The sequence below is a fragment of the Acidimicrobiales bacterium genome (assembly GCA_035531755.1).
Taxonomy (GTDB): Bacteria; Actinomycetota; Acidimicrobiia; order Acidimicrobiales; family UBA8190; genus DATKSK01.
Window position 1 is genome coordinate 1 of record DATKSK010000076.1, and the last position, 43,162, is coordinate 43,162.

Below are 43,162 nucleotides of genomic sequence, written 5' to 3' on the forward strand. Positions count from 1 at the left end.
CACGAGTCGATGATCACGACGGGAGGCGCCGGGGACGACAGGGCTTGCAGCTGGAACAGTCGTGATATATCGTGAACGTACGAGAACAGTTCTCCGGCAGGATTCCGGGCGGAGTCCGCCCGAGAGAACCGAGAGTCGAAACGACGAGGAGGAGTCAGTGATGAACCACCACATGAAGATGAAGGGACCCCGAGGCCGACACGGCGGACCGCCGTGGCGCGGTGCTGACTGGGGCGGCGACTGGGGCGGGTGGCGAGGTGGCGGACGGCGCATGCGCCGTGGAGACATTCGCACCGCGTTGCTCTCTGCACTCACCGACGGTCCCGCGCACGGCTACGAGATCATCGGGCGGCTCGAGGAGAAGAGCGGCGGCACCTGGCGGCCCAGCCCCGGCTCGGTATACCCGACGCTGCAGTTGTTCGAGGACGAGGGGCTCGTGCTCTCGGAGCAACGCGACGGCAAGCGGGTCTACGAACTCACCGACGCCGGCCGTACCGAGGCCGCGGCGCGCGCCGAGCGGCAGGGGACCGCACCCTGGGACGCCGACGACGACGCCAACGAGTTCCACGGGCTCATCAGGGCCGCCGCCCAGATGTTCGTCGCCGCCAAGCAGATCGCACGGCTCGGCGACACGTCGCAGATGGAACGGGCCACGACCGCCATCCGCGCCACGAGCAAGGAGCTCTACAAGATCCTGTCGGAAGACTGAGCCGGAGGACCGAGCCGGAGGACCGAGCCGACGCCCGGCGGCCGGCGGCGCTAAGCGCCCATGGCGTGGACGCCCCCGTCGACGTGCACCATCTCGCCCGTCGTCATCGGGAACCAGTCCGACAGCAGTGCCACGCACGCCCGCGCCACGGGCTCGGCGTCGTTGACGTCCCACCCGAGCGGTGCCCGGCCCCCCCAGGTGTCCTCGAACGCCTTGAAGCTCGGGATGGACTTGGCCGCCATCGTCCGTATCGGCCCGGCGGCCACCAGATTGACGCGCACCCCCTCGGGGCCCAGGTCCCGCGCCAGGTAGCGCGACAACGACTCGAGGGCGGCCTTGGCGACACCCATCCAGTCGTAGGCGGGCCACGCCACCCGGGCGTCGAAGTCGAGGGCCACCACCGACGACCGCCCGGCCGCGCTGAGCAGCGGCCGCATCGCACCGACGAGCGCCTTCAACGAGTACGCCGAGACCTCGAGGGCCACCGCCACCTCGGCCCACCCGGCCCGCAGGATGTCCCCCCCGAGGCATTCCTGGGGCGCGAAGCCGATGGCGTGCAGGATCCCGTCGACCCGTCCCCAGCGCGCCGCGAGGTCGTCGGCCGCGGCCTGCAGGTGGTCGGCATTGGTGACGTCGATCTCGATGACGTCCACCGCGGTGTCGAGCTTGCGCGCCGTGCGCCGCGTGAGCGACAGGCCCCGCCCCGCGCCCGACAGGACGATCTCGGCTCCCTCCGCCTGGGCCAGCCGGGCGACGCCGAAGGCGAGTGAGGCGTCGGTGAGGACGCCGGTCACGAGGATCCGCTTCCCCTGGAGAAGGCCGCCGTGGGATGACACCGTCGGGGACCCTACCCGAGGCCGCGGACCGAGCCGGGGGCGAGGCTGAATCAGCCGCGGGAGCCGGTGTGCCAGTGTGTTCCGATGCACGTCGGGATCCTCGGGGGAACCGGTCCCCTCGGTCGGGGGCTGGGGCTGCGGTTGGCCGCGGCCGGGGCGTCGGTGACCATCGGGTCGCGCGATGCCGAGCGGGCCGCGACCGTGGTCGGCGAGCTGCACGACCGCTGGGCCGACCGGGACCTCGCCCTCGACGGGGCGGGCAACGACGCTGCCGCGGCAGGCGAGGTGGTCGTGGTGGCCACCCCGTGGGACGCCGCCGCCCCGACGATCCGTCCGCTGGCCGGCCAGCTGGCCGGGAAGGTCGTGGTCTCGGTGGCCAACGCCCTCGTCAAGCAGGGTCGGGAACTGCACCCCCTGATCCCCCCGCGCGGGTCGATCGCCGCCGCCGTGCAGGCCGGGCTCCCCGGCTCCCTGGTGGTCGCCGCCGGCCACCACCTGCCGGCCTCGGAGCTCGAGGACCTCGACCGTTCCCTCGGCGCCGACGTGCTCGTCTGCTCCGACCATGCGGAGGCCACCGAGGCGGCCATGGCCCTGATGCGCTCGATCGAGGGCCTGCGCCCGCTCGACGCCGGGAGCCTGGCGGCCGCCTCCGCCATCGAGTCCTTCACCGCCGTTCTCGTCAACCTGAACGTCCGCTACAGGGCCCACAGCTCGCTGCGCCTGGCGGGCCTGGACCACGTCGGAGCCGGGTGACGGCCCGGTGATGTACCTCCACGACACGCCGCGCGGCGAGATCGTCGCGTTCGACCCCGACCGCACCGTGACCATGTACTCGTGCGGCATCACCCCCTACGACGCCGCGCACGTCGGGCACGCGCAGGTGTACCTCACCTTCGACATCCTGCAGCGGCGCCTGATCGACCTGGGGCACGAGCCCAGGCTCGTCCGCAACGTCACCGACGTCGACGACGACATCCTGCGCAAGGCGCGCGAGCTCGGCGTCCACTATCTCGACCTCGCGGCCGAGGAGATGGCCCGCTTCGACGCCAACATGCAGGCGCTCGGCCTCCTGCCCGTCTTCCGTGAGCCGCGCGCCACGTCCGCCATCCCGGAGATCCTCTCCCTCATCGGCGCCGTGCTCGACACGGGGCACGCGTACAGCTCGGGCGGCGCGGTGTACTTCGACATATCGACGTTCCCCCGGTTCGGCCAGGTGAGCCACCTGTCGCGCCCGGAGATGCTGGTCCTGGCGGCCGAACGGGGCGGCAACCCCGACGACCCCAACAAGCGCGACCCCCTTGACTTCGTCCTGTGGCAGCCCTCGGCACCCGACGAGCCGTCGTGGGAGTCACGTTGGGGCCCGGGCCGTCCCGGGTGGCACATCGAGTGCTCGGCGCTCGCCATGCGCGACCTCGGTGACACCGTCGACCTCCACGGCGGGGGCAGCGACCTCGTCTATCCGCACCACGAGTGCGAGACGGCACAGTCCGAGTCCGTCACGGGGAAGACGTTCTCGCGCCACTGGCTCCACGTCGGGATGGTCGGGCTGGACGGGATCAAGATGTCCAAGTCCCTGGGCAATCTCGTCTTCGTGGGGGACCTCCTGAAGGATTGGGAACCGATGGTCGTGCGCCTCGCGCTCCTGGGGCACCACTACCGCACCGACTGGAACTGGGAGCGCGGCGACCTCGAGCGGGCCGCCGACCGGCTGGACCGGTGGCGGACGGCGAGCGGCGTCGGTGGCGGTGGCGGTGGCGTCGTCGGGGGTGGTGGTGGCGTCGGTGGGGGTGGCGGTGGCGTCGGCGGCGTCGTGACGGCGAGCGGGGGCGTCGGTGGGGGTGCGGCCGGGGCGACGCCGGCGCTCGACGCCGTCCGGAGCTGCCTCGACGCCGACCTGAACGCCCCGGGCGCGCTGGCGGTGCTCGACGAGGAAGCCGGCGCGGGCCGGGACGTGCGCGACGGCGCCGCGCTGCTCGGGGTGTCGCTGTGACCGGCGTCCGGCTCCCCGACGGCTCGAGCAAGGAGCTGCCCGACGGCTCCTCGGCGCACGACCTGGCCGAATCCATCGGCCGGCGGCTGGCGAAGGCGGCGGTCGCCGCCACCGTCGACGGCGACCCGGTGGACCTGGGGGCGCCGCTCCCCGAGGGCGCCGAGGTGGCGATCATCACGGAGGACAGCGACGCCGGGCGCGCCGTGCTGCGCCACTCCACCGCCCACGTGCTCGCCCAGGCCGTGCTGGCCCTGTGGCCCGGCGCCCGCTACGCCATCGGCCCGGCCATCGCCGACGGCTTCTACTACGACTTCGAGCTCCCGGGCGGGGCGACCTTCAGCGACGACGACCTGGATCGCATCGCGGAGAAGATGCGCGCCATCATCGCGCAGGACCAGCCCTTCGTGCGCGAGGAGCACACCATCGACGAGGGGCTCGCCCTCTTCGCCGACCAGCCCTTCAAGCGCGAGATCATCGAAGGAGTGCGGGGCGGGGCGGCGGACGCCGAGCTGTCGGCCGAGGCCGCCGCCGACATCGCCCCCGACGCGGCCGCGGTGAGCGCCTACCGCAACCCTGCCGGCGCGGGTGCCGGCGCGGGTGCCGGCGCGGGTGCCGGCGCGGGTGCCGGCGCGGGTGCCGGCGCGGGTCCTGCGCCCGGGGCCGGCTTCGTCGACCTGTGCCGGGGGCCGCACGTCCCCTCCACGGGCCGGCTGGGGCACTTCACGCTGCTGCGGGTGGCCGGCGCCTACTGGCGCGGCGACGAGAAGCGTCCCCAGCTGCAACGCATCTACGGCACCGCCTGGGAGTCCGACAAGGCGTTGGCCGCGTACCTGCACCGGGTGGAGGAGGCCGAGCGGCGCGACCACCGGCGCATCGGGGCGGAGCTCGATCTCTTCTCGTTCCCGACCGAGATCGGCTCGGGGCTCGCCGTCTTCCACCCCAAGGGGGCCACGATCCGGCGCCTGATGGAGGAGTACTCGCGCCAGCGCCACATCGACGGCGGCTACGACTTCGTGTACACGCCGCACATCACCAAGTCGGAGCTCTTCGAGATCTCGGGGCACCTCGACTGGTTCGCGGAGGGAATGTTCCCGCCCATGGAGCTGGAGGAGGGCCAGACCTACCACCTCAAGCCCATGAACTGCCCGTTCCACATCCTGGTCTTCCGGAGCCGGCAGCGGTCGTACCGCGAGCTCCCTCTGCGCCTGTTCGAGTTCGGGACCGTCTACCGCTACGAGAAGTCGGGCGTGGTGCACGGCCTCACCCGAGTGCGCGGCATGACCCAGGACGACGCCCACATCTTCTGCACCCGGGAGCAGATGGCCGACGAGCTGCGGTCTGTCCTTCACTTCGTCCTCGACCTGCTGCGCGACTTCGGCCTCGACGACTTCTACCTGGAGCTGTCGACCAAGCCAGCGGGGAAGGCCGTCGGCACGGACGACGAGTGGGACGAGGCCACCGAGACGCTGCGCTCGGTCGGCGAGAGCGCCGGCCTGGACTTCGTGATGGACCCGGGAGGTGGCGCCTTCTACGGCCCGAAGATCTCGGTACAGGCGCGTGACGCCATCGGGCGGACGTGGCAGGTGTCCACCATCCAGCTCGACTTCCAGCTCCCGCAGCGCTTCGAGATGGAGTACGTGGGGGCCGACAACGGCCGGCACCGCCCGATCATGATCCACCGCGCCTTGTTCGGGTCCGTGGAGCGGTTCTTCGCCATCCTGCTGGAGCACTACGCGGGCGCGCTGCCCACGTGGCTGATGCCGGTACAGGTGGTGGTGCTGCCCGTGCGCGACGACCACGACGGCTACGCCCGCGAGGTGGCGGCAGCCTGCCGCGCGGCCGGCATGCGGGTCGAGGTCGACGCCGCCGACGAGCCGCTCAACGGCCGCATCCGGCGGTGGAAGCTCGAGAAGGTCCCCTACGTGCTGGTCGTCGGTGACGACGACACGGCAGGGGGGACGGTGGGGGTGAACGCCCGGGGCTCGGGTCGGCCCGACCGCGGTGTGCGACTCGACGACTTCCTCGCGGCGGTCTCGGCCGAAATCGAGGCCAAGGGGCTGCCCGAGCAGCGGGCCGAGCCGGTGCAGGACGCCGAGCCCGGTCGGTGAGCGTGCGCCGCCGTGGGTGAGTCGAGCCTCGAGCAGCTGTGGGCGGGGTGGCGCCACGGGTACGTGTCGTCGGCCACCGAGGCGGAGCGACGGGGGGACGACGGCGCCTGCGTGTTCTGCCGCATCGCGGCGTCGGGGCCGCCGAGCGCGGAGAACTTCGTGGTGTGGCGAGGTGCGCTGAGCTACGCCGTCATGAACGCCTACCCGTACGCCAGCGGCCATCTCCTCGTGATGCCCGTGCGCCATGTGGGCCAGCTCGACGAGCTCACCTCCGCGGAATCGGCGGACCTGTGGGACGCGACCCGCAAGGCGGCGTCGGCGATCACGGCCGCCTACGACCCCGACGGCATCAACATGGGGGCGAACCTCGGCCGGGCCGCGGGTGCGGGCATCCCCGCCCACCTCCACCTGCACGTCCTGCCCCGGTGGTCGGGGGATACCAACTTCATGACGTCGGTGGCGGGTGTCCGGGTGATGCCGGAGTCACTGGCGACCGGCTGGGAGCGCCTGCACGACCGCTGGCCCGCCGGCTGAGTCGCGCCCGGCCGGACCCCGGGCCCCGTCACTCGGCCTTCGCCTTCATCATCCGCTCGACCAGGTTGGCCGGCATCACGTCGTAGTGGTCGTGCTCGGCGCGGAACCGCCCCCGCCCACCGGTGAGGGAGCGGAGGTCGACGGCGTAGCGCTGGATCTCGGCGGTCGGCACCAGCGCGGTGATGACCTGCACGCCCGCGCCCAGGGTGTCGGTGCCCTGCACGCGCCCCCGCCGCGAGTTGAGGTCCCCGAGGACGTCGCCCTGCATGGCCGCGGGCACGGTCACCTCGATCACCGAGACGGGCTCGAGGATCACCGGGCCGGCCTTGGCCATGGCCTCCTTGAAGGCCATCGACCCGGCCATCTTGAAGCTCATCTCGGACGAGTCGACGGGGTGGTACTTGCCGTCGAAGCAGGTCACCTGCACGTCGACGACGGGGTAGCCGTGCACACCGCCCTGTCCCATGGCCTCGATGACGCCCTTCTCGACGGCCGGGATGTACTGCTTCGGGATGGCGCCGCCCACGACCTGGTCGACGAAGTGGAAGCCCTCCCCGCGCTCGAGGGGCTCGATCCTGATCGACGCCACCCCGAACTGCCCGTGGCCGCCCGTCTGCTTCTTGTACCGGCCCTCTGCCTCCGATTGTTGGGTGATGCTCTCCCGGAAGGGCACGAGCACGTCCTCGGTGGCGACCTCGACGCCGAACTTGCGGGCCAGGCGCTCGGCGGCCACGGCGAGGTGGGTCTCACCGGTGCCCCGGAGGATCGTCTGGTGCGTCTCGTCGACGCGCTCGACGACCAGTGCGGGGTCCTCCTCCTGGAGCCGGTGCAGCCCGGTCATGAGCTTGTCCTCGTCACCCTTGGACTTGGGCCGGATGGCGATCGACAGTGCAACGGGCTCCGGGGGTGTGGCCGGCACCACCACGGGGGTGCCCTTCGGTGCCAGCGTGTCGCCGGTCGCCGTGTCCGACAGCTTGGGGACCGCCACGATGTCGCCGGCCTGGGCCTCGGACGCCGGCTGGGCCTCCTTGCCCCGCAACAGCTGCAGGACATGGAGCCGCTCGTCGGCGTGCGTGCGCGAATTGGCGAGCACGCTGTCGGGCCTGATCGTCCCGGACAGGACGCGCAGGAGGGAGATCTTGCCCACGTAGGGGTCGGAGATCGTCTTGAACACGCGGGCCAGGGGCTGGCCCCCGGGGTCGCACGCCACCTCGTGCACCGAATCGCCGCCGCGGACCTCGACGGGCGGGCGTGAGTCGGGCGTCGGCGCGATCTCGGACAGCAGCGACGCCAGGCGGTCGATCCCGACGCCGGTAGCCGCCGACCCGCACACCACCGGGAAGACGAGGCCCTGGGCCACGCCGGCGGCGAGAGTGGCCTCGAGCTCGGCCCCCGAGGGCACGTCGCCGTCCAGGTAGCGCTCCATCAGGGCGTCGTCACCCACGACGATGCCCTCGACGAGGTGCTCGCGCACCTCGTGCTCGGTGGCGGCGAGGTCGTCGGGGATGGGCCCCGACTCGGACGTGCCACCCTCGTAGATGATTGCGGTGTCGGTGAGGAGGTCGGCAATCCCGCGAAAGCCCGACTCCTCGCCCACGGGGAGCTCGAGGGGCGCGATGCCGGCGCCGAAGCGTTCGCGGAGCGCGCCGAGCGTCCGGTCGAAGCTGGCCCGCTCCCGGTCGAGCTTGTTGATGAACACCAGACGGGGGAGCCCCAGCTCGGCGGCGAGGTCCCACGCCGCCTCGGTCTGCGCCTCGATGCCTTCCACCGCACTCACGACGAGGACCACGAGGTCGACGACCGAGCACGCCGAGCGCACCTCGCCGAAGAAGTCCGCGTACCCCGGGGTGTCGATGATGTTCAGCTTCACGTCGTCCAGCACACACGGCACGAGGGCCAGCGACAGCGACATGTGGCGCTTGACCTCTTCGGGCTCGAAGTCGCTGACCGTGGAGCCGTCGTCGACCCTGCCCTGACGGTTGACCGCGCCGGTGGTGAAGAGCAGGGCCTCCGCCAGCGTGGTCTTCCCCGAACCGTTGTGTCCGACCAGGGCGACGTTTCGGATGCGGGACGGTGGGTAGCTCGGCACCGCTCGCACCTCCCTCCCTCGAGATACTCCCGGCGTGTGGCCGCTGTGGTGCGCAGCCTAATGGCGGTCGGTGCGGTCAGCCCGTCCGGTCGATGTGAGGGCGAGGGCCTCCTCGGGGGCGGCGACGTGGGCTCTCGAGGCGGCGAGATGGGCTCTCGAGGGCGGCGACATGGGCCGAAATCGAGGCGACCGGGTCGGTCGGGGCGGTCGGGGGCGACCGGGCGGTCGGGGCGGTCGGGGGCGACCGGGGCGGTCGGGGCGGTCGGGGGCGGCATGCTGGCTCCTTCCGGCAGCCCTACCCGCGGCGCTGCCCGGCTCCCGACCGACCGAACCCCGAGCCGGGTGTCCCCGACCGAACCCCCGGGCCGGGTGACGTGCTCCGCCGGGGAGCCCACGGAGGACCCGGGGACGGCGACCGGAGGGGATCACCCGGGATCGCCCCGCGGTCGACGATGACCAGGGCGATGACCAGGGCGATGACCGGGGAGATCAACCAGGGCGATGAACGGGGAGATCAACCAGGGCGATGACCGGGGAGATCAACCAGGGCGATGACCAGGGCGATGACCGGGGCGATCAACCGGAGAGATCAACCGGGGAGATCAACCGGGAATGACCCGAGGTCAGAGGAGCGACCGAGGGCCGATGGTACGATAGAGGTGAACTCCCGCGGAGGAAGAACCCACCCCATGTTCGACGGTCGTTGGCGCGACGCTGTGGACCGCACGACGAAACCAGTTGGCACGGCGCTGGTGCGTGCGGGGATAAACGCTGACGTTCTCACCATCTTCGGCTTGGCCATGTCGGTCGTCGCCGCCATCGTGGTCGGTTCGGGCCATCTCCTTCCCGGCATCGGGCTGCTCTTCGCCGTCGGGCTCCCCGACCTCTTCGACGGGCCGGTGGCCAAGGCGGCGGGACGCGCCTCGGTACGCGGCGCGTTCTTCGACTCCGTGGCCGACCGCATTTCCGACGCCTTCCTGTTCGGCGGCGTGGCCTGGTACCTCGCAGCGCACCACCACGGCGAGATGGTGCTCCTGCCCTTCGCCGTCCTGGCGGTCACGTCGCTCATCTCGTACCAACGGGCCAAGGCCGAGTTGCTCGGGCTGTCGGCCAAGGGCGGCCTCATGGAACGCGCCGAGCGCTTCATCCTCCTGGGCCTCTGCTTCATCGCCGGCTCGGTCTCGACGGCGGCCTTCGTTCCCGCGCTGTGGGTGTTCTTCGCTCTGCTCACGGCCACCGCCGTCGGCCGCTTCGTGAACGTGTGGAAGGAAGCCGAGGGCCCGCCGCCCTTCGTGGTGGCCGGTGTCGGGCTGGCCGACGCCGATGCCGACGCCGACGTCACGCGCCGGGCCCTCGCCCGCTGGCGCGAAGGCCGGGTCGACTCCCGCTGGCGCACGTGGCGCGAGGCCCGTGCCCACCGCGACGGCGTCGGTGTCCGCACCACGCCCCAGCGCCGGGCGGCCCAGCCGTCGGGCCGGTGGCGGGCGCGCCGGGCGGCCGTCCCGTCGAGCCGTTCGGGTCGGATCTGGCGGGCGCGGCGGGCGGCGCGGCCCGCGGCGCGCGCCGGCCGCCGGCCGGTGTCGCGCGGCTTCTGAGCCATCGACGCGACCGCGGCGGTGCCTGACGCGTCACAGCCCGAGGGCGCCGGTGCCGACGACGCCTCGATCCCCGGCGCCGACGCGACCACGGGCCCCGGTGCCGGGAGAGCGGGCCCCGGTGCCGACGGGGACCAGGGCTCCGGCTCCCGGACCGCGTACCTGGTGTACCGGTCGCTCGGCACGGCGATGCAGAAGCTGCCCGAGCCGGTGGCCGCCGGTGCCGCCGCCGCGGTCGCCGTGGCGCTCTCCGCGACGCGCAGCGGGGCCCGCGCCATGTACGAGCGGCACATCCGCCGCGTGGTGGGGCCGGGGCTCAGCGAGGCCGAGGTGACCGCCTACACGCGACGCGCCTTCCTCTCCTACGCGCGCTACTGGCTCGAAGGCGCGCGCCTCCCCGTGCTCAGCGCCGACGTCGTCGCCGACCGCATGCTGATCGAGAGCGGGTGGGAACACCTCGTGACGGGCATGGAGGCCGGCAACGGCGTGATCATGGCCCTCCCGCACATCGGGAGCTGGGAGTGGGGAGGCTCCTGGCTGGCACTGCAGGGCTACCCGATGACGAGCGTGGCCGAACCGCTCGAACCGCCCGAGATGTACGAGTGGTTCGTGGCGCAGCGAGAGGCGATGGGGCTCACGATCGTGCCCCTCGGGTCCGGCGCCAGCGGAGTGCTCCTACGCACCTTGCGGGCGGGGAAGCTGGTTGGACTGCTGTGCGACCGTGACATCGGCGGCAACGGCGTCGAGGTGGAGTTCTTCGGTGAGCGGACGACGATGCCCGGTGGCCCCGCCATGCTCGCCCTGCGTACGGGCGCGGTCGTCCTGCCGACCGCCGTGTACAGCGGACCGGGACGGGAGCACACCGCCGTGATCATGGACCCGGTCCCCATCGAACGCACGACCTCGTTGCGCGACGACGTGAGTCGCGTCACGCAGCAGATCGCCCGCGATCTGGAGGAGCTCATCCGGCGTGCCCCGGAGCAGTGGCACGTCTTCCAGCCCAACTGGCCGAGCGACCTCACGGGGCCGGACGTCGGGGAGCCCGGGACGGCGGGCGGCACCCTCGGCGGCTCCGCCGCCTGACCATCGGGGCGGCCGTGCGCGTCGCCATGCTGTGCCCGTACAGCCTGAGCCGTCCCGGCGGCGTCCAGGGGCAGGTGATCGGGCTGGCCCGGGCGTTGACCGCGGCCGGGCACGACACGGTGGTGCTGGCCCCCGCGGACGGCGATGTCGACGTCCCCGGTCTCACCCCCGCCGCCGTGGTGCGGCTGGGAGGATCCGTCGCGCTCCCCGCCAACGGGTCGGTCGCCCCCGTGTCGCTCTCGCCGGCGGCAGCCGTGCGCGCCGTGCGCGCCGTGCGCGGCGGCGGCTTCGACGTGCTGCACCTGCACGAACCGCTGGCGCCGGGCCCCGGCTACGGCTGCCTGGTGGCTTGCGCCCTCCCCAAGATCGGGACGTTCCACCGGGCGGGCGCCAGCACCGCCTACCGGTTGCTGCGACCGCTCGCCCGCCTGGCGGCGAACCGCCTGGCGGTGCGCTGCGCCGTGTCGGCCGAGGCCGAGTCCACGGCCCGGGACGCACTCGGCGGGTCCTACGAGATCGTGGGCAACGGCATCGACATGGAGCGGTTCGCGCGCGCCTCACCGTGGACCACCGACGGCCCGACCATCCTGTTCGTCGGGCGCCACGAGGAGCGCAAGGGCCTCGGGGTGCTGCTCGACGCGGTGGGCGGGCTCGATGCGGCGCACGCGCCGACGGTGTGGGTGGCGGGCCAGGGCCCCGATACCGAGCGCCTGCAGCGACGTCATCCACCGAGCCCCCGGCTGGTCTGGCTCGGCCGGGTCGGCGATGACGAGCTGGCGGCGCGCCTGGCGGGCGCCCACGTGCTGTGCGCGCCGTCGTTGGGGGGCGAGTCCTTCGGGGTCGTGCTGCTCGAGGCGATGGCGGCGCGCACCGCGGTCGTGGCGAGTGGCCTTCCCGGGTATGCGTCGGTCGTGGGCGACCACGCCGTGCTCGTCCCGCCGGGCGACGTCGAGGCTCTCCGCCTCGCCCTGGCGGCCGTGACCGCCGATGCCGCCGCCGGGACCGGGCGGTGCGCGCCCGCGGCGCTCGACGCCGCCTTCGAGCACGCCTCACAGTGGGCCATGCCCACCGTGGCCGCCCGGTACGTGCAGATCTACGAGCAGGCCGTCGCCGGGGCCCACCGACGCTGACCGGGACCGGCATCGAGGCGCCGGCCCCGGGCCGTACACTTCGAGGGCTATGACCGTCGAAGGCGCACCAGGTCCGTCGCCCCGACGGCGCTCGCGGTCCCGCCGCCGCCCGTCGGGGCAGGGTGGCGCCGCCAACGCCAACGCCAACGCCGCCGCCAACGCCGCCGGCGGCGGCGCTTCGGCGGGCGGACGGGCCGGCGGCCCGGGCGGCTCGGGATCGCAGGGTGCCCGGGCAGGAACGGGCACCGGAGGCTCCGGCGGTAGAGCCGGCTCGGGCTCCGGGGGATCCGGCGGCGGCCGGGGCGGCGGCGGTCGGGGCGGCGGCGGTCGGGGCCGAGGAGGCGGCGGCGGCAACGGCAACGGCGGGGGTGGCTCGGGTAGCGGTGGTCGCTCCGGAGGCGGGCGGTCCCGGAACCGGGGCTCGGGCGGCGGATCGAACCGCAGTCGCAGCGGGGGCTCGGGTCGAGGTCCCGGGGGTGGTGGTGGCCGCGGCCGCGGCGGGAGTGGCGGTGGCGCGGGCAGCGGTGGGCGCGGTGGCGGCGGAGGTGGGCGTGGCCACGGCGGGCGCGACTCCGCAGGGCGATCCGGCGGCCCAGGAGGCGACCGGTCGAGAGAGACGGTCGCCGTCGTCACGGCCACGAGCGACACGGCGTCGCCGGCGGTGCTCCCGGGGACCAGGCGAGACGTCGCCGAGGCCCGCCACAATCGGAGGCGGGCGCTGCTCATCGTCGGCGTACCCGCCGCTGTCGTTTTCGCGATCGTCACCCTGGCGTGCGTCGCCGCCGGGCTGGGCGTCGTCGGTGCGGTTGCCGGTGTGGCCGTGGGCGCCGTCGTGTGGGTGTGGTTGTGGCGGGGCGCCACGAGGTTGGTCCTGCGCGCCCTCGGCGTGCGCGACGGGGGAGACGTCGAGCTCGCCCGGGCGGAGAACATCGTGGACGGGCTCTGCGCCACCATGGGCGTCGACGCGCCCGACATCGTCGTCGTGGACGACACGGCCCGGCGGGCACTGGCGGTCGGCCGCAACAGCGGTGCCGCGGTGCTGGTCGTGACGTCGGGGCTACTGCACGCACTCGACCCCGTGGCCCTCGAAGGTGTGCTCGCCCACGAGCTCGTGCACGTGAAGCGGGGCGACATCGCGCCGGCGACCATGGCGGCAGCGTTGCTCCTGCCGTGGGCCTCGTTCCTGCCCGTCGCCGGCCTGGTGCACGCCCTCGCCGGCCGAGGCCGGGAATTCCGCACCGACCGATTGGCCGTGGCCGTGACCCGCTTTCCCCCGGGGCTCCGGGACGCGCTCGTGGTCATGGTCGACGGCCCCGCGCCCGTCCCCCCCTCGCGCCTGGCCGAGCGGGGCGTGGCCGCGGCCACGCGCTGGCTCTGGACCGTGCCGCTACCCGGGGCCCCGGGCGAGGCGAGGGACGAAGACGGCGTCGGTGAGCTCGACGCACCCGCCGTCCGCATCGCCGCGCTCGACGAGTGGTGAGCAGGCGCCCGCCAGGCACGATCCTCGTCGGGAGGGCGCGGACCCCCCGGGAGTAGACTGGCTATATGGAGGACGCGCCCACCACCTCGTCCGCACCCACCGAATCAGCCCCTGCCGGGGCTGCACGCGCACAGGCCGGATCACCGGCGGTCCCCCCCGGCGGTGACCGCCACACCGGCACCTTCACCGTGAAGCGCGGGCTCGCCGACATGCTGCGCGGCGGCGTGATCATGGACGTGGTCACCGCGGAGCACGCCCGCATCGCCGAGGACGCCGGGGCGGTGTCGGTCATGGCCCTCGAGCGCGTCCCCGCCGACATCAGGGCGCAAGGTGGGGTCGCCCGCATGAGCGACCCCGCGCTCATCGAGGCGATCCAGCACGTCGTGACGATCCCCGTCATGGCCAAGGCGCGCATCGGCCACTTCGCCGAGGCGCAGATCCTGCAGGCGCTCGGCGTCGACTACATCGACGAGAGCGAGGTCCTCACCCCGGCCGACGAGGCGCATCACATCGACAAGCGGGCGTTTCGCGTGCCCTTCGTGTGCGGCGCCACGAACCTGGGGGAGGCGCTGCGCCGCATCTCCGAGGGAGCCGCCATGATCCGCTCGAAGGGTGAGGCGGGCACCGGCAACATCGTCGAAGCCGTCCGGCACCTCCGGTCGATCTTCGGGGACATCCGGAAGCTCACACAGGCCGACGCGGCCGAGCGCTATGCCTGGGCCAAGCATCTGGTGGCGCCCATCGACCTCGTCCAGGAGGTCGCCGACACCGGGGCGCTCCCCGTCCCGCTGTTCTGTGCGGGCGGAATCGCCACGCCCGCCGACGCCGCCCTCGTGATGCAGCTCGGCGCCCAGGCGGTGTTCGTCGGATCCGGGATCTTCAAGAGCGAGGACCCCGCCCGCCGGGCCCGGGCCATCGTCGAGGCGACGACCCATTACGACGACCCCGAGATCGTCACCAAGGTCAGCCGGGGCCTGGGCGCGTCCATGCCGGGGCTCCAGGTGGGTCAACTCGAACAGCGGCTGTCCGAGCGCGGGTGGTAGGGATCGATGGCGTCACGCGCCGGCGAGGTGCCTCCAGGTGGACATCGGCGTCCTCGCCCTCCAAGGAGACGTCGCTGAGCACCGCGCCGCACTGAGCGAGCTCGGGGTCGTCGCCCGTCCGGTGCGCCGGCCCGAGGACCTCGCCGGCATCGACGGGATCGTCCTCCCCGGGGGCGAGTCGACCACGATGTCGATGCTCCTCGAGTCGTCCGGTCTCGCCGAGCCGCTGGGCAAGGAGCTCGACGCCGGGCTGCCGGCCTTGGGGACGTGCGCCGGGATGATCCTCCTCGGCACCGCCATCGCCGACGGTCGCGCCGACCAGCGGTGCTTCGGCGTCATCGACATCGCCGTGCGCCGCAACGGGTTCGGCCGCCAGCTCGAGTCGTTCGAATGCGACCTCGCGGCCCCCGCACTGCCCGGACCGCCGCTCCACGCCGTGTTCATCCGGGCACCTGTGGTCGAGACGGTCGGACCGGGAGTCGAGGTGCTCGCCCGCCTGGGACCGCCTGCCGACGACGCGTTCGCGGGGGGCGACGACGTCGTTCGCGGGTCGGCTCGGCCAGGGGGGTCGCCCGGATCACCCGTGCTGTGCCGCCAGGGCACCGTGCTCGTGGCCGCGTTCCACCCGGAGCTCACGCCGGACCGGAGGGTCCACGAGCTGTTCGTGGCGATGGTGGGCGACGACAGGACCAGAGGAACCGAAGGACAAGGACGGTAGGGAATGTCAGGCCATTCGAAGTGGGCGACCACGAAGCACCGCAAGGCGGCGGTGGACAAGGTGCGGGCGAAGGTCTTCGCCAAGGCGATCAGGCAGCTCGAGGTGGCTGCACGCGAGGGCGGGGGCGACATCAACACCAACGCCACCCTGCGCACCATGTTCGAGAAGGCGCGCGCCGCGTCGGTGCCCCTCGACACGATCGAGCGTGCCATCAAGCGGGGGACGGGCGAACTCGAGGGGGTGCAATACGAGGAGGTGTCGTACGAGGGGTACGCCCCGGGCGGCGTGGCGATCATGGTGGAGTGCCTGACCGACAATCGCAACCGGACCGGCGCGGAGATCCGCAACGTCTTCTCGCGCAGCGGCGGCTCCATGGCCGAGCCGGGTGCGGTCGGCTGGCAGTTCGCGCGCAAGGGTGTGATCGCCCTGCCCCGCTCCCTCGACGAGGACCAGATCATGGAGGTCGCCCTCGACGCCGGAGCCGAGGACCTCACCGACGACGGCGACCAGTGGATCCTGACGTCCGCCCCCCACGACCTGGCGGCTGTGCGCGACGCGCTCGACGCGGCCGGGATGAAGTCGGACTCGGCCGAGCTGGCCATGGTCCCGTCGACGACGGTGCCCGTGACCCAGGAAGGCGAGGTCCGCAAGGTGCTCCGCCTCCTCGAGGCGCTCGACGACCACGACGACGTCCAGAACGTCTGGTCCAACTTCGACACGACCGACGAGGTGCTGGCGGCGGCCTCGTCCGACTGAGGGCGCCCCGACCGAGGGCGCCACCGACCGAGGGTGCCACCGACCGAGGGTGCCACCGACCGAGGGCGCCCACCACGGCGGGCGCCCACCACGGCTGGCGCCGGTCCACCACGGCTCGCGCCGGTCCACCACGGCTGGCGCCGATCCACCGCCGCCCGCTGGCGTCCGGACGGGTCCACCGCCCCCCGACACCCCCTTGCTAGAGTCGAACGCGTGTTCGTCCTGGGCATCGACCCCGGCTTGTCGCGCTGCGGATACGGCGTCGTGCGACGTTACGGGAGCGACCTGGCCGCCACGGCCGGGGGCGTCGTGACCACCGAGCCGACCCTGCCGCTCCAGGAGCGTCTGCGCGTCCTGTACTCGGAGCTGCGTTCGCTCGTGGCCGAGGTGCGGCCCGACGCCGTCGTGGTCGAGCGCGTCTTCTTCCAGACCAACGTGCGCACCGCCATGGCCACCGGGCAGGCGGGCGGCGTCGCCCTGCTGGCGGCGGCCGAGGCCGGGTGCGAGGTCGCCCAGTACAGCGCCAACGAGGTGAAGATGGCCGTGGTCGGATTCGGCGGTGCCACCAAGGACCAGGTCCAACGGATGGTGGCCGCACTCCTGGGGCTGGCCCAGACGCCCAAGCCGCCCGACGTCGCCGACGCGCTGGCGCTGGCCGTCTGCCACCTGACCGCTCAACCCCTGCGCCGTGCCATCGAGGCGGCAGGCTCCGGGGGCCAACGGTGATCGGCTGGCTCCGGGGCGAGGTCCTGGCCCGCACCGCCGAGGGCGAGGTCCTCCTCGACGTGGGCGGCGTGGGGTACCGCCTGACCGTGTCGCCCGCCCTGCTCGCCGCGGTGGGCGACCGTGGCGCTCCGGTCGAGTTGCACGTGCACACGCACGTGCGCGAGGACGCCATCGTGCTCTACGGGTTCGCCACGGCCGAGGAGCGCCGCTGCTTCGAGGCGTTGCTCGGTGCCCACGGCGTCGGTCCCGCCCTCGCACTCTCCGTCCTGAGCGCGTTGCGTCCACCGGACCTGGTGCGGGCCGTCCTGGACGAGGACCTCGGTGCTCTGTGTGCCGTGCCGGGCGTCGGGCGCAAGACCGCGGCGCGGCTGGTCCTCGACCTCCGGTCCCGACTCGAGCTGCCCGAGTTCTCCGGCGACGGGGTGCCGGGGGGGAGCGGGGCGCCCTCCGAGGCCCGCAGTGAGGTTCGGGCCGCCCTGGCCGAGCTCGGGTACGGCCCCGACGAGATCCGCCGGGCCCTCGACGGCGTCCCCGACGAGGGGGCCGTCGAGGAACTGCTCCGGCAGGCGCTGCGGGAGCTGGCGGGCGCCCGGTGAGCGGCCGTCGTGAGGTCGTGGCCGGTGCTGCCGGTGCTGCCGGTGCTGCCGGTGCTGCCGGTGCTGCCGGTGCTGCCGGGGGGCCCGGAGCCGACGCGCCGAGCTCCGACCCGTTCGGCATGGACCCGCTGGGCCCGCTGGACCCCTTGAGCACCGAGCCGTTGGGTGAGGACGGCATGCCCCGCCCCGTCAACCCGCTGCCCGACCCGACCGAGTTCGCCGAAGAGGTCCGGCTGCGGCCCCGGCGCCTCGAGGAGTTCCTGGGCCAGCCACAGCTGACCGAGCACCTCGAGATCGTGCTCGAGGCCGCCCGACGCCGGGACCAGCCGGTCGACCATCTGCTGTTCGCAGGCCCACCGGGTCTCGGCAAGACGTCGCTCGCCGGCATCGTTGCCGCCGAGATGGGCGTGGGCCTGCGCATCACGTCGGGCCCGGCGCTCGCCCGGGCGGGCGACCTCGCTGCGCTGCTCACCGACCTCCAGCACGGTGACGTCCTGTTCATCGACGAGATCCACCGCCTGCCGCGGCCGGTGGAGGAAGTCCTCTATCCGGCGATGGAGGACTTCAAGCTCGACATCCTCATCGGCAAGGGGCCGACGGCCCGTTCGATCCGGTTGGACCTGCCCCGGTTCACCCTGGTGGGGGCGACCACGCGCACCGGGCTGTTGACAGGCCCGCTGCGCGACCGGTTCGGCTTCGTGGGGCGCCTCGACCTGTACTCGCCCGACGACCTGCAGGGGATCGTGGTGCGTTCGGCGGGGATCCTGGGTGTGGAGGTGGAGCTCGAAGGCGCGTGGAAGATCGCATCGCGCGCTCGGGGGACGCCCCGGATCGCCAACCGCCTCCTGCGCCGGGTGCGCGACTTCGTGGAAGTGCGCGCCCAGGGCGCCATCACGGCGTCGCTGGCGGCCGAGGGGCTCGAGCTGTTCGGCGTCGACGAACTGGGCCTGGACAAGGTGGACCGGGCCATTCTCGATACCCTGTGCCGCCGGTTCGACGGTCGGCCCGTCGGGCTCGTGACGCTGGCGCACTGTGTGGGGGAGGAGCCCGACACCGTCGAGGACGCCTACGAGCCCTACCTCCTCCAGCAGGGCCTGCTCCAACGGACCCCGCGTGGGCGGGTGGCCACCCCCCGGGCGTTCGCTCACCTGGGCGAGGTGGCCCCAAGCCACCAGCTGCAGGCGGCGTCGCCCACCCTGTGGTGACGACGAGGGGGGACGCTTCGTCGGCGTCCTGATGGTGGTGCCGGGGACGGCCTGCTGAGGCCCCGAGGCGCCCCTGGAGTAACATCGGCCGTTCCGAAAATCCCCGGAGACCGCCATCCCACTCCCCATGCACAGCGCGCCCGCCGTCCTCGCCTCCTTGTGGGCGGCATCGAGCTCGACCACCAAGACGACGCAGGGCAACGCCTTCGTCTCGATCCTGCCACTCCTTGTCATCTTCGGGCTGGCCTACTTCTTCTTCCTGCGGCCGCGGGCGCAGGCGGCGCGCCGCCAGCGCGACACGCTCATGGAGCTCTCCGCCGGTGACGAGGTCCTGACCGGCGCCGGGATCTTCGGAACGGTCCTCGACGTCGAGGCCGACCGCGTCACCCTGGAGACGGCCCCCGGCACCCGTATCACCGTGCTGCGCTCGACCATCGCCCGGAGGCTCACGGAGCCCATCGACAACGAGCCGGGCTGGGACGATCGCGACGAGAACGAGGCGCATGACGCCTACCACGAATACGAGCACGGCCACGAGCACGACGCCGACCACGAGCACGACGCCGACCACGAGCACGACGCCGACCACGAGCACGACGCCGACCACGAGCATGACGCCGACCACGAGCATGACGCCGACCACGAGGCGGTGCAGGGTCACGAGGTGAACGGCGTTGCCGGCCACGACGAGCACGACGCGGACGCGCCGACGGACGTCGGCAGTGGCGCGCAGGGGGACCACGGGACCTCCGGCGCGCCCGGGGACGCATCGGGCCCGGCCCACGGGGACGAGGACGACCACGACGGTTCCGGGGAGAAGCGCACGCGGTGAAGCGCTCGCTCGTCGTCAGCCTGGCCACCACGATCGTCATCGCGGTGGCCGTCTTCGGCGCCACGCTCGGTGCCGGGTGGGCGCCCAAGCTGGGGCTCGACCTGGCCGGCGGGTCCGAGGTCGTCTACAAGCCGGCCCACGCGATCCCGAGCGGCGAGATGGACACGACGGTCAACATCATCCGGAACCGTGTCGACGCCGCCGGCGTGTCGGGGGCCGAGGTGAGCTCCCAGGGGGGCAACGTCGTCGTGCAGTTCCCGGGCATCAGCAACCCCCAGGCGCTGATCGACCTCATCGGCCAGACGGCCCAGCTCTACTTCCGCCCCGTCCTGTGCGGAGCCGCCCCCTACAACGCCCCGGCCAAGGGCAAGGCCCCGACGGGCGCGCTGCCGGCGTGCCAGCCCACCTACGCCACGACCCAGGCCAACCTGGCGGTGACCCCGAACTCGAGCTCCCCGAACGGCTACACCGCCAACTCGGTGCCTCCCGACCCGACCTTCACCCCGTACGCCTCGACCACCGCCGCCCAGGACGACCCCAACAAGGTGGTCCTCTTGAAGGCTGACCCGTTGGCGGGCGCGCAGCAGTACTCCCGCTTCGTGCTCGGGCCGTCTCCGCTGCACGGAAACGCCATCGCCTCGGCGTCGGCGGTGTTCGACACGACCATCAACGCCTGGGCGGTGAGCTACACCCTGACCTCGAAGGGCTCGCCTGCCTGGGACCAGGTGGCCCAGCAGAGCTTCCACCAGTACGTCGCCATCGACCTCGACGGCCTCGTCGAGTCGGCACCGATCATCCAGCCCGACGTGACGGCGTTCTCGTCGTTCCAGGGGAAGGGTGAGATCAGCGGGAACTTCACCCAGGCGACGGCCAAGAACCTCGCCCTGGAGCTCAACTACGGTGCCCTGCCCGTCCGCCTGAACATCCTCACCCGTGAGAGCGTCTCGCCGACCCTCGGGAAGTCCTCGCTGAAGGCCGGCCTGCTGGCCGGCATCGGCGGCCTGGCCCTGGTGCTCATCTACACGATCCTCTACTACCGCGTGCTCGGGATCGTCGTGGTGGCCGGCCTCCTGACCACGGCCGGGTTGCTGTGGGCGATCGTCTCCGCCCTCGGGCACTCGGCGATGAACCTGACCCTCGACCTGGCCGGCGTGACGGGCGTCATCGTCTCGGTCGGGATCACGGTGGATTCCTACATCGTCTACTTCGAACGACTCAAAGACGAGGCGCGCTCGGGGAGATCCGTGCGCACCAGTGTCGACCGTAGTTTCCGGGGCGCCTTCCGGACCGTGCTGGCGGCCGACGCCGTGTCCCTCGCCGCCGCCATCGTGCTGTACATCTTCGCCGTGGGGTCGGTCCGTGGCTTCGCCTTCTTCCTGGGACTGTCCACCCTCCTCGACGTCTTCACCACCTTCTTCTTCACCCGCCCGCTCGTGATCCTGCTCGGGCGGAGCCGGTGGATCACCGAGGCCCGCGGCTTCGGCGTGGCGCGGGGGCTGGCCATGGAGAGCGAGGCGGCATGAGCGTGATCGACGAGGACGTCGAGCAGGAAGCGGCGACGAAGCGCCCGAACGCCTTCGTCCGCCTGTACCGGGGCGACACGTCGTTCGACTTCGTCGGCCGCCGTCGGTGGTGGTACGCGCTGTCCGCCGTCATCATCGTCGCCGGCTTGGCGTCGTTCGCGGTGAGAGGCTTCAACTGGGGTATCGAGTTCAAGGGCGGGACCTCGTGGGAGGTCCCGGCCAACGGGCACACCGTGAGCGACGTGCAGACCGCCGTCACCCGTGCCGGGCTCACCGGCGCCACCGTCCAGGTCCTGGGCCGCGGGGCCGACGCCCACGTCCAGGTCCAGGCCGACCTCAACAAGCAGGCGAGCAGCCAACAGACGAGGATCAAGCAGGCCGTGACCGAGGCCCTGGCGAGCATCGGCCACGTTCCCGCCCCCCTGGTGTCGGTCACCGACATCGGTCCCACGTGGGGGAGCCAGATCAGCCAGAAAGCCGTCATCGCCGTTCTCGTCTTCTTCGTGGTGGTGGTCGTCTACATCTCGTTCCGGTTCGAGTGGAAGATGGCCATGGCGGCGCTCATCGCGGTGATCCACGACCTCGCCGTGACGGCCGGGGTCTACTCGTTGGCGGGCTTCCAGGTCACCCCGGACACGGTGATCGCCCTGCTGACCATTCTCGGGTACTCGCTCTACGACACGGTGGTGGTGTTCGACCGCGTCAAGGAGAACAGCAAGGGCCTCACGGCGTCGGGCCGCATGACGTACGAGGACATCGTCAACCTGTCGATGAACCAGACCCTCGCCCGGTCGATCAACACCTCGCTGGTGGCCATCCTGCCGGTGCTGGCCGTGCTCGTCATCGGTGCCCAGCTGCTCGGTGCCACGACCCTGCAGTACTTCGGGCTCGCCCTCGTCATCGGTCTCACCTCAGGGGCCTATTCGTCGATCTTCATCGCATCGCCCGTCCTGGCGTCGCTGAAGGAGCGCGAGCCGCGCTACATCAGCATCCGCAACAAGCTCGCCAACCGCTCGGACCGGGCCGGGCTCCTCACGCCGAGGCAGGCCGCCACGCTGGCCCTGGCGGGCGGCGCCGGCGGGACGAGGGGCGGCGGGTCACAGGGCACGAACGCCCGGCGCCGGGCGCAGGCCGCCCAGGGCGCGCCCGGCGTGCTGCGTCCGGGCTCAGCGACGCGACGCCCGCCCGCGGCCGACGCCGGGGCGGATCTCGACGACGCCCCCGGTACGGACGAGGACGTGGCCACCCCGGCGCGCGCCGGTGCCGGGAGCAGATCGAACGGCTCGGGCCGTGGTGCTCGCCCGGCCGCGTCCGGCCAGGCTCGCCCCGCGCCCCGGCCCCGCAAGGGCAAGGGTGGCAAGAAGGGCGGCCGTCGCCGCTAGCCGTTCCTGGGCTTCTGGCGTTCGGGCTCGCGAGAGGTCGGGGTCAGACCGCTCGGGCCGGTGGGGCGGGTACGGTGAGTGGGTGGTCACCGTCGAGCGCCTGGCTGCACCGTTCCGCCGCCCGACGATGCTCGACGACCTGGTGGGGGGCGTGCTGGCGGCCTACGACGCCCGCCGGCCGCGGTCCCCGGCCGCCGACGCGAAGCTGATCGCCCGGGCCGGCCAGCTCGCCGAGGAGTCCCACCGGGGCCAGTTGCGCCAGACCGGCGAGCCCTACATCACCCACCCCGTGGCGGTGGCCACGATCGTGGCCGACCTCGGCCTCGATGCCCGTTCGGTGGCGGCCGCCCTCCTGCACGACGCCGTCGAGGACACCGGGCTCACCCTCGAAAAGGTCACCGAGGAGTTCGGGCCCGAGGTGGCCGTCATCGTCGACGGGGTGACGAAGCTCGACCGCCTGCAGTTCGACTCCAAGGAGGCGCAGCAGGCCGCCACCGTCCGCAAGATGCTCGTGGCCATGGCCAACGACTGGCGCGTGCTCGTCATCAAGCTGGCCGACCGCCTCCACAACATGCGCACCGTCGCCGTGATGCCGGAGTGGAAGCAGCGCCGCACCGCCCAGGAGACCCTCGACATCTACGCGCCGCTGGCGCACCGCCTCGGGATCCAGGAGCTGAAGTGGCAGCTCGAGGACCTGGCCTTCGCCACCTTGCACCCCAAGCGCTACGCGGAGATCGAGCAGATGGTGGCCACCCGGGCCCCCGAGCGCGACGAGTACCTGGCCAACGTCCTGGTGGCCGTGCGCGAGCGGCTCAACGCCTCGGGGGTCAAGGCCGACGTCACCGGGCGGCCGAAGCACCTGTGGAGCATCTACGAGAAGATGGTGGTGCGCGGCAAGGAGTTCGCCGAGATCCACGACCTGGTCGGCATCCGCGTCATCGTGGAGTCCGAAAAGGACTGCTGGGCCGCCCTCGGCTCGATCCACGCCATCTGGAGCCCGGTGCAGGGCCGCTTCAAGGACTACATCAACAGCCCGAAGTTCAACCTCTACCAGTCGCTGCACACCACCGTGATCGGGCTCGAGGGCAAGCCCATCGAGGTGCAGATCCGGACCCAGGAGATGCACCGGCGCGCCGAGTACGGGATCGCCGCGCACTGGGGCTACAAGGAGCAGTCCAAGGACGGGGCGGCCGCCACCACGGCCGAGATGGCCTGGCTGCAGCGGATCGTCGACTGGCAGCAGGACACCATCGACCCCTTCGAGTTCCTCGAGACGCTCAAGCTCGACCTCGAGCAGGACGAGGTCTACGTCTTCACGCCCAAGGGCAAGGTCATCGCCCTGGCCGCGGGGTCGACGCCCATCGACTTCGCCTACTCGATCCACACCGAGGTCGGGCACCGCTGCATCGGGGCGAAGGTGAACGGCCGGCTGGTCCCCCTGGACACGCCGATGCAGTCGGCCGACACCATCGAGATCATCACCTCGAAGGTCCCCTCCGCCGGCCCGTCGCGCGATTGGCTCCAGATCGTGGCGTCGCCGCGGGCGCGCAACAAGATCCGACAGTGGTTCTCGCGCGAGCGGCGCGAGGACGCCATGGACACCGGCCGCGAGGAGCTGATCAAGGCGTTGCGCCGCGAGGGCCTGCCGGTGCAGAAGCTGGCCGCCTCGAACGCCCTGGAGCGCCTGGCCGGGGACATGAACTACCTCGACCTCGACGCCCTGCACGCCGCCATCGGCGACGGCCACGTGTCGGCGCGCTCGGTCGCCCAGCGCCTGGCGCGCGACCTGCGCGGGGGCGGGGGCGAGGAGCAGTTGCCGACCGCGGTGGGCCCGGGCCTGAGCACGCGTACGCGGCGCGGCTCGCCCGTCGGCGTCTACGTCGAGGGGCTCGACGACGTCATGGTGCGGCTGTCGCGCTGCTGCACCCCGGTCCCGGGCGACCAGATCGTGGGCTTCGTCACCCGCGGGCGCGGGGTGAGCGTGCACCGGGCGGACTGCGCCAACGCCTCCGCCCTGGCGGCCGGGGGCCAGGAGCGCATGATCGAGGTGGAATGGGACCGCGAGGGGACCACGGTGTTCGTGGCGTCCATCGAGGTGCTGGCCTTCGACCGCTCACGCCTGCTGGCGGACGTCACCCGGGTGGTGTCCGAGCACCACCTCAACATCGTGTCGTCGTCCTCGCAGACCGCCCCCGACCGCGTCAGCCGCATGCACTTCGACGTGGAGCTGGCCGACCCCGGGCACCTCGAGTCGCTCCTCAGCTCGCTCAAGCACCTCGACGGCGTGTTCGACGCCTTCCGCACGCTGCCCGGCCGGAAGGGCTGAGCCACAGGTGGGCGAGCACCAGGCGCCGCTGCGCGCCCCCGCGGGAACCCACGACGTGCTGTGGCCGGACTCGGCGCGCTGGGAGCGGCTGGTGGGCGAGTTCGCCCGCCGGGCGCGCCTGGCGGGGTTCGGGCTCGTGCTCAGCCCCATGTTCGAGGACGCCGCCCTCTTCCGCCGCGGCATCGGCGACGAGAGCGACGTGGTGCGCAAGGAGATGTACGAGTTCGCCGATCGGGGCGGGCGCGACGTGGCGCTGCGCCCCGAGGGCACGGCGTCGGTGGTGCGGGCCTTCGTACAGCACCACCCGCCGGTGCCGTGGAAGGCGTGGTACGTCACGCCGGCGTTCCGCTACGAGCGGCCCCAGGCGGGCCGCTACAAGCAGCACCATCAGCTCGGGGTGGAGGTGCTCGGTACCGACGACGCCGACGTCGACGTCGAGGTGATCGCGCTGGCCGCCGGCCTGTACGCCTGGCTCGGCCTCGAGCGGGTGGACCTGGCTGTGAATTCCATGGGCTGCGCCGAGTGCAGGCCGGCGTACCTCGACGCGCTGCGGGCCTATCTGGACGAGCACCGCGACGAGCTGTGCGACGAGCACCGTGAGCGGTACCGGGTGAACCCGCTTCGGGTCCTCGACTGCAAGCGCCCGGCGTGCCGCGCCGCCACCGAGAGCGCGCCCCGCATCACCGATTACCTCGACGAGGCGTGCGCCGCCCACCTGGCCCGCGTGCGGGAGGGCCTGGGCGCCCTCGGCGTCGCCCACCGGCTGGAGCCGCGGCTGGTGCGGGGGCTCGACTACTACACCCGCACGACGTTCGAGTTCTCGGCGCTGGCGCTCACGTCCGCCCAGAACGCCGTGGGCGGCGGGGGCCGCTACGACGGCCTGGCCGAGGCCATCGGGGGTGAGCCCACGCCCGGCATCGGCTTCGGCATCGGCATCGAGAGGCTCCTCATGGCCTGCGACGCCGAGGGTGTGTTCCCGGTCGCACCGCCATCGCCGGACGCCTTCGTGGTCGATGTGACGGGCGGCGAGGTGGCGCGCGACCTCACCGCCGAGCTGCGGGCGGCGGGCCTGGCGGCGGTGCGCGCCTACGATGGGCGGTCGCTGAAGTCCCAGCTCAAGCAGGCTGATCGCTCGGGCGCCCGCTACGCGCTGATCGTGGGGCCCGACGAGCTCGAGCGCCACGTGGTGACGGTGCGTCCCCTGCGTGCCGAGGGGGCCCAGGAGCCGGTGGGGCGGGACGAGGTGGTGGCCTGGCTGACGGACGCGGGGAGCGAGCGGTGACGGCGACGGGGATGCGGACCCATGTGTGCGGCGAGCTGCGCCCCGAGCACGCCGGGGAGCGCGTGACGCTGTGCGGGTGGGTGGGGCGGCGCCGCGAGCACGGTGAGCACCTCGCCTTCGTGGACCTGCGCGACTTCAGCGGCATCGTGCAGTGCGTCGTGGACGGCACGGTGGACGTCCGCAGCGAGTGGGTGGTGCGCGTGGAGGGGACGGTCCGCCGCCGCCCGGAGGGCACCGTCAACGCCGAGCTGCCCACGGGTGAGGTCGAGCTCACCGACTGCGCGGTGGAGGTGTTGGCCTCGGCGGAACCCCCGCCGTTCCCGGTCGACGACCGGGCCGAGACCGACGAGGCCGTGCGCCTGCGCTACCGCTTCGTGGACCTGCGCCGGCCGCGCATGCAGCGGAACCTCCGCCTGCGCGGGCGTGTGCTGGGCGCCATGCGGGCCGCCATGGTGCGCCAGGGGTTCTGCGAGGTGGAGACGCCACTGCTGTGGACGCCCACGCCCGAGGGCGCCCGGGAGTTCGCCGTCCCCTCGCGGCTCAACCGGGGCAAGTTCTACGTGCTGCCGCAGAGCCCGCAGATCGCCAAGCAGCTGCTCATGGTGGCGGGCGTCGACCGCTACTTCCAGGTGGCGCGGTGCCTGCGCGACGAGGACCTGCGCGCCGACCGGCAGTTCGAGTTCACCCAGCTCGACATCGAGGCGTCCTTCGTGACCGAGCGCGACGTGCGCGACGCCGTCACCGTGGCGGTGGTCGACGCCACCGAGGCGGCCGTAGGGGAGCCCCCCGGGACCATCGAGCGCATGACGTGGCACGAGGCCATGGACCGATTCGGCGTGGACAAGCCGGACCTGCGCTTCGGGATGGAGCTCGTCGACCTGGGCGAGGTCTTCGCCGGGACGCAGGTGCGGGCCTTGGCGGCGCCGTGCGTGAAGGCGGTGCGCGTCCCCGACGGGGCCTCGTTGGGCCGCAACCGGCTCGACGCCCTGGTGGAGCGGGCCAAGGCGCTCGGGGCCAAGGGCCTGGCGTGGTTCCGGGTCGCCACGGCCGACGCCACGGCCGACGCCACGGCCGACGCTGCGGGCGGCGGGCCGGTGACGCTGCAGTCCCCGCTCGACAAAGTGCTGTCGGACGCCGAGCGGTCCGGCATCGTGACGCGCACCGGGGCCGTGGCGGGGGACCTGGTCCTGGTGGTGGCCGACGAGTGGCGCCGCGCCTGTGAGGTGCTCGGCCAGGTGCGCCTCGACCTCGGCCGCCCCCCGGTGTCCGAGGGCGAGCGGCGCTTCCTGTGGGTGACGGAGTTCCCCCTCTTCGACGGCACCGACGACGACGGCAACCCCCAGGCCGCCCACCACCCGTTCACCATGCCGCACCCCGACGACATCGAGCTGCTCGGGTCCGACCCGCTGCGGGTGCGCTCCCAGGCCTACGACCTCGTCCTGAACGGCTGGGAGCTCGGGTCGGGCTCCATCCGTATCCACCGCGAGGACATCCAGCGCTCGGTGTTCGACGCGCTCGGCATCCCGCCCGAGGAGGCCGAGGCCCGCTTCGGCTTCCTCCTCGGTGCCTTCCGTTACGGCGCCCCGCCCCACGGGGGCTTCGCCGTCGGCATCGACCGCCTGTGCGCCATCTTGTCGGGCGAGGAGAACCTGCGCGAGGTGATCGCCTTCCCGAAGACGCAGTCGGGGACCGACCCCATGACCGGGGCGCCCAAGGCCCTCCCGCCCGACGCCCTGCGCGACCTGGGCCTGCGCGTCATCCCTCCGGGCGACTGAGCACGGCGGGGAGGACGGACCGTGGCGAACCGGCCGGTGCGCCGGCCCGACGGTGATGCCCCGGACCTCTTCGCCCAGGCGGCGACGGAGCGTCTGCGTGACCGTGCCCCCCTGGCGGCGCGGCTGCGCCCGCGCACCCTCGACGACATCGTGGGCCAGCGCCACCTGGTGGCGCCCGATGCGCCCCTTCGGGTCCTGATCGAGGCGGACCGCCTCACCTCGGCCATCCTGTGGGGCCCCGCCGGCACGGGGAAGACGACCCTCGCCCAGGTGGTGGCGGCCACCACCGCCAAGACCTTCGTCCCCCTGTCGGCGGTCAACGCCGGCGTCGCCGACGTGCGCCAGGCCATCGAGGGGGCGCGGCGGCGCCTCGGCGAGCAGGGCCGCGGCACCATCCTCTTCGTCGACGAGGTGCACCGCTTCAACAAGGCCCAGCAGGACGCCCTGCTGCCCGCGGTCGAGGAGGGCCTGGTGGTCCTCATCGGCGCCACCACCGAGAACCCCTTCTTCTCGGTGAACTCGCCGCTGCTCAGCCGGGCGACGCTGTGGCGCCTCGAGCCGCTCGCCGACGAGGACATCGCCGAGGTGGTCCGCCGCGGTCTCGCCGCCGAGGACGCCCGGGCCGACGCCGCCGCCGTGGCCGCCGTCGTGTCGCTGGCCGACGGCGACGCCCGCGCCGCCCTGGGCACGCTCGAGGTGGCCGTCGCCCTGGCCCGCGGTGAGGTGATCACCACCGCCGTCATCGAGCGCGCCCGGGCGGGGCGCCTGCTGCACCAGGGCCAGGACGCCCACTACGACCAGGTGAGCGCGCTCATCAAGTCGATCCGGGGGTCGGACCCCGATGCCGGGCTGTACTGGCTGGCCCGCATGCTCGAGGGGGGAGAGGACGCCCGCTTCATCGCCCGGCGCCTCGTGATCCTGGCCAGCGAGGACGTGGGCCTGGCCGACCCCATGGCCCTGGTCGTGTCGGACGCCGCGGCGCGTGCCGTCGAGTTCGTGGGCCTGCCCGAGGCCCAGCTCTCGCTGGCCGAGGCGGTCGTCTACCTGGCGTGCGCCCCGAAGTCGAACCGGGTGACCACGGCGCTCGGACGGGCCCGGGCCGACGCCCGCGAGGGCCCGCGCGCCGACGTCCCCACCCACCTGCGTGACGCCCACTACTGGTCGGCCAAGGGCATCGGCCACGGCGAGGGCTACCGATACCCCCACGACGATCCCCGGGGCTGGGTGGAGCAGGACTACCGGCCCCCACAGGTGGCGGGGCACGTCTACTACGAGCCCAGCGAGCACGGCGCCGAGGAGGCGATCGCCGAGCGCATGCGCGGACGCCGGCGCGACACCGGTGGACCGGCGGACCGAGCAGACTGAGCCGGTGACAGTCGGATGCCGGGGGCCCGGCGGGAGTGCCGGGACGACCGTTCCCCGGCGCGCGGTGCGGGGATGACACGCCCGTCCGGGCACCGGCGACGGGTGGCGACGGCCGTGCTGGCGGCCCTGGTCGTGCCCGGCACCCTGACGCTGGTGACGGGGGGCGGCGTGGCCGGCGCGGTGTCCGGCGGCATGCACCCGGCCGCGTGGGTGCGGTCGGCGGCGAGCGTGCCGACCCTGCCGACCGGCAGCCGGGCGGAGGGGGCGCTCCCGGCATCGACCGCCCTTCACGCCGACGTGGTGCTCGACCCGCGCCACCCGGCCGCCCTGGAGGCCTTCGACACGGCGGTGTCGACACCGGGGTCGGCGTCGTTCCGTCACTACCTCGCCCCCGGGGCGTTCGGGGGAGTCTTCGGGGCGACACCGGCGACCATCTCGTCGGTGCGGGCGTGGCTCGCCGGCCGCGGCCTGGTCGTGGGCGCGACGGCGAGCGACGGCCTCGTCGTGCCGGTATCGGGCACCGCCGCCCAGATGGGCCGGGCCTTCGGCGTGGGGCTCGAGCAGTACCGCCTGCCCACGGGCCGCACGGCCCATGCACCGACGGCGGGGCCCCTGGTGCCCGCCCACCTGGCGGGTGTGGTGGCCGGCGTCGTCGGGCTCGACGACCTGGCCGTGCCCACCCCCGAGCTGGTCCGGCCCGAAGCGGCGAGCGCCAGCCCGGCCGTGAGCGCCAGCCCGGCCGTGAGCGCCAGCCCGGCCGTGAGCGCCAGCCCGGCCGTGAGCGCCAGCCCGGCCGTGAGCGCCAGCCCGGCCGCGAGCGCCAGCCCGGCCGTGAGCGCCAGCCGGCCCGAAGCCGCGAGCGCCAACCCGGCCGCGGGCACGGGGACCCGGACCGGCCCGGCCGCCGGCCAGGCTGCGACGAACGGCGCGCCCCGTACGTCCGGCCCCGCCCCGCGCCTCACCGGCCCGACCCCGACCGTGGGGTGCCAGGCGGCGATCTCCGCCAACCCCCAGAGCTCGGGTGGCCTGACGGTCGACAAACTGGCCCAGGCCTACTCGTTCGCAAGCCTGTACACCGGCGGGACGGAGGGGAGCGGCGTCACCGTCGGCGTGTACGAGCTCGAGCCCTTCACCCCGACGGACATCGCCCATTACGAGGGCTGCTTCACGCCGGCCATCACGGCCCCGGTCACGGGGGTGTCGGTGGACAGCGCCGACCCCAACGTGGGCCCCGAGGGAGGCGAAGCCGCCCTCGACATCGAGATGGTGGTGGGCATGGCCCCACAGTCCAGCGTCCGGGTCTATGTCGGGCCGAACGGGGGGAGCGGTCCCCTCGACACGTACATCGCCATGGTCGACGACTCGACGCTGCCGCAGGTGATCTCCACCAGCTGGGGCCAGTGCGAGGCCCAGACGGCTCCCGTCGTGCGGCAGATCGAGTCGGCCATCTTCCAGCAGGCCGTGGCCCAGGGACAGACGGTGACGACGGCGGCAGGTGACGAGGGATCCGAGGACTGCTTCTTCTTCCCGAGCTCGAGCGACACCCGGCTCCAGGACGACGACCCGGCCAGCCAACCATGGGTGACGAGCGTGGGCGGGACGACCCTGAGCGCCCTCGGCCCCGCGCCCACGGAGTCGGTGTGGAACTCGGGGCTCTTCGCCGGCACCGGCGGCGGGGGCGTGTCGACGACCTGGACCATGCCGGCATGGCAGCAGGGCCCCGGCGTCCAGAACGCGTACACCGCCTCCCCGAACACCTTCACCGGGGTGCAGCCCTGCGCGGTGAGCTCGGGGGCGGGCACGGCATCGTGCCGGCAGGTCCCCGACGTGGCCGCCGACGCCGACCCCCGCACCGGGCTCGCCGTCTACTGTTCGTGCTTCTCGGGGTGGGCGAGGATCGGCGGCACGAGCATGTCGTCGCCGATGTGGGCGGCGCTGACCGCGCTCGCCGACCAGGGACTGTCGCAGCCGGTCGGCTTCGTGAACCCCGTCCTGTACCAGTCGCGCTGCGCGGGCAGGGCCACGTTCAACGACGTGACGGTGGGCAACAACCAGCCCAACGGGTCCCAGCCGAGCGACGCGCCCCACGTCCCGGGCGGGCCCTACTACCCGGCGACGCCGGGGTACGACCTCGCCACGGGCCTCGGGACCCCGATCGCCGCGACGGTCGTGAGCACCCTGCAATCGCCGCCGCCGGACCTGTGCCCGTCGGCGAGCGGCATCTCGGAGACGTCGGGCCCCGCCGCCGGCGGCACGGTCGTGACCATCTCGGGGTCGAACCTCGGGGGCGTGACCGAGGTCGACGCCGGCAACGGCAACCCCGCCGACATCCTGGCGCAGTCGGGCAGCTCGATCACGGTGCAGATGCCGCCGTCGCCCACCGGTGGGTGGGCCACGGTGAAGGTGCTCGTGAAGACGACCGACGACGCGCTCGGCGAGGACGGCTCCCTGCCGTTCACCTACGTCGGCCCTGCGGGCTACTGGGAGGTCGCCTCCGACGGCGGGATCTTCTCCTTCGGGCAACTCGGGTTCCACGGCTCCATGGGGGGCATGGCACTCAATCGACCGATCGTCGGCATGGCGTCGACACCGTCCGCTGCCGGCTACTGGCTCGTGGCCTCCGACGGCGGCATCTTCGCCTTCGGCGACGCCGGCTTCTACGGCTCCACCGGCGGCACGCGCCTCAACAAACCGGTCGTGGGCATGGCGGCCACGCCCGACGGCGCCGGCTACTGGCTCGTGGCCTCCGACGGCGGCATCTTCGCCTTCGGCGACGCCGCCTTCCAGGGCTCGATGGGCGGCACGCGCCTCAACCAACCGGTCGTGGGCATGGCGGCCACGCCCGACGGCGGCGGCTACTGGGAGGTCGCCTCCGACGGCGGCATCTTCTCCTTCGGAGACGCCGCCTTCCACGGGTCGACGGGCGACATCCACCTCAACCAACCCGTCGTCGGCATGGCGGCCACGCCCGACGGGCACGGCTACTGGCTCGTGGCCTCGGACGGCGGCATCTTCGCTTTCGGCGGGCGCTACGGCGGGTTCTTCGGCTCCATGGGGGGCTCCCCGCTCAACAGGCCCATGGTGGGCATGGGTGCGCCCCCCGACATCGGCACCGTAGGATGAGGCGACCATGACCGCCGACCACGTCGCCGTGCTGGTCGCCGGCATCGCCGCCGGTATCACCTCGCTCGTGCTGGTGGTGATCACCGTCGTGCTCAGCCGGCGTGTGCGCGAGCTCGGGCAGGCGGTGGAGGAGCTGCGTCGGGAGACGGTCCCACTCGTCCGAGACGCCCGCGTCGTGGTCGACCAGGCCGCCACCGAGATGGTGCGGGTGGGCGATGTCCTCGACTCGGCGGAGGCCGTCTCGGCCACCGTGGACTCGGCGTCGCGCCTGGCCTACCGGGCCCTGTCGAACCCCGTCGTGAAGATCCTCGCCTACGGCACCGGCATGGGCAGCGCCGTGCGGCGTTTCTTCGGCCGCGGCCCGTCCCCCGACGCCGTGCGGGCCGCGGCGGCGACCAACGGGCACGCGTCCGTGCCCGGCACACGCCGCGACCGGTCGTCGCACACGGCGCCGACGCGGCGACGCCGCCGGCGGACGACGGGGATGCGGTCGTGACCGGTCCGCCGACCACGGGCGCCGTCGTGACACCTCGCCGGCGGACGCCGGGGGTGCGGTCGTGATGCGCCGGCCCTTGTGGCTGGCGGCCGGGGCGGCGCTGGGCGCCGGGGGCACGCTGTGGACACGCCGGCGCCTCGAGCGCCTGTCGAAGCGCGTCAGGCCGGGTGCTGTCGCCGGTGACCTCGCGGCGGCGGTGGACCGCACGACGAAGGGTGCCGCCGACCGGGTGCGCAGTGCGCTGGACGCCGGGCGCGACGGCGCCCGACGGCGCGAGGACGACCTGTGGCGCGACATCGCCGCCCGGGAGCGGCCCGCCCCCGGCGCCACCCGGAACCACCTGCCGCACTGAACCGCACCTCCGGGCCCACCCGCACCGGCCGGGGCGGGGACGCACGCAGGGGGCTGCGCCGCGCTGAAATCGCTGGCCGGAGGCCCAATCCCGGCCGCGCCGGCGCACCGGGCGCCGCTGGGCGGCCGGTAGGATCGGGCCGATGATGGACGCCAACCAGCTCCGCTCGACGTTCACCGGCTTCTACGCGGCGCGCGGGCACCAGGTCGTCCCCTCGGCGAGCCTCATCCCGCACGACCCCACCGTGCTGTTCACCATCGCCGGCATGGTGCCGTTCAAGCCCTACTTCCTCGGAGAGGAGCGTCCCCCCTGGCCGCGGGCGACGTCGGTGCAGAAGTGCTTCCGCACCGTGGACATCGACATCATCGGCACCACGGCCCGGCACTGCACGTTCTTCGAGATGCTCGGGAACTTCAGCTTCGGTGACTACTTCAAGGCCGACGCCATCCCGCTCGCCTGGGAGCTGTTCACCGAGGTCCTCGGGGCCGACGCGGATCGCTTGTGGGTGACGGTCCACGAGACCGACGACGAGGCTCGGGAGATCTGGCTCGACGCCACCGCCATCCCGGCCGAGCGCGTCCAGCGGCTGGGCGAGGACAACTTCTGGAAGATGGGCGACACCGGCCCGTGCGGCCCGTCCTCGGAGCTGTTCTTCGACCGCGGCCCCGCCTTCGGCGCCGAGGGCGGCCCCGCCCACGGCGGCGAGGACCGCTACGTCGAGATGTACAACCTCGTCTTCATGCAGTACGACCGGTCCGCCGACGGGTCGCTCGCCGACCTGCCGCGCAAGAGCATCGACACCGGTGCCGGGCTCGAGCGCAACCTCGCCATGCTCCAGGGCGTGGACACGGTCTTCGACACCGACGTGTTCCGTCCCGTCCTGGCCGTGGCCGAGGAGGTCACCGGCGCCCGCTACGGCGCCGACGAGCACGCCGACGTGTCGCTCCGCATCCTCGCCGACCACGCCCGGGCCATGGCCATGGTGGTGGCCGACGGGGTCATGCCCGCCAACGAGGGCCGGGGTTACGTCCTGCGCCGCGTCATCCGCCGGGCGGTGCGCCGCGCCTTCCAGTTCGGTGTGCTCGAGCCCATCACGCCGCGGCTCGTGGCCGCCGTGGCCGACGTGCTCGGCGCCGCCCACCCGACGCTGCGCGACGAGCTCGACCGCATCCAGGAGACGGTGGAGCGTGAGGAGGGCGCCTTCCGGCGCACCCTCGACGCCGGGTCGGTCATCCTCGAGGAGGCGCTGCGCACCGGGAGCGGCCGCGTGCCCGGCGACGTCGCCTTCCGGCTGCACGACACCCACGGCTTCCCCATCGAGCTCACCATGGAGATGGCCGCCGAGGCCGGCGTCGAGGTCGACACCGAGGGCTTCGAGCGGGAGATGGCCGCGCAACGGGAGATGGCGAAGGCCGACGCCCGGCGCCGGCGCCAGTCCGTCGGCGAGGAGTCCACCTACCGCGAGCTGCTCGACGCCTCGGGCCCGACGCGCTTCACCGGCTACCAGCACTACGAGGAGCCCGCCAGCGTGGTGGCGGTGCTCGCCGGCCCCGAGCCCGGCACCGCCGAGATCGTCCTCGACCAGACCCCGTTCTACGCCGAGTCCGGCGGCCAGGTCGGCGACACGGGCGTGATCACGACCGAGACGGGGCGGGCCACGGTGGTGGACACGCAGAGCGTGCTCCCGGGCCTGGTGGTGCACCGGGCCACGGTGGAGGGGGAGCTCTTCCCCGGGCAGGACGCCCTGGCGGTCATCGACGCGTCGCGCCGGGAGGCCACGCGCCGCCACCACACCGGCACGCACCTGCTGCACAGCGCGCTGCGCCAGGTGCTCGGCGACCACGTCCGCCAGCAGGGCTCCCTGGTGGCCCCGGACCGCCTGCGCTTCGACTTCTCGCATCCGAAGGGGCTGAAGCCCGAGGAGCTGCGGGAGGTGGCCGGCGCCGCCAACGCCGACGTCCTCACCGACGCTCCCGTCGAGGTCATCGAGACGTCGAAGGCCGAAGCCGAGGCGCTCGGCGCGCTGGCGTTCTTCGGCGACAAGTACGGCGAACGGGTGCGCGTCGTGCGCGCCGGCACCCACTCCACCGAGCTGTGCGGCGGGACACACGTCGACGCCCTGGGCATGATCGGCCCCATCACCATCGTGTCGGAGGGGTCGATCGGGTCCAACACCCGGCGCATCGAGGCCGTCACCGGGGCGGCGTCGCTGGCCCTCATGGGGGAGAGCCGGCGCACCCTCGACGAGGCGGCGCGCCTGCTGCGGGTCGAGCCTCAGGGCGTGCTCGACGCGCTCCAGAAGGTGCTCGACCGCCAGCGCCAGGCCGACAAGGAGCTGCAGCGCCTGCGGGGCGCGCGCCTGCAGGAGGACGCCGCGCGCCTCGCCGGGCTGGCCGAGAACGGCGTCGCCGTGCACCGCCAGGACGGCCTGTCCGCCGACCAGCTGCGCGACCTGGCCCAGGCGGTACGCGGCCGGGGCGCCCGGGTCGTGGTGGTGGCGGGCTCCCCCGACGGCGCCAGAGCGGCGGTGGCGGTGGCGTCGGGCGACGGGGCCGTGGACGCCGGCGTCACGGTCAAGGAGCTCGCCCAGGTCGTCGGCGGCGGGGGCGGGGGCTCGGCCGAGCTGGCCACCGCCGCTGGGCCCGACGCCTCGAAGATCGACGACCTGCTGGCGCAGGCGCGGCGTCGGCTCGGCGGCGCCTGAGCCGGTGCGCGTGGTCGGGGTCGATCTCGGCCAACGCCGCGTCGGGGTCGCCGTGTCGGACGGCCGGGGCACCCTGGCCTCGCCGTGGTGCACGATCGAGCGCCGCGGCGACGCCCAGACGGTGTGGGAGGCCCTCGCGGGTGTGGTGGACGAGGTCGAGGCCGGGCTGGTGGTGGTGGGCCTGCCCCTCAGCCTCGACGGGCGCGTGGGCCCCGCCGCCCGGGCGGCCCAGGCCGAGGCGGCGTCCCTGGCGGAGGCACTGGCGTCTCGGGGGGTCCCCGTGGAGACGTTCGACGAGCGCCTGACGACCGTCAGCGCGGCCCGGTCGCTGGCTGCCGCCGGGCACCGGGGACCGCGCCAGCGCGCGAAGATCGACCAGGCGGCGGCGACGGTCATGCTCCAGGCGTGGCTCGACAACCACCGGGGGTCGGGGGATGCCTGACGGCCCGCCGCGTCCGGCCCCGGCCGCAACGGCCGCAACGGCCGCAACGGCCGCAACGGCCGCAACGGCCGCGACCACGGGCACGCTGCCCGGCGACCACGCGCTGCCCGGGGGCGCTGTGCCTGCGGACGACGGGGTGCCCGCCGCCGGGCCGGGGCCGGGGGGAGCGGGGACGCCTGGGGAGGTGTCGGAGCCCGGGGCCGGAGGGACGCCCGCCGGGGCCGGGGCCGGAGGGCCGCCCGGCGGGGCCGGTGGTGGGAGGCCCCCCGGCGGGGGCACATGGGGTGCCGCCCGGCGCCACCCGGTACGGACCGCCGTGGCCGTGCTCGCCCTGGTGGTGCTCGGGCTGCTCGCCGGCGCCGTGGTCTGGTACGAGGGTGCCGCCAACCCGGGGACCCCGGGCCCGAAGACCGTGGTCACCATCGACGCGGGGTCGTCGCTCAGCGCGGTGACCGCAACCCTGGTCCGCCAGCACGTCGTGGGCAGCTCGCTCGCCTTCCGGGTGTTCCTGGTGCTCCACGGCACACCTGTCGTGCAGCCGGGCCGCTACGTGCTGTACCGCAACGACAGCTTCTCCGACGTGCGCGCCCGGCTCGCCGACGGTCCCAACGTCTACGCGGTGACGGTGCTCTCCGGGTTCACCGTCGACGAGGTGGCGGGCCGGGTGGGGCAGGTCCCGGGCCACGACGGCGCCCACTTCCTGTCGCTCGTGACGTCGGGCGCGCTGCGCTCGCCCTACCAGCCGGCGGGCTCGACCGTCATGGACGGGCTGCTCGGCACGGGGACCTATACGGTGCTGCCGGGGGAGAGCGACGCCACGTTGCTCGCGGAGATGATCGACCGCTTCGACGCCACGGCGGCGGCCGTCGGGCTGGCCCCGGGGGCGTCGGCGCTCGGCGTGACGCCGTACCAGGCCATCACCGTGGCGTCGATCGTGCAGAAGGAAGGCGTGTACCCGGCCAACCTCGGCAAGGTGGCGCGCGTCATCTACAACCGGTTGGCCCTCGGCAAGGCGCTGCAGATGGACTCGACGGTGCTGTACTCCGAGCACCGCGACGGCGGGCAGGTGACGGCCGCCGACCTGGCGCTCGACACCCCGTACAACACGTACCTGCACAAGGGCCTGACCCCGACGCCGATCTGCTTCCCGTCGAAGGCGTCGCTGCAGGCCGCGCTGGCGCCCACGCCGGGGAACTGGCTCTACTTCGTGGTGGTGTCCAAGGACGGGACCGAGGCCTTCGCCGACACCTTCGCCGGGCAGCAGGCGAACGAGCAGCTGGCGAAGAGCCGGGGCCTCGGATAGCGGCGGGAGCGCGCATGCACGACGACGCCCGGCAGTCGCCGACGTGGCCGACGGGAGCATCGAGGGTGGTGGGTGTCATCGGCGACCCCGTCAGCCACTCGATGTCACCGTTGCTGCACAACGCCGCCTTCGACGCCCTGGGGCTCGACTGGGTGTCGGTGGCGTTCGCGGTGCGGGCCGGCGCGGCGGCCGACGCCCTGACCGGGATGCGGGCCCTGGGACTGGCCGGGCTGTCGGTGACGATGCCCCACAAGCAGGACGCCTTCCGGTGCGTGGACACCGCCAGTGACGTGGCCCGGCGCCTCGGGGCCGTCAATTGCGTGACCCTGCGCGACGGCGAGCTGCTGGGGGACTCCACCGACGGCGAGGGTTTCCTGACGGCCCTGCGGCGCGCCGTGGGGTTCGAGCCGAGTGGTCGGCGCTGCCTGGTGATCGGGGCCGGCGGCGCGGCGCGGGCCGTCGTCCTGGCGCTATCGGAGGCGGGGGCGTCCGACGTGGCGGTCGTCAACCGGACGGCGTCACGTGCCGAGGCGGCGGCGGCGCTCGCCGGCCGGGTGGGACGGGTGGGAACCCATGCGGACGTGGCGGACGCCGAGCTGGTGGTGCAGGCCACGCCGGTAGGGATGGCGGCGCGGGCGGGCGCCGACGGTGACGCGCTGCCAGTGGACCCCGGCGCACTGCACCCCGGCCAGGTGGTCGCCGACCTCGTCTACCTGCCGGCCGAGACGCCGATCCTGCGGGAAGCCGCGGCGCGCGGGGCCACACCCGTCGGCGGCCTCGGGATGCTGGTCCATCAGGCGGCGCTGGCGCTCGAGCTGTGGACCGGGCGCGCCGTGCCGGTCGACGCCATGTGGTCGGTGGCCGAGGCGCGGCTGTCCGGGGACGACAGCGGTCTGGGCGAGGGCTTCGTGAGGCCACGACGGCCGAGCGCTCCGCGGGGGGCGTCCCCCGTGGAGCGCCCCGTCAGGGACCCGTGACGGTGATGGCACTCACCTCGACGTGAGCCGTGAAGGCGGGGTACGTCCCGGGACCGGTCTGCAGGTCGTTGCTGGCGCGCACGCCGATGGGCCCGGGCACCTGGGGACCGAGGTTGCCGGGGTCGCTGCCCGTCAGCATCCACGAGCTCGGTTCGGGCGAGCCCACCTTCCACACCTTGGAGGCGAATGTCGTCGGGAAGGCGCCGGCGACGTGCACCATCACGTGGTACGCGTAGGGCCCGCCACCGGGATAGTCCTGCACGGGGTCGATCCCGGTGTTCTGCTCGATGGTCCAGTTGGACGGTGCACCCTTGCCCGCGGCGTTCTGCGTGCGCAGCCACAGCCGGCGCGTGCCGGCGTCCCACACGATGCCTATCCGGTAGTAGCCCGTCGCCGACGAGTTCTGGTACCGGGCCACGAGGTACGCCACCACCCCGCCGTACTTCGGGCCGATGGTGCTGATGTTCTCCATGAAGGTGACGTCGAAGCTCCCGGTGTAGTCGCGCACCGACGTCTGGGGGAGCGTGAGGATCTGCTCGGCGCTCAGGTAGTTCCCGGCCGGGATGGCGAAGACCCCCGCCGAGCCGTTGACCGACAGCTCGCTCGGCGTCCCCTTCACCTCGGTCCATGGGCCGCCGATCAGGGCGCTGCCCCAGCCGCCGCTCACCGTGCGCCCGAAGTAGTCGGAGGCGTACGGGACGGTGCAGGCCGCCGTCAGCAGGGCGACGGACGCCAGCACGGCGCCGAGGGCTGCGACCCCGGAAAGCCGCCGTCGGCGCTCCCGCCCACGCAGATCGCGGCCCATGCACCCCCTGGTACCCACGGCAGCCCCCCCCGAGAACCCCCCTGACAACAGCCCGAATCTACAGGCACCGGCGGTCCTAGGCGGCGCGCCCCCCGGTCGGGCCGGGAATCCGGTCGGCGGAGGTCAGCGTGCCCACAACGTGCGCCCCAACAGCTCGAAGAGGTCGTCGTTGAAGGGCGAGAAGTGCGCTCGCAGCATGTCGACCACGGGCGTGTCGTCGGCGGACCTCGGGGCTTCGTTGGTCGCCGGGAAGCCGGCGTGCTGCGGCGGCAGTCCCAACCACTGGAGCACCCGGGCCGGGCCCGGCGCGCTCCACAGCTCCTCGCTCGCCATGACCAGGATGCGCTCCCGGTCGACGACGGCGAACCACCGCCGGAGCTGCTCGGCGTAGTGGCCCCGGGTCTTGTAGGAGAAATTGCGGTAGGCGGCGCTCTCCCGGCCGGCGAGCACGAGCGCTTCCTGGCCGGCGAGGCGCTCGTCCTCGAGCGCCAGGGCGACGTCGAGGGGCTCGGTCTCGGCATGGATGCGCCGGGAGTGCCAGTAGTGCGAGATGGCCCGCTGGACCGGGTCGCGCAGGAGGGCGACGAAGCGCGTCGACTCGGGGAGGTCCGCGGCGGCGCGTGCCGGGGCGAGGGGGTGCAACAGCAGGTACGGCGTGGCTTCGAGGGACAGGCGCCCCCGGCCGGTGATGGGGAAATGCGCGCGGTACCAGCGCTCGCCGTTGTCGTAGAAGCGGTCGAAGTAGTGCACCTCCTTGGTGGTGGCGGGCGCCACCGACGGGTGGTCCGCCAGCCAGGTGAACAGCGAGGTCGTCCCGCCCCGCTGCGTGCCGATGATCACGACGTCGGGAAGGGGCCGGAGTGAGGCGGTGGCGAGGCGCCATGCCGCGACGGCGCGTCCGCGCACCGGGCTCCTCGGCAGGCCTCGCACCTCACGCCGCGCCGGGCCCGGCGCTCCTCGGTCCGCCATCGAGGCCCGGGGCGCCTACGTGTCCGCCGGGTCGGGCCCGTCGCCGGTCGTCGTGATGGGCGCGGCGGCGCCCACGGCACCGGCGTCGGCGTAGACCCCGGCGTCGTGCAGGCGTTGCACGATCATCTCGCGCAGGGCCCGGGCGACGCCGTCGCGCTGGGACGTGGGGGTGCGCACCGACACCCGGCAGGTGAAGGTGTCCGCATCGGCGGCGACCACACCCCACAGCCGGGGCGTCTCGAGGCACGACGCCGCGAAGCGGGGGTCACCCGCCACCGCCTCGGCGGCGGCGCGCACGGTGCCGAGCACCTCCTCGGCGTCGGCACGGGCGTGCACCGGGACGTCCACGGTGGCCAGCGCCCAGCCGCGCGAGGAGTTGGCCAGCTTGCGGATCTCGCCGTTCGGCACGAACCACACGGTGCCGTCGTAGGAGCGCAGGCGCGTGACGCGCAGCGTGAGGTCTTCGACGGTCCCCGTCGTGTCGCCCACCATGACGGTGTCGCCGATGTCGAACTGGCCCTCCACGGTCAGGAGGAACCCGGCCAGCAGGTCCCGCACCATGCTCTGGGCACCGAACCCCAGCGTGGCGCCGATCACCGTGGCCCCCGCCAGCAGGGGTGCCAGGTTGAGCCCGATCGTCCCGAGAGCGACGAAGAACGCCACGGCGCCGATCACCCCGCGCCAGACGTTGGCGACCAGCCCGGTGAGCGTGGCGGCGCGGGCCTCGGCCCGGGGCGAGTCGGACCGGGAGACGGCCTTGCGGGCGGCCGCGCCGATCCAGCGCCGGATCACCCGGTTGCCGAACCAGCCGACGAGCGAGGCCACCAGGACGATCACGACCACGGTGACGGGCTTGATCACCACCCCCTGCCAGTGGGACGCCGTCGTGGGGTCCACGCCCGCCCAGCGCAGGACCTGGTACAGCCAGCCCTGGTCGACCGCCGGCGATGTGGCGCCACTGAGCACGACCGGTATTCTGGTCCGTCGGAGCCACCTGGTTGAGCACCTCTGCATCCCACAGCCCCAATGCCGGTCGGCCGCTGGCCCTGCGGGTCGACGTCGCGCTCATCCTGACCACCCTGCTCGTGGCGTGCCTGGGCGTCGTGCTCGTGTACTCGGCCACCCGGTCCAAGCTGGCGCTGGCGGGGATCAACCCCCACTACTTCCTCACCCGGCAGGCCGCCTACGTGGTGGTGGGCGGCGCGGTGATGATCGTCCTGGCGGTGCTCGACTACCGCTGGCTGGAGCACGCCAGCGCCGTGCTGTACGTCGTCATGATCCTCGCCCTGCTGGCCATGTTCGCCGGGATCGGGACGAGCGCCCTCGGCGCCACCCGCTGGGTGCAGCTGGGGCCGATCCAGATCCAGCCGTCGGCGTTCGCCACCCTGGTGCTCATCGTGACCGTCGCCACGTTCTGCGCGCGACGACCCGACGGCCTGGACCGCACCGACCTGCTGAAGGTCCTGGCGCTCGCCGCGCTCCCCATCCTGCTGGTCGTGAAGCAGCCGGACCTCGGCAGCGGCATCGTCATGTGCGTCGTGCTGCTCGTGATGCTCGTGATCGCCGGCATCCCCAACCGCTACCTGATGTTGCTCGTCCTGCTCGTGGTGGTGGGGGCGTTCGCGGTGGTGCACTTCAAGCTTCTGAAGAGCTACCAGCTCGGCCGCCTCACCGCCTTGTTCCAGCACGGCCAGAACCTCCAGAGCACGGGCTACAACGTGAGCCAGTCCGTGGCCGCCATCGGCTCGGGGGGCCTGTTCGGCACGGGGCTGTTCCACGGATCGCAGACCAACCTGGCGTACGTCCCCGAGCAGCAGACCGACTTCATCTTCTCGGCCGTGGGCGAACAGCTCGGATTCGTGGGGGCGGCGGGCGTGCTGGCGCTCCTGGGCGTCCTGTCGTGGCGGGTCCTGCGCAGCGCGCAGCTGGCGCGCGACCCCTTCGGTCGCCTGCTGGCCACGGGATGCTTCACGCTCATCGCCTTCAGCGTCTTCGAGAACGCCGGGATGGCCATGCAGATCATGCCGGTCGCCGGGATCCCGCTCCCGTTCCTGTCGTACGGGGGATCGGCCACCGTGGCCTTCTTCTCGGCGGTGGGCATCGCGCTGTCGGTACAGCTGCGAGCGTCGTCACGATGACCGACCTCGGGCCCGGCGCGGGCCGGGTGGAGACGCAGCCGGTGGAGACGCAGCCGGTGGAGACGGTCGTCGCCCCGGAGGTGGTGGTTCCCGACACGAGCGCTCCCGGCGACGTCGAACGTGCCCCCTTCGATCCATTCGCGGACCCGCGGCCCCGGGCCGCCTCTGCCGACGAGGGCGGCGCCGCAGGGTCCCCGGACGCGCCGACGTACCCTCCCGAGGTGTGGCGGATCGTGGCGGTGGCCGGCGTCGCCATGGAACTGCCGAACGCCAATCCCGAGGTGATCCTGCACGAGGCCCAGGACCCGTGGCGTGAGGTGCGCATCCCCGTGGGCCTGGCCGAGGGCACCGCCATCGCCTACGCCTACCGGAGCATCGACACCCCCCGTCCCCTCACCCATGCGCTGTTTGCCGAGATCCTCGAGCGTCACGACGTGACCATCGAGGCGGTGCGTATCACCGTGCGCCGGGGGCAGGTGTTCTTCGCCGAGGTCGACACGTCGAGCCCGCGGGGCCGCAAGGTCGTGCCGTGCCGGCCGTCCGACGCCATCGCTCTGGCCCTGCGCCAGCGCATGCCGACGCCGGTGCTCGTGGCCGACTGGGTGTTCACCGGCGCCGCCGCACCGCCGGGGGTCGGCGCGGACGGGACGGTCGCGCCGACAGCGCCGCCGGTCTGAGCTCGTCGGTCGCCGCGATCAGCGGCCGACGGTCAGCGGCCGACGGTCAGCAGTTGACGGTCAGCAGTTGACGGTCAGTGGCCGACAGTCAGC

Annotated in this window: 35 protein-coding genes and 1 pseudogene; 31 read left to right on the forward strand and 5 right to left on the reverse strand. The window is 73.3% G+C overall.

Features of this window, described 5'->3' with window-relative positions; genetic code table 11:
* The first annotated feature begins 298 nt into the window (after window positions 1–298).
* Window positions 299–709: a PadR family transcriptional regulator gene (locus VMV22_14865; GenBank protein ID HUY23612.1), complete on the forward strand. Its 411-nt coding sequence runs from the start codon at window positions 299–301 to the stop codon at window positions 707–709.
* Window positions 710–759: 50 nt separating this feature from the next.
* On the opposite strand, the gene fabI is transcribed toward VMV22_14865, so the two are convergent.
* Window positions 760–1,545 carry an enoyl-ACP reductase FabI gene (gene fabI / locus VMV22_14870; GenBank protein ID HUY23613.1) on the reverse strand — a complete coding sequence of 262 codons (786 nt, stop codon included), beginning with the start codon at window positions 1,543–1,545 and terminating at the stop codon, window positions 760–762.
* An 84-nt stretch (window positions 1,546–1,629) separates the two neighbouring features.
* On the opposite strand from fabI, the gene npdG reads away from it, so the two are divergent.
* From npdG to VMV22_14890, 4 genes are read left to right on the forward strand one after another with little or no spacing between them, the layout of a single operon-like run.
* Window positions 1,630–2,298 carry an NADPH-dependent F420 reductase gene (gene npdG / locus VMV22_14875; protein HUY23614.1) on the forward strand — a complete coding sequence of 223 codons (669 nt, stop codon included), beginning with the start codon at window positions 1,630–1,632 and terminating at the stop codon, window positions 2,296–2,298.
* A 10-nt stretch (window positions 2,299–2,308) separates the two neighbouring features.
* On the forward strand, window positions 2,309–3,535 hold the full coding sequence (locus tag VMV22_14880; protein ID HUY23615.1) for a cysteine--tRNA ligase: 1,227 nt from the start codon (window positions 2,309–2,311) through the stop codon (window positions 3,533–3,535).
* A complete protein-coding gene (gene thrS, locus VMV22_14885; protein HUY23616.1) occupies window positions 3,532–5,643 on the forward strand; it encodes a threonine--tRNA ligase in 2,112 nt (703 codons plus the stop codon). Before VMV22_14880 ends, thrS begins: the two co-directional genes overlap by 4 nt.
* 12 nt (window positions 5,644–5,655) lie before the next feature.
* Window positions 5,656–6,177: an HIT domain-containing protein gene (locus tag VMV22_14890; GenBank protein HUY23617.1), complete on the forward strand. Its 522-nt coding sequence runs from the start codon at window positions 5,656–5,658 to the stop codon at window positions 6,175–6,177.
* A gap of 28 nt (window positions 6,178–6,205) precedes the next feature.
* Here the strand turns inward: VMV22_14890 and fusA are convergent, their stop codons facing one another.
* Complete coding sequence (gene fusA, locus VMV22_14895) at window positions 6,206–8,266, reverse strand: elongation factor G (protein ID HUY23618.1); 2,061 nt, start codon at window positions 8,264–8,266, stop codon at window positions 6,206–6,208.
* A gap of 689 nt (window positions 8,267–8,955) precedes the next feature.
* Between fusA and VMV22_14900 the strand changes: the two genes are divergently transcribed.
* The 24 genes and pseudogenes from VMV22_14900 to aroE all read left to right on the forward strand — a co-directional run bounded on the left by VMV22_14900 (window position 8,956) and on the right by aroE (window position 38,480).
* Window positions 8,956–9,861 (forward strand): CDP-alcohol phosphatidyltransferase family protein, encoded by a 906-nt coding sequence (locus VMV22_14900; protein HUY23619.1) that lies wholly within the window; start codon window positions 8,956–8,958, stop codon window positions 9,859–9,861.
* Between the two features lie 21 nt (window positions 9,862–9,882).
* Window positions 9,883–10,944 (forward strand): phosphatidylinositol mannoside acyltransferase, encoded by a 1,062-nt coding sequence (locus VMV22_14905; GenBank protein HUY23620.1) that lies wholly within the window; start codon window positions 9,883–9,885, stop codon window positions 10,942–10,944.
* A gap of 14 nt (window positions 10,945–10,958) precedes the next feature.
* On the forward strand, window positions 10,959–12,074 hold the full coding sequence (locus tag VMV22_14910) for a glycosyltransferase family 4 protein (GenBank protein ID HUY23621.1): 1,116 nt from the start codon (window positions 10,959–10,961) through the stop codon (window positions 12,072–12,074).
* Window positions 12,075–12,735: 661 nt separating this feature from the next.
* The gene (locus VMV22_14915) at window positions 12,736–13,554 is read left to right on the forward strand and encodes a M48 family metalloprotease (GenBank protein ID HUY23622.1); all 819 of its coding nucleotides are present in this window, start codon (window positions 12,736–12,738) and stop codon (window positions 13,552–13,554) included.
* 182 nt (window positions 13,555–13,736) lie between these two features.
* Window positions 13,737–14,597: pseudogene (pdxS, locus tag VMV22_14920) on the forward strand (pyridoxal 5'-phosphate synthase lyase subunit PdxS).
* 37 nt (window positions 14,598–14,634) lie between these two features.
* On the forward strand, window positions 14,635–15,315 hold the full coding sequence (gene pdxT / locus VMV22_14925) for a pyridoxal 5'-phosphate synthase glutaminase subunit PdxT (protein ID HUY23623.1): 681 nt from the start codon (window positions 14,635–14,637) through the stop codon (window positions 15,313–15,315).
* 3 nt (window positions 15,316–15,318) lie between these two features.
* Complete coding sequence (locus VMV22_14930) at window positions 15,319–16,071, forward strand: YebC/PmpR family DNA-binding transcriptional regulator (GenBank protein HUY23624.1); 753 nt, start codon at window positions 15,319–15,321, stop codon at window positions 16,069–16,071.
* 213 nt (window positions 16,072–16,284) lie between these two features.
* Window positions 16,285–16,797 carry a crossover junction endodeoxyribonuclease RuvC gene (ruvC, locus tag VMV22_14935; GenBank protein HUY23625.1) on the forward strand — a complete coding sequence of 171 codons (513 nt, stop codon included), beginning with the start codon at window positions 16,285–16,287 and terminating at the stop codon, window positions 16,795–16,797.
* The gene (gene ruvA, locus VMV22_14940; protein HUY23626.1) at window positions 16,794–17,393 is read left to right on the forward strand and encodes a Holliday junction branch migration protein RuvA; all 600 of its coding nucleotides are present in this window, start codon (window positions 16,794–16,796) and stop codon (window positions 17,391–17,393) included. The genes ruvC and ruvA overlap by 4 nt, the downstream gene beginning before the upstream one ends.
* Window positions 17,390–18,598 (forward strand): Holliday junction branch migration DNA helicase RuvB, encoded by a 1,209-nt coding sequence (gene ruvB, locus VMV22_14945; protein ID HUY23627.1) that lies wholly within the window; start codon window positions 17,390–17,392, stop codon window positions 18,596–18,598. The genes ruvA and ruvB overlap by 4 nt, the downstream gene beginning before the upstream one ends.
* Before the next feature lie 127 nt (window positions 18,599–18,725).
* Window positions 18,726–19,430 (forward strand): preprotein translocase subunit YajC, encoded by a 705-nt coding sequence (gene yajC, locus VMV22_14950; GenBank protein HUY23628.1) that lies wholly within the window; start codon window positions 18,726–18,728, stop codon window positions 19,428–19,430.
* Window positions 19,427–20,953, forward strand: a complete 1,527-nt coding sequence (gene secD / locus VMV22_14955; protein ID HUY23629.1) for a protein translocase subunit SecD — start codon at window positions 19,427–19,429, stop codon at window positions 20,951–20,953. Before yajC ends, secD begins: the two co-directional genes overlap by 4 nt.
* The gene (gene secF, locus VMV22_14960; GenBank protein ID HUY23630.1) at window positions 20,950–22,335 is read left to right on the forward strand and encodes a protein translocase subunit SecF; all 1,386 of its coding nucleotides are present in this window, start codon (window positions 20,950–20,952) and stop codon (window positions 22,333–22,335) included. Before secD ends, secF begins: the two co-directional genes overlap by 4 nt.
* Window positions 22,336–22,417: 82 nt before the next feature.
* A complete protein-coding gene (locus VMV22_14965) occupies window positions 22,418–24,661 on the forward strand; it encodes a bifunctional (p)ppGpp synthetase/guanosine-3',5'-bis(diphosphate) 3'-pyrophosphohydrolase (GenBank protein ID HUY23631.1) in 2,244 nt (747 codons plus the stop codon).
* Window positions 24,662–24,668: 7 nt separating this feature from the next.
* A complete protein-coding gene (hisS, locus tag VMV22_14970) occupies window positions 24,669–25,943 on the forward strand; it encodes a histidine--tRNA ligase (protein ID HUY23632.1) in 1,275 nt (424 codons plus the stop codon).
* The gene (gene aspS, locus VMV22_14975; GenBank protein HUY23633.1) at window positions 25,940–27,718 is read left to right on the forward strand and encodes an aspartate--tRNA ligase; all 1,779 of its coding nucleotides are present in this window, start codon (window positions 25,940–25,942) and stop codon (window positions 27,716–27,718) included. The genes hisS and aspS overlap by 4 nt, the downstream gene beginning before the upstream one ends.
* Before the next feature lie 21 nt (window positions 27,719–27,739).
* Complete coding sequence (locus VMV22_14980) at window positions 27,740–29,083, forward strand: replication-associated recombination protein A (GenBank protein HUY23634.1); 1,344 nt, start codon at window positions 27,740–27,742, stop codon at window positions 29,081–29,083.
* 72 nt (window positions 29,084–29,155) lie between these two features.
* Window positions 29,156–32,206: a protease pro-enzyme activation domain-containing protein gene (locus VMV22_14985; GenBank protein ID HUY23635.1), complete on the forward strand. Its 3,051-nt coding sequence runs from the start codon at window positions 29,156–29,158 to the stop codon at window positions 32,204–32,206.
* Window positions 32,207–32,213: 7 nt separating this feature from the next.
* Complete coding sequence (locus tag VMV22_14990; GenBank protein ID HUY23636.1) at window positions 32,214–32,702, forward strand: hypothetical protein; 489 nt, start codon at window positions 32,214–32,216, stop codon at window positions 32,700–32,702.
* A 64-nt stretch (window positions 32,703–32,766) separates the two neighbouring features.
* On the forward strand, window positions 32,767–33,054 hold the full coding sequence (locus VMV22_14995; protein HUY23637.1) for a hypothetical protein: 288 nt from the start codon (window positions 32,767–32,769) through the stop codon (window positions 33,052–33,054).
* Window positions 33,055–33,196: 142 nt separating this feature from the next.
* Window positions 33,197–35,758: an alanine--tRNA ligase gene (gene alaS / locus VMV22_15000; GenBank protein HUY23638.1), complete on the forward strand. Its 2,562-nt coding sequence runs from the start codon at window positions 33,197–33,199 to the stop codon at window positions 35,756–35,758.
* A 10-nt stretch (window positions 35,759–35,768) separates the two neighbouring features.
* A complete protein-coding gene (gene ruvX, locus VMV22_15005; protein HUY23639.1) occupies window positions 35,769–36,200 on the forward strand; it encodes a Holliday junction resolvase RuvX in 432 nt (143 codons plus the stop codon).
* 316 nt (window positions 36,201–36,516) lie between these two features.
* A complete protein-coding gene (gene mltG / locus VMV22_15010) occupies window positions 36,517–37,503 on the forward strand; it encodes an endolytic transglycosylase MltG (protein HUY23640.1) in 987 nt (328 codons plus the stop codon).
* 68 nt (window positions 37,504–37,571) lie between these two features.
* Window positions 37,572–38,480, forward strand: a complete 909-nt coding sequence (aroE, locus tag VMV22_15015) for a shikimate dehydrogenase (protein ID HUY23641.1) — start codon at window positions 37,572–37,574, stop codon at window positions 38,478–38,480.
* Here aroE and VMV22_15020 read toward each other — a convergent pair.
* From VMV22_15020 to VMV22_15030, 3 genes are all read right to left on the reverse strand, one after another.
* Window positions 38,467–39,285 carry a hypothetical protein gene (locus VMV22_15020; protein HUY23642.1) on the reverse strand — a complete coding sequence of 273 codons (819 nt, stop codon included), beginning with the start codon at window positions 39,283–39,285 and terminating at the stop codon, window positions 38,467–38,469. The genes aroE and VMV22_15020 overlap by 14 nt on opposite strands.
* A 123-nt stretch (window positions 39,286–39,408) precedes the next feature.
* On the reverse strand, window positions 39,409–40,191 hold the full coding sequence (locus VMV22_15025; protein ID HUY23643.1) for a sulfotransferase domain-containing protein: 783 nt from the start codon (window positions 40,189–40,191) through the stop codon (window positions 39,409–39,411).
* Window positions 40,192–40,269: 78 nt separating this feature from the next.
* Window positions 40,270–41,220: a mechanosensitive ion channel family protein gene (locus VMV22_15030; protein ID HUY23644.1), complete on the reverse strand. Its 951-nt coding sequence runs from the start codon at window positions 41,218–41,220 to the stop codon at window positions 40,270–40,272.
* Between the two features lie 32 nt (window positions 41,221–41,252).
* On the opposite strand from VMV22_15030, the gene rodA reads away from it, so the two are divergent.
* A complete protein-coding gene (gene rodA / locus VMV22_15035) occupies window positions 41,253–42,392 on the forward strand; it encodes a rod shape-determining protein RodA (GenBank protein HUY23645.1) in 1,140 nt (379 codons plus the stop codon).
* Complete coding sequence (locus VMV22_15040) at window positions 42,389–43,069, forward strand: bifunctional nuclease family protein (GenBank protein ID HUY23646.1); 681 nt, start codon at window positions 42,389–42,391, stop codon at window positions 43,067–43,069. Before rodA ends, VMV22_15040 begins: the two co-directional genes overlap by 4 nt.
* Window positions 43,070–43,162 lie beyond the last annotated feature (93 nt).

Bases quoted from the DNA above. Each gene is read 5' to 3' on its own strand.
- yajC (HUY23628.1), top strand. From the start codon at position 18,726: ATGCACAGCGCGCCCGCCGTCCTCGCCTCCTTGTGGGCGGCATCGAGC.
- alaS (HUY23638.1), top strand. From the start codon at position 33,197: ATGATGGACGCCAACCAGCTCCGCTCGACGTTCACCGGCTTCTACGCG.
- VMV22_14995 (HUY23637.1), top strand. From the start codon at position 32,767: ATGCGCCGGCCCTTGTGGCTGGCGGCCGGGGCGGCGCTGGGCGCCGGG.
- VMV22_14930 (HUY23624.1), top strand. From the start codon at position 15,319: ATGTCAGGCCATTCGAAGTGGGCGACCACGAAGCACCGCAAGGCGGCG.
- npdG (HUY23614.1), top strand. From the start codon at position 1,630: ATGCACGTCGGGATCCTCGGGGGAACCGGTCCCCTCGGTCGGGGGCTG.
- VMV22_14900 (HUY23619.1), top strand. From the start codon at position 8,956: ATGTTCGACGGTCGTTGGCGCGACGCTGTGGACCGCACGACGAAACCA.
- VMV22_14880 (HUY23615.1), top strand. From the start codon at position 2,309: ATGTACCTCCACGACACGCCGCGCGGCGAGATCGTCGCGTTCGACCCC.
- VMV22_15040 (HUY23646.1), top strand. From the start codon at position 42,389: ATGACCGACCTCGGGCCCGGCGCGGGCCGGGTGGAGACGCAGCCGGTG.
- VMV22_14985 (HUY23635.1), top strand. From the start codon at position 29,156: ATGACACGCCCGTCCGGGCACCGGCGACGGGTGGCGACGGCCGTGCTG.
- VMV22_14990 (HUY23636.1), top strand. From the start codon at position 32,214: ATGACCGCCGACCACGTCGCCGTGCTGGTCGCCGGCATCGCCGCCGGT.
- secF (HUY23630.1), top strand. From the start codon at position 20,950: ATGAGCGTGATCGACGAGGACGTCGAGCAGGAAGCGGCGACGAAGCGC.
- VMV22_15020 (HUY23642.1), bottom strand. From the start codon at position 39,285: ATGGGCCGCGATCTGCGTGGGCGGGAGCGCCGACGGCGGCTTTCCGGG.